We start from the raw sequence: 57165 nt of genomic DNA, 5'->3' as shown, positions 1-57165 counted from the left end.
ACGTGGAATCGGGCCAGTTCCTCAAGGCCGACCCGGGCCTGGCCAAGCTGCTCGGCGTGCTGAGCCTGCAGGCGCTGCCGCGCCGGCTCACGCTCGATTTCCGCGACGTGTTCAGCCAGGGCTTCGCCTTCGACTTCATCCGTGGCGACGCGAAGATCAACAAGGGCATCGCGAGCACCAACAACCTGCAGATGAAGGGCGTCAACGCCGCCGCGCTGATGGACGGCTCGGCCGACATCGTGCGCGAGACACAGAACCTGCGCGTGGTGGTGGTGCCCGAGATCAACGCCGGCACGGCCGCGCTGGTGGCCACCGCCATCAACCCGGCCATCGGCCTGGGCACCTTCCTTGCGCAATGGGTGCTGAGCAAGCCGCTGTCGGCCGCGGCCACGCAGGAGTTTCATGTCGAAGGCACCTGGGCCGATCCCAAGATCGCCAAGGTGCCGCGTACGCTGCAGCTGCTGCCCCAGAGCATCCCGACCCTTCCGGGCCTGCCGGCCTTGCCCGGCCTGCCAGGCTCGTCGACCGCCGACGAAAGCAAGAAAACGGAGACCACCCCATGAGAGTTGCAGCCATCCAGATGGTGTCGGCCATTGCCCGCGAAGCCAACCTCGCACGCGCCCACGACCTGCTCGCGCAGGCCGCCGCGGCCGGTGCCGAACTCGCGGTGCTGCCCGAGTATTTCTGCATGATGGGCGCGCGCGACACCGACAAGCTGGGCCTGCGCGAAACCGCCGGCGCCGGCACGGTGCAGGGCTTCCTGGCCGACTCGGCGCGCGAGTTCGGCCTGTGGATCGTCGGCGGCACATTGCCCATCGAGAGCACCGATGCCGAGCACGTGTTCAACAGCTCGCTTTGCTTCTCGCCCGAAGGCAAGTGCGTGGCGCGCTACGACAAGATCCACCTCTTCTTCTTCGACAACGGCACCGAGCGCTACGACGAGCGCCGCGTGATCGCACCGGGCGCCGAGCCTGTGGTGTTCGACCTGCCCTCGCGCGACGGCCACAGCTGGCGCATCGGCATGAGCGTCTGCTACGACCTGCGCTTTCCCGAGCTGTACCGCGCGCTGGCCAGGCAGGGCGCCGACCTGCTGCTGGTGCCCAGCGCCTTCACCCGCACCACCGGCGCCGCCCACTGGGAAGTGCTGCTGCGCGCCCGCGCCATCGAAAACCTGGCCTGGGTGGTTGCACCCGCGCAAGGCGGCACGCACGAGAACGGCCGCCAGACCTGGGGCCAGTCGCTGGTCGTCGACCCGTGGGGCACGGTGGTGGCGCAGCAGGCCAGCGGTGAAGGCGTGGTGCTGTTCGACATCGACGCCGCACAGGTCGAGCGCTCGCGCACCCAGCTTCCCGTTCTCTCGCACAGCGTGCTCTGACGTGTCGGCCCTGCCGCCCGAAGTCGACCCCGAAGCCCCGCACCGCCGGCAAGCGCCCCTGTCGTTCGCGCGTTTGCGCTCGCTCTGGAAGCGCTGGTTTCTGTGGCTGCTGCTGGCGGTGCTGGTGTCGGCGCTGCTGGTCACCGTGGTGTGGCTCGCGGGGCGGCACGAGGTCGAGCAGGTGCAGGCAGCGCTGGACCGCGATACCGCCGATGCGGTGTCCGACCTGCGCAGCGGCTTCCAGCGCAACGCGCAGAGCCTGCGCGCCACGCAGGCGCCGGGCATGGAGCGTGCGCAATGGGCCGACACCGCCGCCGCCCTGCTGCGCGAGCACCGCGAATGGCTGCGGCTTGAATGGCGCGATGCCGCGCTGCGCCCCGTCGAGGCGGTCAACACGCCCTACCGCATGCGTATCCTCGACGAGGCCAGCCGCGGCCCCGAGCAGTCCGATGTGACGCTGGCCTGCGCGGCCGCCCACAAGCTGGGCGCGCCGGCCTATTCGCCGAGCCACTACGTGCCGATCACCGGCGGTGGCGGCGTCGAGGTGATGGAGCTGTGCGTGCCCATCGATGCCGGCGGCTACCTCGTGGCCAGCTATTCGCTGCGCGACGCGCTGATCGAGCTGGTCGGCCCCACGCTCACGCGCGGCCAGGAAGTGGCCTTCACCGAGGCCGATGGCACGCGGCTGGTGGCGCTGGGCACCTCGCGGCGCACCGGCACGCGCGTGTTCACCTCGCAGCAGCTCATCGACCTGCCCGGCGCCGCGCTGATGCTGCGCGTGGACGGCTGGCGCGCCGCGCCCGACCTGTTTCCGAACATGCTCACGGCACTGGTCACGGCGATCTCGATCGCGCTGGTGTCGGTGCTGGTGCTGCTGGCGCGCGACACGCGCCGCCGGCTGCGCGCCGAACGCGACCTGGCCGATGCGCTGGCCTTTCGCAAGGCGATGGAAGACTCCGTCATCACCGGCCTGCGTGCGCGCGACCTGCAAGGGCGCATCACCTACGTGAACCCGGCCTTCTGCGAGATGGTCGGCTTCAGCCCCGAAGAACTCATGGCCGACAACGGCGACGCGCCCTATTGGCCCACCGAGCTGGCGCACGAATACCAGCAGCGCCAGGCGCGGCGCCTGGCCGGTGGCATGCCGCCGCGCGAGGGCTTCGAGTCGGTCTTCATGCGCAAGGACGGCGCGCGCTTTCCGGTGCTGATCTTCGAGGCGCCGCTCATCAACGCGCACCGCGTGCAGACCGGCTGGATGAGCGCGTTCATCGACGTGAGCGAGCAGCGCCGCATCGAAGAACTCTCACGCGCCAGCCAGGAGCGCCTGCAGGCCAGCGCGCGCCTGGCCACCGTCGGCGAGATGGCCTCGCTGCTGAGCCACGAACTCACGCAGCCGCTGGCCGCCATTGCCAGCTATGCGAGCGGCTCGCTCAACCTGCTCGGGCCGAACGCGACCGGCGACCAGGGCGAAGTGGCGATGGCCGTCAGGCGCATCGCCGAGCAGGCCGACCGCGCCGGGCAGGTGATCCGCAGCGTGCACGACTTCGTGCGCCGGCGCGACCGCACGCGCGAGGCCGTGGCGCCGCAGGCGCTGATCGACGCGGTGCTGCCGCTGGTGCGGCTGCAGGCGCGCAAGCTCGGCGTGATCATCGAAGTGGTGCTCGAAGACCGCCTGCCCGCCGCCATGTGCGACCGCACGCTGGTCGAACAGGTGCTGCTGAACCTGGCGCGCAATGCAATGCAGGCGATGGACAGCCCCGACAACGTCGGCAGCCGGGTGTTGCGGCTGCGCGTGGCGCGCGCCGTGGCGGTGGGTGGCACGGGCCAGGAAGACGGTCGCCGCTGGCTGGAGTTTTCGGTGGCCGACCTGGGCTGCGGCATCAGCGAGGAAGTGGCCGAGCGGCTCTTCACGCCCTTCTTCACCACGCGCGCCGATGGCATGGGACTCGGCTTGAGCCTGTGCCGCACGGTGGTGGAGCAGCATGGCGGCGCGCTCATGTTCGAGCCCAATCGCCCGCGTGGCACCGTCTTCCGGTTTACCCTGCCGGCGGCCGCCTGACTGCGCTTTCAAATTTTTCGTTGGACCTCATGGCATGCAACCGCTGATCGATGGCTTGATTTTTATCGTGGACGACGACGCCAGCGTGCGCGAGGCTTTGGCCTGGCTGCTGCGCTCGCGGCGCCTGGCCTCCGAGCACTTCGGCAGCGCCGAGGTTTTCGAGCAGTTCCTTGACCAAGGCCCGTTGCCCGAGCAGCCGCTGTGCCTGCTGCTCGATGTGCGCATGCCTGGCACCAGCGGGCTGGTGCTGTTCGACCGGCTCGCCGAGCGCGGCTTGCTGGCCGCGATGCCGGTGATCTTCCTGACCGGCCATGCCGATGTGCCGACCGCCGTCGATGCGGTCAAGCGCGGTGCTTTCGATTTTTGCGAGAAGCCGTTTTCAGACAACGCCCTGGTCGACCGCATCGAGCAGGCGCTGGGCGCGTCGCTGCGCGAACTGGAGGCGCAACGCGTGCGCCGCAGCCTGGCCGAGCGCATTGCCGAGCTGACCGACCGCGAGCGCGACGTGATGCGGCTCGTGGTCGAGGGCCTGCCCAACAAGCTGATTGCCGACCAGCTCGCGATCAGCGTGCGCACGGTGGAGGTCCACCGCGCGCGCGTGTTCGAGAAGATGGAAGTGAAGTCGGCCGTCGAATTGGCGAACCGACTTCGGGACCTCTAGAAGGTCAGGCCTTTTCCGCGACGAAGATTTCGACGCGGCGGTTCTGGGCGCGGCCAGCCGCAGTGTTGTTGTCGACCAGCGGTTCACGCGCGCCACGGCCGTCGGTCGTGATGGCGGTGGTCGACACGCCGCGTCCCACCAGGTGGTTGCGCACGCTGTCGGCACGGCTCACCGAGAGGCGTTCGTTGCCTTCGTCGCTGCCGGTGTTGTCGGTGTGGCCGATCACGCGCACGCTGGCGGCGGTGGCGGTCTTCAGGCCTTCGGCGACCTTGTCCAGCACCTGCGCCAGGTTGCGCTTGACGTTGGAGCGGCCCGTGTCGAAGGACAGGTCGTTCGGAATCACCACGTGAAGCTGGTTGTCGGTGGTCTGCTCGATCACCACGCCCGTGCCCTTGGTCGAAGCTTCGAGATCGCTCTTCAGTGCGGCCAGGCGTGCCGTCCAGCTGTTGGCCGGCGGTGCCGGCTGCGCGGCGGCTGTCGTTTCCGCAGGCTTCGTGGCCTGCGAGGCGCAGCCTGCAATGAACATCAACGCGGCGGCCGCCGCACTCGCAACAACAAATCTTCTCATGAGCTTTCCCTCTTCTTGGACCAATGGAATGGCGTTGGGAACCGGCCTTTCAATGCGACCGGTTTCCCCGATGTGACGGATGGACCGGCGGCTCAACCTTGCGGTGCGCGCTCGCCCACGTAGATCTCGACGCGGCGGTTCTGTGCCCGGCCGGCGTCGCTGTTGTTGTCGGCGATCGGCTCGCGCGAACCACGGCCTTCGATGCGGAAGGCGCCGGCATTCACGCCGCGTGCCACCAGGTAATCGCGCGTGCTGGACGCACGGTCGACCGACAGCGGGTTGTTGATGGCATCGGAGCCGGTGCTGTCGGTGTGGCCGATGATGCGCACCTCGGCGTTCGGGTTGTTGCGCAGGCCACTAGCGAACTGGTCGAGCACCGGTGCGAAATTCGACTTGATGTTGGAGCGGCCCACATCGAACGACACGTCGCTCGGAATGGCCAGCTTCAGCTCGTTGTTCGCCGTTTGCGTCACGGCCACGCCCGTGCCCTGGGTGGCGGCTTCCATCTGGCGCTTCTGGTTTTCCATGCGCTGCGACCACAGGTAGCCGCCGAGCGCGCCGGCTGCCGCGCCGACCACCGCGCCCGTGCCGATGGCACCGCGGTTGCCGCCGGTGGCCGAGCCGATGACTGCGCCGCCGAGCGCGCCGATGCCGGCACCGATGCCGGTGTTGCGCTGGGTGTCGGTCATGCCGCCGGCGCAGCCGGACAGGACGATGGCCGTGGCGGCGGTGGCGAGGACAAATTTTTTCATGGCGATACCTTTCTAGGTTGAATCAGGCGGGCCACAGCTTAGCTCCCGGACGTGCCCCGATGGTACGGGTTCATAGCCCTACAGAAAATAAGAAAAGTTTCGCCATCGCGCATGAATGCTGCGATGATTGCTACTAAAGTAATAGCAATAGGGTGCTTTTCCGACACCAGCGTGCGGTGGCGGGCTACACGATCAATTCACGATTTCGGCGGCGGATTCCGATCGGCGGCCTTGGCACTGTCCTCGGCGTCGGCATCGTCGTGCAATTCACCCTTCTTGCGGCCGGAAAACATGGTCCACCAAATGATCAAGATGAACACGAGTCCCGCGGCGAGGGCTTCAAGCAGAATCAAACCCATGAGAAATGGACTCCTGTGGACGGTTGGGCTGGTGATCGTAGCAACGCTGGCCGGCTGTTCCGTCGGCCCGCGCGTGCCTGTGGCGCCAACCCGTCCTTCCGTCATCGCCCCGCCGCGCGACCTCGGCCCGCTGACCGGCTCGCTCGCGCACCCCAAGAGCCGCTGGGTGCCGGTCGGCTGGGCCGAGCTGCCGGGCTTCGACGAGGACCCGCTGCATGAAGCATGGATCGCATTGCTGGCCAACTGCTCGCGCCCCAACGCCGCCTTCGCGCCGCTGTGCCGCGACGTGCGCCAGCTCACCATCGCCACCCCCGAAGAGCAGCGCCAGTGGATGACCGAGCGGCTGCAGCCCTACCGCATCGAGGCGCTGAACGGCCAGACCGAAGGCAAGCTCACCAGCTACTACGAGCCCGTGTACGAGGCCTCGCGCGTGCCCAGCGCCACCTTCAACGTGCCGATCTACCAGGCCCCGGACGGCCTCGTGCCGCGCCGTCCCTGGTACTCGCGCCAGGAAATCGAGACCCTGCCCGAAGCCCAGGCCGCGCTGCGCGGCCGCGAGATTGCCTGGATGGCCGACCCCATCGACGCGCTGATGCTGCACATCCAGGGCTCCGGGCGCCTTCGCATCACCGAGGCCAACGGCTACCAGCACACCGTGCGCGTGGCCTTCTCGGCCACCAACGAGCAGCCCTACCGCAGCGTGCAGCAATGGCTGATGAGCCAGGGCGTGACCAAGGTCGGCAAGTGGCCCGATGACACCAAGACCTGGGCCGCGCAGAACCCGCAGCGCGTGACGCAACTGCTGTGGAGCAACCCGCGCTACGTGTTCTTCCGCGAAGAGACGATGAGCGAGGTCGACGCCGCCTTCGGCCCGCGCGGCGCGCAGGGTGTGCCGCTGACGGCGGGGCGTTCGATCGCGGTCGACCGCGAGAGCATTCCGTACGGCACGCCGGTGTGGCTGGCGTCCAGCGGACCGGCGGCGCAACTGCAGAAACTGGTGGTGGCGCAGGACACGGGCAGCGCCATCCTCGGCGCGGTGCGGGCCGACTACTTTGCCGGCACCGGCCCCGATGCCGGCCGGCTCGCGGCCAGCGTGAACCAGCCGCTGCGGCTGTGGGCGCTGTGGCCGCGGCAACTGCCGGCGCCCTGATCCGCGCGGCGCGCGGGCCGCAAGCACCACCCCACCCCAGCACCGGCCCAGTTGGGCCGCCGGCGTGGCCTCCTGCTCGGGGGCGCAACGAAGCAACACGAAGTGCGCATTCCTTTGAAAAACACAAAAACAACCTGACCAGAACCTGAGCGTTTCACGGATATGTCATGCGAAGTGCCTAACTTCGCGGGTTGATTTCCTTTTCAACCCACGAAAGAAATTGCGCATGACCGCAAACACCCGTACCGACGCTGCCGGGATCGATCTCGACGACGTCGGCACCAATCCCACCTCGAACCCCTCTTTCACCGACCTGATCGCGTCCCGCCTGAGCCGTCGCCATCTGTTCGGCCTTGGCGTCGGCACCGCCGGCACGGCCCTGCTGCAGGCCTGCGGCGGCGGTGGTGGCGCCGGCGCCGGCTTTCCGATCCTGCCGCCCGTGCCAGCGCCTCCGCCGCCCCCGCCGGCCCCCGCGCCTGCTGCGTCGCTCAAGCTCGGCTTCGATGCGGTTGCCAAGAGCCTCGCCGACGTGGTCGCCGTGCCCGCCGGCTACACGGCCAGCGTGCTCTACCGCCTGGGAGACCCGATTGCTTCGGGCGTGCCCGCCTATGTGAACAACGGCACCGACGCTGCCAATACCTTCGACCGCCGCGCTGGCGATCACCACGACGGCATGACCTTCTTCGGCGTGAACGCGTCGGGCAAGTGGGATGCGGCCAACCCCTCCCGCGGCCTGCTCGTGATGAACCACGAAGCCATCACCTCAGTGTTCCTGCACCCCACGGGCCAGACCATCACCGGCAGCGGCGCTGCCGCGGTACGAACGGTTTCCGACGAAGTGCTGCGCGAGTTCTACGTGCATGGCGTGAGCGTGATCGAAGTCAACCGTGCTGGCGTCTCCTGGAGCTACAAGCAGGATTCGAGCTTCAACCGCCGCGTTCACACATTGACCGAGATGAACTTCTCGGGACCGGCCGCCAAGACCGACTATCTGAAGACCAAGTACTCGACCGACGGCAGCAAGACTCGCGGCACGGTCAACAACTGCGCCAACGGCACCACGCCATGGGGCACGTACCTGACCTGCGAAGAAAACTGGGCCGGCTACTTCCGCCGTATCACCGGGACGGACAACGCCAAACGCTCGACGAAGGAACTCGCGTCCTTCGCGCGCTACGGAGTCGCCGGCAACGGCCGCGAACTCTGGGCTACTTTCACGCCGGACACTGCGGACAACCTCTACGGACGCTGGAACACCGAGGTCATCGGTGCCACCGCCACCGACGACTTCCGCAACGGTTCCAACACCTACGGCTGGGTGGTCGAGATCGATCCGTTCACCACCGCCAGCACGCCCAGGAAGCGCACCGCGCTCGGCCGCTTCGGCCATGAAGGCGCCTGCCTCGGACCGGTCGTCGTCGGCAAGCCGCTCGTCTGGTACATGGGCGACGACTCGCAGAACGAGTACCTCTACAAGTTCGTGTCCACCAGGAACTGGGATGCGGCCGACATCGGCGGCGGCATCGCCGCCGGCGACAAGTACATGGACGACGGCAAGCTCTATGTGGCCAAGTTCAAGGCCGACGGCACGGGCGACTGGCTCGAACTCAAGCTCGGCGTCAACGGCATCACCGCGAGCAACCCCGCTTACGCTTTCGCCGATGCGGCCGATGTCTTGGTCAACACGCGTCTCGCTGCCGACGTGGCTGGCGCCACGAAGATGGACCGCCCGGAATGGACGGCCGTCAACCCGAAGAACGGCGAGGTGTACCTCACTCTCACCAACAACTCGGCACGCGCGGTCACCGGCACCGACGCGGCCAACCCGCGTTCGTACAACGATCCGAAGGGTGGCGTCGCGCAAAAGGGCAATCCGAACGGCCACATCATCCGTTTCGCCGATACCGGCGGCGACCCCGCTGCCGTCACCTTCAAGTGGGACGTGTACATGTTCGGCGCGCGCTCGACCGCATCGGCCGACGTGAACCTGTCCGCCCTCGGCGCCGACAACGACTTCTCCAGCCCTGACGGCATGTGGTTCAGCCAGGCCGCGCCCGGCCTGCTGTGGATCGAGACCGACGATGGCAAGTACACCGACGTGACCAACTGCATGCTGCTCGGCGCCCTGCCGGGCAAGGTCGGCGATGGTGCTGCGAAGACCATCACCAACGTCGATGGCGGCACCACCGCCACGCAGGCCACCTTCGTCGGCAAGGCCCCGGGCACCGACGGCCTGCGTCGTTTCCTCGTGGGCCCGGTTGATTGTGAAATCACCGGCATCGCCGAATCTGGCGACGGCCGTGCGCTGTTCGTGAACATCCAGCATCCGGGCGAGAACACGGCCAAGGCCGACATCAATGATCCGGGCAAGTTCCTCAGCCACTGGCCGGACGGCGACAAGACGCGCCCGCGATCGGCAACGGTGGTGATCACGAAGAACGACGGCGGTCTCATCGGTCTCTGAGCATCCCTGGACCCCAGGCCCCTCCGGGGAACACCGTGGAACCGGCTTTGCCGGGCCACCGGTGTTGCCCCCGGCGAGGGGGTTGGCGCAGCGACACGAAGTGCGCGAAGCCTGGGGGAGTACCTATTCTCTTGGCAACGGCAGCGCCGTCTTGTATCTCACCTGCTTCAACGCAAAGCTCGACCGGATCTTCTCGATCCCCGGAATCGGCGTGAGCTGTTCCATGATGAATTTCTCCAGCGCCGCCATGTCGGCCACGGCGACGCGGATCAGGTAGTCGCGGTCGCCCGTCATCAGGTAGCACTCCATCACCTCGTCGTGCTCGGCGATGCGCTGCTCGAAGTCGGCCAGCGAATGCTTGCTCTGCGTCTTCAGGCTGATCGAGATGAACACGTTCAGGCCCAGGCCCAGCGCCTTGGGGCTCGCGAGCGCCACGTAGCGGCCGATCACGCCGTTGGCTTCGAGCGCCTTTACCCGGGCCAGGCACGGCGAGGGCGACAGGTGCACGCGGCGCGCCAGTTCCACGTTCGACAGCGCGCCGTCGCGTTGCAGTTCGTCGAGGATGCGCAGGTCGATGGCGTCGAGTTGCATGAAATGCCGTGCAAGTTGGAAGTGGCGGCATCTTATGCTGCGACGCTGGCATGGAATTGGCTGCGCCGGTAGCTAATTCTTCGCATGCCGGCCTAAAGTGCCGATATGAACGCCCCGATTTCAGCCGACCAGATGCGCGCATTGCTGCTCGACACGCCGCTTTCGCACGACCCCGACCCCGCAGAGACCGCCGAGTGGCGCGACGCCTTCCTGGCGCTGGCGCAAGCGCACGGTCCGCAGCGCGCGCGCCAGATGCTGGTGGAGCTGGCCCGCCTCGCGCGGCAGCAGCGCATCGGCTGGCAACCCGAACTGGCAACGCCGTACGTCAACACCATCGCGGTGGAAGACCAGCCGCCGTTCCCGGGCGACCTCGCGGTCGAAGAGCGGCTGGCCTCGCTGATGCGCTGGAATGCGCTCGCGATGGTGGCCAAGGCCAACCAGGCGTATGGCGAGCTTGGCGGCCACATCGCCAGCTATGCGAGCGCGGCCGATCTGTTCGAGACCGGCTTCAATCATTTCTTCCACGCGCGCAGCGAGGCGCATCGCGGTGACCTCGTGTTCTTCCAGCCGCACAGCGCGCCCGGCGTCTATGCCCGCGCTTTCCTCGAAGGGCGCCTGAGCGAAGAAGACCTGAAGCACTACCGCCAGGAACTGACCGCGCCTGCCTTCACGCAAGGCAGCGGTGCGCGCGGCCTGAGCAGCTACCCGCATCCGTACCTGATGCCGGACTTCTGGCAGTTCCCCACTGGCTCGATGGGCATCGGCCCGATCAGCTCGATCTATCACGCGCGCTTCATGCGCTACCTCACGCACCGCAATTTGCTGAACTGCGAAGGCCGCAAGGTCTGGGGCGTGTTCGGCGACGGCGAGATGGACGAACCCGAATCGATGAGCGCATTGACGCTCGCCGCGCGCGAGAAGCTCGACAACCTCGTGTGGGTGGTCAACTGCAACCTGCAGCGCCTGGACGGCCCGGTGCGCGGCAACGGCCGCATCATCGACGAGCTGGAAAAGCTCTTCGCCGGTGCCGGCTGGAACGTCGTCAAGCTCGTGTGGGGCAGCGACTGGGACGGCCTGTTCGCGCAGGACGTCAGTGGCGCGCTCGCCCGCGTGTTCGCCAACACCGTCGACGGCCAGATGCAGACCTTCGCCGCGAAGGACGGCCGCTTCAACCGCGACAACTTCTTCGGCCAGAACCCCGAGCTCGCGCGCCTTGCCGAAGGCATGACCGACGAGCAGATCGACCGCTTGAAGCGCGGCGGCCACGACCTCGTGAAGATCCATGCCGCATACGCCGCGGCGGCCAAGCACAAGGGCCAGCCCACCGTGATCCTGGCCCACACCAAGAAAGGCTACGGCATGGGCAGCGCGGCCCAGGGCAAGATGACGACGCACTCGCACAAGAAGATGGGTGACGTCGATCTCATCGAATTCCGCGACCGCTTCAACTTGCCGCTGACCGACGCGCAGGCCACCGCGATGGACTTCTTCCGCCCCGCCGAGGACAGCGCCGAGATGCGCTACCTGCGCCAGCACCGCGAAGCGCTCGGCGGCGCCATGCCACGGCGCGAGACCGCCTGCGACGTGGTGCCCAAGCCCGACATCGCCAGCTATGCGCAGTTCGCTACAGCGGCCGCAGGCAAGGAAATGAGCACCACCATGGCCTTCGTGCGCATGCTGGGCAATCTCATGAAAGACAAGGCCCTGGGCCCGCGCATCGTGCCCATCGTGGCCGACGAGGCGCGCACCTTCGGCATGGCCAACCTGTTCAAGCAGGTGGGCATCTATTCGAGCGTGGGCCAGCGCTATGCGCCGGAGGACATCGGTTCGGTGCTGAGCTACCGCGAAGCCACCGACGGCCAGATCCTCGAAGAGGGCATCAGCGAAGCCGGCGCCATCGCCAGCTGGACGGCAGCGGCCACCAGCTACAGCGTGCACGGGCTGGCGATGCTGCCCTTCTACATCTACTACTCGATGTTCGGCTTCCAGCGCGTGGGCGATGCGATCTGGGCCGCCGCCGACCAGCGGGCACGTGGCTTCCTGCTCGGCGCCACGTCGGGCCGCACCACGCTCGGCGGCGAAGGCCTGCAGCACCAGGACGGCAGCAGCCACCTCGTGGCCGCGACCATCCCCAACTGCAAGGCCTACGACCCGGCGTATGCGGGCGAGATGGCGGTGATCGTCGATGCGGGCATCCGCGAAATGATGGTCGAGCAGAAAGACGTTTTCTATTACGTCACGCTCATGAACGAAAACTACGCGCAGCCCGATGTGCCCGAGGGCGCGGAAGGCGACATCCTGCGCGGGTGCTACCGCTTCGGTACGTATTCGCCTGCCAAGGGCAAGGCGAAGCAGAAGGTCACGCTCATGGGCTCGGGCGCGATCCTCACCGAAGTGGTCAAGGCCGCGCAACTGCTGGCCGACGAAGGCATCGAAGCCGAGGTGTTCAGCGTCACGAGCTGGAGCGAGCTGGCGCGCGATGGCCTGGCCTGCGAACAGCGCGCGTTGGCCGGTGAAGAAGCTGGCACCGCGTTCATCGCGCAGCAGCTTGGCAAGGGCAAGGGCCCGATCGTCGCCGCTACCGACTACGTGCGCGCCGTGCCCGAGAGCGTGCGCGCCTTCCTGCCCGAAGGCCGTCGCTACCTCTCGCTCGGCACCGATGGCTTCGGCCGCAGCGACACGCGCGCTGCGCTGCGCCAGTTCTTCGGCGTGGATGCCGCGAGCATCGTGCGCGCCGCGCGTCACGCGTTGAACTGATCCCGCGCGGTGCGAGGGCATGGTGCGAAGGCCTGCGTTAGAGTCGCAGGCCCCACCGCTCCCCGCGTCCATGACCGCACGTTTCCAATCCCTCGCCCCTGCCGTCCGCCTGGCCGACCAGGTGGCCGATGCGTTGGCCGCCGAGGTGCGCAGCGGGCGTCTGTCGGAAGGCGACCGCCTGCCGACCGAGGCCGCACTGGCCGCGCAGTTCGGCGTGAGCCGCACCGTCGTGCGCGAAGCCGTCTCGCGGCTCAAGTCGCTGGAGCTGGTCGATTCGCGACAGGGCAGCGGCGTGTATGTGCGCGCCGCCGGGGTCGAGCCGTTGCGCTTCGAGATGCCGCATGTGGCCTCGCGCGAAGCGGTGATCCAGATGGTCGAGTTGCGCCGCGCGCTCGAAGCCGAGGTGGCCGGGCTGGCAGCCGAGCGGCGCAGCAAGACCGACCTGCGCCGCATCCGCGAGGCCATCAAGGCGTTGCAGGCGGCGGTGAAGGCCGGTGGCAACGGTGCGGACGAAGATGTGCGTTTTCACCGCGCCATCGCCGAGGCCGCGCGCAATCCTTTCCTGATCGGCACGCTGCAGTACCTGCGGCAGTTCCTGCATGGCGCCACGCGCGTCACGCGGGCCAACGAGGCGCGCCGTGCCGACTTTGCAAGCCAGGTGGCGCAGGAGCACGCGTTGATCATCGAGGCCATTGAGGCCGGTGATGCGACGGGCGCGCGCGAAGCGGCCAAGGCGCACATGGACAACGCGATCCGCCGTATCGAGCAGGCCGATCCTGCGTTTTGGCAGCAGGAGGGGGATCAGCTTGCGCGGCCGCTTGTTGAAAAGGGCTGGCCGGAGGGGAAGTGAGTTGTCGGATTTTGCGATTCAGGCGCTGTTTTGTTCGGGGCGCGTGCGAATGACACCGGGCACTCCCCCTCCGCGAATGTCCCCCGCTTCGCTCCTCCTTTATTTCGCTGCGGGGAGCACCCGATGTCATTCGCACTTGGGCACGCTCTGATTGATCCTGCGAGCAACGACTGCTCTGAGCGCTTACGTCGATACGGGGCTCTTTTTCGCGAAATAAAGGAGGAGCGAAGCGGGGGACATTCGCGAAAAAGAGCACCGTGTCGGCGTGAGCGACGCCCTGAACAGCAGCGCCCCACAACACAACGCGACAAATCAAAGAGCAAAGGGCCCATCCCAGGGGTTGATCTGTGCGCCCATATTTGTATGATGACCTGACAAATAAAGACAAACACGGCAACACCGTTTCCCTCTTTCAATCCCTGAAAGCACCTCCCTCATGACCACCCCCCAAACCCCCGTCGTCGGCCTTGTGGGCCTTGGCGCCATGGGCACTGGCATGGCGCAATCGCTGCGCCGCGCGGGCCATGCGCCGCATGTGTTCGACGTGCGCCGTGAAGCCGCCGAAGCCTTTGCCCGCGAAGGTGGCACCGCCTGCGCCACGCTCGAAGCGCTCGGCGCACAGTGCGACATCGTGATCTGCGTCGTCGTCAACGCGCAGCAGACCGACTCCGTGCTGTTCGGCGACGGCACCACGTCCGGCTGCGCCGCATCGATGAAACCCGGCAGCCTGTTCGTGATGTGCTCCACCGTTGACCCGAACTGGTCGGTCGCCCTCGAAGCACGCCTCGCCGCTCAAGGCATCCTGTACCTCGATGCACCCATCTCCGGCGGCGCTGCCAAGGCCGCGAGCGGCCAGATGACGATGATGACCGCCGGCACGCCCGCCGCCTACGCGAAGGCCGGCACCGTGCTCGACGCGATGGCGGCCAAGGTCTACCGCCTGGGCGACTCGGCAGGTGCGGGCAGCAAGGTCAAGGTCATCAACCAGCTGCTGGCCGGCGTGCACATCGCGGCGGCCGCGGAGGCGATGGCGCTGGGCCTGCGCGAAGGCGTGGACCCGGCCGCGCTCTACGAAGTCATCACGCACAGCGCGGGCAACAGCTGGATGTTCGAGAACCGCATGGCCCATGTGCTCGCGGGCGACTACACGCCGCTGTCCGCCGTCGACATCTTCGTGAAGGATTTGGGCCTCGTGCTCGACGTGGCACGGGCCAGCAAGTTTCCGTTGCCGCTGTCGTCCACCGCGCATCAAATGTTCATGCAGGCATCGACCGCCGGCTTTGCGCGCGAGGACGACAGCGCCGTCATCAAGATCTTCCCCGGCATCGAACTGCCCGCCCCGAAAAAAGAAGCCTGAAGAAAAAAGGAAAGAGACAACACCATGAACATCCTCATCACCGGCGGCTGCGGCTTTCTCGGCGCACGGCTCGCACGCACCCTGCTCGCGGGCGGTCCCATCGCGCTGGCACGCGGCGCGGCCAGGGGCATCTCGCGCATCACATTGGCCGACCGCGTGCCGCCGCCCGCCGACCTTGCAGCCGATGCCCGCATCCAGTTCGTGCAAGGCGACCTGTACGAACAGGCAGGCAACAGCGCACTGCCACTGGCCGGCACAGACGTGGTGTTCCATCTCGCGGCGGCCGTCAGCGGCGAGTGCGAGGCCGACTTCGACCTCGGCATGCGCAGCAACCTCGACACCACGCGCGCCCTGCTCGACGCCTGTCGCCGCGCCGGCCATGCGCCAGTGTTCGTGTTCTCCAGCTCGGTCGCGGTGTTCGGCGATTCGCCCGAGCAGCGCCTGCCCGCCGTGATCGAAGACACCACGCTGCCGACGCCGCAGAACAGCTATGGCATCCAGAAATTCATCGGCGAGCAGCTGGTGGCCGACTTCACGCGCAAGGGCTTCGTGCAGGGTCGCAACGTGCGGCTCATGACGGTCTCGGTGCGCCCCGGCCGGCCCAACGGCGCGGCCTCCAGCTTCCTGAGCGGCATGCTGCGCGAGCCGCTGGCCGGCGAACGCGCGCGCTGCCCCGTGTCGCCCGACACGGCGGTCGCGCTGGCTTCGCCCGGCAACACCGTCGCAGGCATCATCCGCGCGGCCACGGCCGGCGCCACCGAGTGGGGCGCTCGCACCGCCATCAACCTGCCCGCGTTGACGACCACCGTGCGTGAGATGGCGCAGGCGCTCGAACGCATCGCGGGCAAGGACGCCACCGGCCTGATCGACTGGGAGCCCGATGCCGCCGTCGCAAAGATCGTCACGAGCTGGCCCAGCCGCATTCACGCGGCGCGTGCAGAAGCGCTGGGCCTGAAGGCCGACGCCAGCTTCGACGCGATCTTGCGCGACTACGTCCGCGAGAACGCGCAGGCGGTGAAGCTGCCCGTCGCGAAGGACTGAGCGATGGCGAAGAAGAAGCTGCTGCTCGGCTGCATCGCCGACGATTTCACCGGCGCCACCGACCTCGCCAACAACCTCGTGCGCGCCGGCATGCGCGTGGTGCAGGCGATTGGCGTGCCGGCCACGCCGCTCGATGCGGACGTCGATGCGGTGGTGGTCGCGCTCAAGTCACGCACCGTTGCACCGACCGAGGCCATCGCGCAATCGCTCGACGCGCTGCGCTGGCTGCAGGCCCAAGGCGCGCAACAGATCTACTTCAAGTACTGCTCCACCTTCGACAGCACGCCGCAGGGCAACATCGGCCCCGTCACCGAGGCGCTGATGGACGCGCTGAACTGCGACTTCACCATCGCCACGCCCGCCTTCCCCGACAACAAGCGCACCGTGTTCAAGGGCTACCTGTTCGCGGGCGATGTGCTACTCAACGAGAGCGGCATGCAGAACCACCCGCTCACGCCGATGACCGACCCGAATCTCGTGCGCGTGCTGCAGGCGCAGTGCACGCGCAAGGTGGGGCTGATCGATCACGCGGTGGTGGCGCGTGGTGCAGCCGCCATCACGGAGCGCATCGAACAACTGAGGGGCGAGGGCGTGTCCATCGCCATCGTCGATGCGGTGTCGAACGACGATCTGCTGCGCATGGGCCCTGCGTTCGCGAAGATGCCGTTGGTCACCGCAGGCTCCGGTGTGGCCATCGGCCTGCCGGCCAATTTCGGCCTCGCGCCTTCGTCGCAGGCCAGCGCGCTGCCCGAGGCCGGAGGCCACAAGGCGGTGGTGTCCGGCAGTTGTTCGCTCGCGACCAACCGCCAGGTGCTCGACTTCATCCAGCGCGGCGGCGCGGCGCTGGCCATCGATCCGCTGCGCATCGCGGCGGGCGTGGACGTCGCCGCCGAAGCGCTGGCATGGGCCGCACCGTTGCTCGACAAAGGCCCGGTGCTTGTCTATTCCACAGCCGAAGCGGGCGCCGTGAAATCGGTGCAGGGCCGCCTCGGCGTGGACGAAGCCGGTGCGATGGTCGAACGCACCATCGCCGCCATCGCGCGCGGCCTGGTTGACCGGGGTGTGCGCCAGCTCGTGGTGGCCGGCGGCGAAACCTCGGGCGCGTGCGTGCAGGCGTTGGGCATCGTGCAGATGCAGATCGGCCCGCAGATCGATCCTGGCGTGCCGTGGTGTCACGCACGCGCCGAAGCTGCGCAGGGCGCGGGCGTGCATATCGCACTCAAGTCCGGCAACTTTGGCAGTGACGATTTTTTCACCAAGGCCTTTACAGTGCTCGGATGACATCTGCAGCCGTTGTGTGTTGGATGCGTGGTGGTTTGGGACGCCGCTATTCAGGGCGTCGCTCACGCCGACACGGTGCTCTTTTTCGCGAATGTCCCCCGCTTCGCTCCTCCTTTATTTCGCGAAAAAGAGCCCCGTATCGACGTGAGCGCTCAGAGCACTTGTTGATCGGCCGAAAACGCAGAGTGTGTCCATGTGCGAATGACACCGGGTGTTCCCCGCAGCGAAATAAAGGAGGAGCGAAGCGGGGGACATTCGCGGAGGGGAGCACCCGGTGTCATTCGCACGCGCCCTGAACTTCAGCGCTCCCGATACAGGAAAACCCAAAACTGACATGAACGAAACCCAAGCCCGAGAAGAAATCTGTCGAACAGGCCGCAGCCTGTTCGAACGCGGCTACGTGCATGCGACCGCAGGCAACATCAGCGTGCGGCTCGACGACGGCTTCCTCATCACGCCCACCGATGCATGCCTCGGTTTCCTCGACCCGGCGCGACTCGCAAGACTCGATGCGCTGGGCCAGCAGACGGGAGGCGACCGCGCCAGCAAGACCATCGCATTGCACACGCGCATCTACGCGGCCGCGCGCAAGTTCGACGCGAACACGGCTTGCGTGATCCACACCCACAGCACACATTGCGTTGCGCTCACGTTGAAGCCACGACAGGCCAACGAACTGCTGCCCGCACTCACGCCTTACTTCGTCATGAAGGTCGGCCACGTGCCGGTCATTCCGTACCACCGGCCCGGCGCGCCCGAGGCGGCCGAACAGGTGGCACAGGCCATCGAACGCCACGGCAACGCCGGCACGCCGATCCGCGCCGTGATGCTCACCCGCCTGGGCCCCAACGTCTGGCACGACTCGCCGACTGCCGCCATGTCGGTGCTCGAAGAACTCGAAGAAACCGCAAAGCTCCAACTGCTCACCGCCACAACGAAGCCCGAGCCACTGGATGCCGCGCAGATCGATGAACTGCGCCGCACCTTCGGCGCGCGCTGGTAGTAAAAACACCCCATGCCCCAATTCGCCGCCAACCTCTCGATGCTCTATCCGGAGCTTGCTTTCCTCGACCGCTTCGATGCCGCCGCGAAAGACGGCTTCCAGGGCGTCGAGTACCTCTTTCCCTATGCGTTCCCGCAGAACGAGATCGTGGCCCGGTTGCAAGCCAACGGCCTGAAGCAGGTGCTGTTCAACGGCCCACCCGGCGACTGGGACGGCGGCGACCGTGGCCTCGCCTGCCTGCCGGGCCGCGACGCCGAGTTTCGCGAAGGCATTGCCAAGGCCATCGACTACGCCGTGGCGCTCGACTGCCCGCGCATCCACGTCATGGCCGGCCTCGTGCCTGAGGGCCTGGAGCGCGAAGCCGTGCAGGCGGTCTATCTCGACAACCTGCGCTGGGCTTCCACCGAAGCAGCGAAGGCCGGGCGCGACGTGCTCATCGAGCCGATCAACACGCGCGACATTCCGCGCTTCTTCCTCAACCGGCAAGACCATGCGCACGAGATCGTCGAAGCGGTCGGTGCGCCCAACCTCAAGGTGCAGATGGACCTGTACCACTGCCAGATCGTCGAAGGCGACGTGGCGATGAAGTTGCGCAAGTACCTGCCGACCGGCCGCGTCGGCCACCTGCAGATCGCGGGCGTGCCCGAGCGCCACGAACCCGACATCGGCGAGCAGAACTATCCCTACCTGTTCGATGTGATCGACGAGGTGTCGGCGCAATGCGGCTGGCAGGGCTGGGTCGGATGCGAGTACCGACCCGCGCGAGGCTCCGAGCCGGGTGGCACCTCGGCCGGCCTCGGCTGGCTGCGCGCGTGGCGGCAGCGCGCATGAAACTCGAAGCGCTGCGCATTCCGGCGCCGCTGCGAGGCTTCGACGCCGGCGACGCGCAGGTGTTCGATGTCACGCTGGCCGGCGACCGCATCGACTCCATCGTGCCGAGCGCCCAACAGAAGCATGCGCGCGGCACCTTGCTGAGCGCACTGGTCGAGGCCCACGCGCACATCGACAAGAACTACACCGTGCAGGACGTGGGCGCGGCGCAGGGCGACCTGTTCACGGCCATCGACCGCATGAACAAGCATCGCGACACTTGGACCGGCGAGTCGCTGCGCCTACGCATGACGCGCGCGCTGCAAGACGCTTGGCAGTCGGGCACGCGCGCACTGCGCACGCACATCGACTGGGTGCAGGCCGAGCCGCCGGCCGCGCTGCCTGTGTTCGAGGCGCTGCGCGAGGAATGGCGCGGCCGTGTCGAACTGCAGTTCGTCTCGCTCACGCCGCTCGACCTGTTCGCCGACCTCGCGGCCGGCGAGCGCATTGCGCGCGAGGTGAAGCGCGCGAGCGGCACGCTCGGCGCCTTCGTCTATCGCAACGACGGCATCGTGCACAAGCTCGGCCGCGTGTTCGACCTGGCGCAGCAGCACGGGCTGGGCCTGGACTTCCATGTCGACGAAGGGCTCGATGTGGAGGCCAGCGGGCTGCGCAGCATCGCGCAACTGGTGCGGGCGCGCGACTTCAAGGGCCACGTGGTTTGCGGCCATGCCTGCTCGCTCGCCATGCACGACGACGCGGTCGCCAATGAAACGCTCGCGCTGTGCGCGGGCGCCGGCCTTCACCTCATCGCGCTGCCAACCACCAATCTCTACCTGCAGGGCGCATGGGACCGCACGCCGGTGGCGCGCGGCATCACGCGCATCCGCGAGGCGGCGGCATGGGGCTTGCGTGCGAGCCTGGCCACCGACAACGTGCAGGACGCCTTCTATCCCTATGGCAGCTACGACCTTCTGGAGACCTTCGGCCTCGGCGTGCAGATGGCGCACCTGGCGCCGGCCACCGACTGGCTCGACACCATCACCGTCAGCCCTGCAAGGGCGCTGGGCCTGGCCTGGGACGGCCGCATCGCGCCGGGTTGCCCGGCCGACCTGGTGCTGCTCGCGGCCACCGACGAACACGAACTCATCGGCCCGCGGGGACGCCAACGCACCGTGATCCGAGCAGGCCGCATCCTCGAACGAACGAATCCGGAGAAAACACAATGAGCATGGGCAAGCCGATGGCCAACTACGCGGCCGCGAAACGCGTGGGCGATTTCGTCTTCATGAGCGGCGTGGTGGCGGTCGACCCGGCCACGCGCCGCGCGGTCGCGGGCTACGACGCGATTCCCGAAGCAGCGCGCACCGCCTTGCAGGGCGTGGGCTACGCCACGGGCCAGATGTCGGTCGATGTGTTCGAAGCGCCCATCGTGGCGCAGAGCTGGTTCGTGCTGGAGCGCATCCGCCAGATCGCGGCCGAGCATGGCGGCACCATGGAAGACGTGGTGAAGCTGGTGCAGTACTTCCGTCACCTGCCGCACTACGCCTTCTACAACCGCGTGCGCGGCCTGTTCTATCCGGGCGAGCCGCCGGTGAGCACGGTGGTGGAGGTGTCGCGCTTCCTGCCGGGCGATGAGGTGCTTGTCGAGGTCGAAGCCACGATGTACCTGCCGCAGCGCGCGGCTACTTGACCCCGGCGCCCTTCAGCAAGAACTCCGTCACCTGCTCGATCAGGTAGCGCCGGTCCTTGTCTTCTCCCTGCTGCGCCACGTCGCGGTAGTACGCGGCCTGCGTGGCGTGGTCGGCATAGAACTGCGTCACGGCCCAGATGTGGAACAGCACGAGCATCGGGTCGGCCTTGTCCATCAGGCCCTGGTTCATCCAGTTCTGGATCACGGCGGCGGCCTGGTCGGTGCGCGCCTTGCTCATGGTCATCATGCTGTTGATGACCGGCGCGCCACGCATCATCTCGGCCGTGAAGATGCGCGAGCGCAGCGGGTGGTCGAACGAGAACACCATCTTGCGATGGATCAGGTCGCCCAGCACCTTGCGCGGGCCGAAGGCCTCGTCGCTGAAGCCGAACACCACGATCCAGTCGGTCAGGATGTCCTGCAGCACTTGCCGGTACAGCGCTTCCTTGCTTTCGATGTAGTAGTGAAGCTGCGCCTTCGACAGGCCGGCCTTGTCGGCGATGGCCTGGGTCGACGCACCGGCCAGCCCTTCGCTGGCGAACACTTCGATGGCCGCCTGGTTGATGAGCCCCAGCACCTGCGTGTACTTGCGCGAACGCCCGCGCGTGGCGGGGGCTTCGCTTTCGGCCTCGCTCTCGTCGGTGCCGATGACGGGCCTTGCGCTCACAGTTGCAACACCAGTTCCTGGCCCTTGGCGCGCGAGCAGCACAGCGCCACGCGGGTCTTGCGCTCGCTGCCGGTGAGGCAGAAGTCGCGGTGTTCCGCGCCCTCGCCCTCGCCTTCGACCACGCAGGTGCCGCACAGGCCCTGCTGGCACGACACGGGGATGTCGATACCGACTTCATGCAGCGCATCGACGGCCGTCTGGTCGGCCGCCACCGGCACCGTGATGCCGCGCCGCGCGAGCTTCAGCGTGAAGGGCAGGCCGGTGGTGGTGTTGGCGTCGGTCGGCGCAGCGAAGTATTCGGTGTGCAGTGCGTCTTCGGGCCAGTGCGCGGCCGCGTCACGCACCGCCTGCATGAAGCCGCCGGGGCCGCACACGTAGAGATGAGCGTTCGGTACACGCTCGGCCAGCAGCGCGCGCAGGTCGATGCGTTGAGAGGCATCGCCCTGGTCGAGATGCAGTCGCAGATGCGGCGCCAGCGCGGGCGCGCGCAGTGCATCGGCAAAGGCCAGGTGCTCCTCGCTGCGCGCGAACACGCACAGCGTGAAGTCCGCGCCGCGCGCCGCGAGCGCCTGCGCCATGGCCAGCAGCGGCGTCATGCCGATGCCGCCCGCCAGCAGCAGGTGGTGCTTCGCTTCTTCACGCAGCGGGAAGGTGTTGCGCGGCGTGCTGATCGGCAGCAGGTCGCCTTCGCGCACGCGCTCGTGCATCGAGGCCGAGCCGCCACGGCTGCCCGCTTCGCGCTTCACGCCGATCACATAGGACGCGTTGCCCGAAGGCGCACGCGCCAGCGAGTACTGGCGCGAAAAGCCGCCGGGCATGTGCACGTCGATGTGTGCGCCGGCCTCGTAGGCCGGCAGCGGCCGGCCCCACGGATGGGCCAGCTCGAAGGCCAGGATTTCCGGCGTCTGCCGCGAGATGCGTTCGACGCGGACAGTGAGCGTGCGCTCGAGACTCATGGTGCGGGCCTTCTCTTCTTTCTGTTTGAAACGGCTCAGATGCTCTGCAGCTTGCGCGACACGCGCGCGATGAAATGGGTGCGGTCGTGCGCGGTGGCGGCATTCATGTCGTGCAGTTGCAGCCACGTCACCTTGCAGCGCCATGCGAACAACGCACGCAGCGCGCGCGTGAACAGCCGCCGGCCCGGGTCGCCGATCGCGAACACGAACCAGCGCGGCGAGCCGCCCGTGGTCACCACCGTCAGTCGTTGGATGTGCCGCATGCCCGACTTCGCGAGCTGCCCCTTGCGCTCGGCCGGCAGGAAGGCCACGCCCGGCAGCCACACCCGCTCCAGCCAGCCCTTGAGCATCGACGGTGGCCCGTGGAACCAGGTCGGGTAGATGAACACCAGGTGCTCGGCCCACAGCAGCGCCTCGACATGCGGTTTCACGCGCTCGCGAATCAGTTCGGGGTTGTCGAGGTAGGCAATGCGCTCCTCGCGGGTCAGCGTGGGATCGAAGCCTTCGGCGTAGAGGTCGATGGCCTTGACGGCATGCCGGGGTTCGAGCGCTTCGAGGGCGGCGCGGTAGAGCGCATGGTTGAAGCTGTCAGGGTTCGGATGGCAATGGACGACGAGCGTTTTCATGGTGGAGGGCCGGTTCGCCTGTTCGGCGAGACGGGGTCAGAGCCCAAGGAACAAAAGGCCGCGCGTGCCTTATGGCAACCCAGGCGCCGGCATCTGACCCCGGCGCAAGCCCCGCGCGACCCACGGGAAAAAACGATGCTTCTCTGGCCGGTTCTTACTTGCCGGTGAGCTTCTTGCGGACGTCGACACCGACGCCCTTGTTCACGAACTGCGTGCTCACGACCTTCGACAGATCGATCTCGCCCGGCTTGTACAGGCCGGCCTTGACCATCTTGTCGTAGAAGTCCTTCACGCGGGCTTCGTCCATGGCGCCGATGCCCTTGGTGAGCGATTCGCCGCTGTCGACGATGCCCATCTTCTTCATCAGGTCGATCGAGCCCTGCAGCGCAACGGCGGTCGAGTCGGGGTTGGTCTTGGTGATGAGCTCGTTGGCGGCCTTGTTGTCGCCGTAGAGGTAGTTGTTCCAGCCGATGATCGAAGCTTCGATGAACTTGCGCACCGTCTCGGGCTTGGTCTTGATCAGGTCGGCGCGCGTCTCGATGGTGGTCGCATAGGTCGAAAAGCCGTGGTCGGCCAACAGGTACACCACCGGGTCGAAGCCGGCCTGTGCCTTGATGGAGAGCGGCTCGGAGATGGCGTAGCCCTGCTGGATCGACTTCTTGTCGGCCAGGAACGGACCGACGTTGAAGGTGTAGGGCTTGAGCTGCGAATCCTTGAAGCCGTGCTCGGACTTCATCCACTGCCAGAAGCTGAACTGGCCGTCCTTGCCGATGAAGGCCACGGGCGCTTTGGTCAGGTCCTTGAAGGTGTCATAGCCCTGGCCGGGGTGGGCGAACATGGCCTGCGGGTCTTTCTGGAAGATGGCCGCCACCACCACGGTGGGTACGCCGTTCTTCACGTTGTCGAAGGACTGCAGCAGGTTGCCGGTCATCAGAAAGTCGACCTTGCCTGCCGGCAGCATCGGCCGGTTGTTGACCATCGGGCCGCCCTGCATGATCTCGACGTCGAGGCCGTACTTCTTGTAGGTGCCGTCCACCAGCGCCTGGTAGAAGCCGCCGTGGCCGGCCTGTGCTTTCCAGTTGGTGGCGAACACCACTTTTTCCTGCGCCTGCACGGCGAAGGCGGCGGCCGCGAGGGCCAGGCCGAAAGCAAGGGGACGAATTGTCAGAGCGGGGACGCGCATGGCAGTGGACTCCTGGGATTGAATGCGACTGGAGGGATTCTCATATCAGCATGTCGAACATGCGATGAATGGGACTGAACGCGGGGCTTGCGTGTTTGGTGCTGCTGTTCGGGGCGGGTGCGAATGACGCCGGGAGCTCCCCTCCGCGAATGTCCCCCGCTTCGCTCCTCCTTTATTTCGCTGCGGGGAGCACCCGGTGTCATTCGCACATGGGCACGCTCTGATTGATCCTGCGATCAACGAGTGCTCTGTCCAACGCTCGCGCCGATACGGGGCTCTTTTTCGCGAAATAAAGGAGGAGCGAAGCGGGGGGCATTCGCGAAAAAGAGCACCGTGTCGGCGTGAGCTACGCCCTGAACAACAGCGCCAAAAACAACGCTCGCCAAACAACCCGCGAAGAACAGAAAGACAAGACGTCATTTCAGCGCTCGACAGCCATGTCCGCATGCCAGCCCCGCGTCTTGCCGGGGTTCATCAACCCCATCGGGTCGCTGCGCTTCTTGAAATCGATCTGCTGCGTGTCGATGGTCTTCATGCCGCCGTCCTCGATGGTCACCACGTGCGGGTTGAAGATCTTGCAGCCGCCTTGCGACTCGATCTCGCGGATCAGCTCGTACTGGTGAGCCTCGCCCTTCCAGCGCACCAGCAGGATGCCGAAGGTGCCGCACTCGCCGCCGGCGCGCGCGAAGTCCTGATGCTGCAACACGTCGTCGCCGAAGATTTGCAGATGGCGCTCGACCACCGACGGGTCGAAGGGCTGGGCGTAAGCCACCTGCAGGTAGGTCCAGCCGCGGTCAGCCTTCAGCGCCTGCAGCGTGGTGTGGTTGAACGCGCATTCGTAGGCGGGCGGCAGGCCGTCGGCGAGCAACTCGGCCTCGGTGCCGGCCACGGAGATGGTGCCACCCTGCGCTTCGGCGAGCGCGCGGAAGTCCGCCATCGAATCGGGCGAGACCATGGTGAACACCGCATGCCGGTTCGGCGGGAAGCGGTCGCGCATGGCCGTGTAGTAGGGCGAGAAGCGTGCTTCCACCGTGGACAGCAGGAAGATGTCGAGCGTCGGCACCTGCGCTGCAATGCCGAAGTCGAGCGCGCCGCGGTAAGTGTCGAACAGCACCGTGCAGTGCACCCATTCGACGGCGGGGCTCAGCGCCACTTCGACGTCGAGGATCACGCCGTTGGTGCCGTAGGCATGGTGCACCTGTTGGATCTCATCGCCCTGCAATTCAATGACGCGCGGCTCGCGTTCCACCGTCATCACGCGCGCGCGCAGCAGGTTGCCGGGGTCGCGCAAGATGCCGTGGCGGAACGAGCCGATGCCGCCGAAGCCGCCCGCGATGAAGCCGCCGATGCTGGCGACATGCCAGGTCGAAGGCCACATGCGCAGTGCCTGTCCGGTCTCGCGCGCGGCAAGGTCGATGTCATGCATGCGCGCACCGGCCTCCACGCGCATGCGGCCTTCGCCGATATCGAGCACGCGGCACATCTGCGTCACGTCGAGCACGATGCCGCCTTCGAGTGGCACGCACTGGCCGTAATTGCCGGTGCCGCCGGCACGCACGGTCAGCGGCAGCTTCCACCTGGCGGCCACGGCTGCGGCCTGGCGCACGTCGTCCTCGGTGCTGACCTTGACGACGAGGTCGGCCACGCAACCCGCGAGCTGGGCGGTGAGGATGGGGCTGTACCAGTAGAAGTCTTTCGACAACTGCTTGCGCTGGTTGGGCGCGGTGATCAGGTTCAGGCCGCGCAGGTCTTTGCGCACGGCGTCCCAGTCGACAGCGTGCGTGGCCGGTTGTTCGGTCATGGTGATGGCGTCCATCGCAACGGGCTCGGTCAGCGCTCGCGGCGCATTTCGCTTTCGTGCCAGTGGCCCAGCACCAGGCGCGACAGCGCAGCGAACACGATGAAGATCACGATGCCGAGCAAGGACACCAGCAGCAGCGCCGCGAACATCATCGGGATCTCGGTGCGGAAGCTCGATTCGAGAATGCGCGAGGCCAAGCCCGTTTCCTTGCCCGCGGTGCCGGCCGTGAATTCGGCCACCACCGCGCCGATCAGGCTCAGGCCGCCCGCGATCTTCAGGCCCGCCATGAAGTACGGCAGCGCGCTGGGTGCAAGCAGGTAGCGGAAGGTCTGCCAGGGTGAGGCCTTGTAGAGCTGGAACAGATCGCGCAGGTTGCTGTCGGCGCTCTTCAATCCGATGACGGTGTTCGACAGGATCGGGAAGAAGGCCACGATCCACGCGCACAGCAGCAGCGCCGCCGTGGTGCTCGACACATAGATCAGGATCAGCGGCGCGATCGCGATGATCGGTGTCACCTGCAGGATCACGGCAATGGGGAACAGCCCGATCTCTACCCACTTGAACAGCGCGAAAGCAATCGCCAGCAGCACGCCGCCGACGATGGCCGCCGTGAGCGCGAGCAGCGTGAGCTTGACGGTGAACCACAGCGCGCTGGACAGCGAATCCCAGTTGTCGAACAGCGTGCGAAGAATGAGCGAGGGCGCGGGCAGGATGTAGTGCGGGATGTTGTTGGCGCGCACCATCCATTCCCAGATCAGCAGCAGCGCGAGGACGATGGCGACCGGCACGGCGATGCGCAGCATCGACTCGCGGCGGCGCAGCCTGTCTTCGTGCGCGCGCAGCATGTCGGCGGACGGGGTGGCTTCCTCGGTCGTGTCCATGGGCATCACGGGTTCAATGGTCGATGTCGAGGCCATGCAGGGCTCCGTGCAGGGATTGCGAGACAGCCGTGCAATGCGCGTTGTAGCGGCTCGACGTGCGGAACTCTTCGCCGCGCGGATAGGGCTCGTCGATGCGGATCTCGTCGATCACGCGGCCCGGGCGCGCCGCCATCACGACGATGCGGTTCGACAGGTACACCGATTCGTACACGCTGTGCGTGACGAACACGATCGAGAAGCGGTGCTCGCGCCAGATCGCCAACAGGTCGTTGTTGAGCTTGATGCGCGTCATCTCGTCGAGCGCGGCGAAGGGCTCGTCCATGAGCAGCAGGCGCGGATGCGTGACGAGTGCGCGCGCAATCGACACACGCATCTTCATGCCGCCCGACAGCTCGCGCGGATAGACGTCGGCAAAGCGCGAGAGGCCGACCAGCTCCAGCACCTGCTGCACCACCGGCGCGGCTTCGTCGCGGCCCATGCCCGCGAGCTTGAGCGGCAGCCAGACGTTGTCGAACACCTTGGTCCAGGGCATGAGCGTGGGCTCCTGGAACACGAAGCCCAGGTCGCGGTCGCTCTGTGTCTTGCCGGTGTTGGCGCCCGACCATTTCATCTCGCCCGAGCTGAGGCGGGTGAGGCCGGCGACCAGCCGCAGCGCGGTGCTCTTGCCGCAGCCCGAGGGGCCGAGGAAGCTGACGAAGTCGTGCTCGCCGATGTCGAGCGTCATGCCTTGCAGGGCGAGCGTGCCGTTGGCAAAGCGCTTGCTGACGTTGCGCAGGCTGACCAGGGGTGGGGTCTGGGTGCTGTCCATGGCGTGCGAGCCTAGCGCCACGCGGGTACGTTGGCGAGGCGTTCGAGCGGGAAGCGGTCGACCTCGTGCAGCAGCTCGACGAAGCGGCGGCCCACATGGTCGAGCACTGCGGCGCCCTTCTCGGCCGTGGCGCGCGTGGCATCGCCGGCCGCGCCCAAGGGGTTGATGTCGTGCATCTGCCAGCCGAGCTTGCCGCTGGGGGTGATAGAGAGGAACTTGTTCTCGGCAGCCAGTTGCTCCGTCATGGAGCTGAAGTTCTGGAACTGATCCTTGCGCACGTAGTCGGGCGTCAGGTGCAGCATGACCGAGCTTTCGAGGTCGCCGGCGTGGATGCCGTGCTTGCCTTCGTGCGCGGTGAACAGGCCTTCGGGCAGGCCCAGCGTGTACCAGTTGGCGGCCACGACCATCATGTCGTGCTCTTCGCGCAGGTCGCGTGCCACGATGTCCATGACGCCCATCTGCCCGCCGTGGCTGTTGTAGAGCACCAGCTTGCGCACGCCGGCCTTGGCGACGCAGGCACCGATGTCTTTCCAGAGCGAGATCAGCGTGTTCGCCGACACGGTGAGCGTGCCGGGGTAGCGCGAATGCTCGTTGCTCTTGCCGTAAGGCACGGTGGGCAAAAAGAGCACCGGCAGGTCGTCGGGCAGGTAGGGGAGCGTGGCGCGCACCATGCCGTCGATGGTGGCGGTGTCGGTCGACATCGGCAGATGGGGACCGTGCTGCTCGGTGGCGCCCACCGGCAACACGGCGATGAGCCGTTCGCGGTCGAGACGGGAAAACTCTTCGCTGGTCAGGTCAGACCAGAAACGGCTGCGCAGGGGGACCGGATTCATCGTGGCAAACCTCTTGACGGCGGGTTGGATAGTCTAAATTATCCATGTGGTCAAAAAAGATTGCCTAGCAATTACCCGGGTTGCCTCGTAAAGATGCGGAAGCAGCCCTTCAAATCAGATCGACCGGTTCAATGGCGGCGGCAGCGCGCTACCAGCGCACCCGCATGCCCAACTGCCCTTGCACACCGGTCTGCTGGGTGCGGCCGATGGCACTGGTATAGGCCAGGCCGCCATACACCGCCAGCGTCTTGTTCACCTGCCCGACCACGCCGGCGCCGATTTCGAGCGCGCTGGCGCCGCGACCATTGGCGACCTGGTCGGTGGGCCCGAAGAGGATCACGTTGTTGCCGCTGAAGGTGTGCCAGAGGTTGGCCTTGAGGTAGGGCTTCCAGGTGCCGCCACCGGCGCTGAAGCTGCCTTCCAGCCGCGCGCCCACGCGGCCGGTCACGGCGTTGTCGCGCTGGAAGCGCACGGCGGAGATGCCGTCGTCGAAGCCGTCGATCGAGCTGCGCTGCCAGATCAGTTGCACCTGCGGCTGCAGCGTGACGCTGTCGCTCAGGGCCAGCGGATAGCCCGCTTCGAGCGAGGCCGTGACCGACGTGCCGTGCGGATTGCCGCCGCGCCCGAGCGTGGAGAGTGCGTCGGCCCTGAAGCGGGTGGCCATGAGCACGGCGTCGCTGTACCAGCCGTTGCTGGCCACGCGGGTCCAGTACGCGCCCAGGCTGTAGCCCTCGACGTTCAGGTGGCCGGTGGCGTTGTTGGTGCCGCCGCTGGCCACGCCGCTGGTGTCGCCGCTGGCGCGGGTGTAGCCGCCGAGCACGCCGACGCGGTTGCGCCCGCCCGAGCCATCGGTGGCCATCAGGAAGTCGTGCCCGAGTTGCAGGCCGGAGATGCGGCCATCGAACTGCGGGTCGGCGTCGCCGCGCAGGCGCTGCCGTGTGCTTTCGCCGAACACGCGGCCCCAGGAGGCCTGCGAGCCTTCGTCGCCGGCGAGCAGTTGCTGGTCACCCTGCCGGTCATGAAAGCTGCCGAGCTGCGCGAGCCCGAGGCGGCGCACCACCAGCGGAATGCTGCTGTAGAGCGCCACTTCGGGCCGGTACAGCTTGACGGGCTCGATGGCCGGTGACGGCGAGCCGGGTGTCGGTGGGTGGGTCTCGAGGAACTCGATGGCCTCGGTCACCGAGCCCACCACGGTGCCGCCGACCACGTAGCCGTTGTTGCGCAAGTACCAGTTGTCCGGGTTGTTGCCGGTGGCCCCGCCACGGAACAGGCGGTAGTTGTAGGCGCCGGCTTCGACCGCCTGGGTCAGCGAGAAGGCATTGGCAGCGGTGGTGCCGCCGTTGAGCGTCTGCACCACCAAGATGCCGTCGGCCAGCGTGGGCGCGCCCAGTCCGCCGCGATTGACCACGCGCAGGCCGGTGCCGCCCGAGGCCGCGCCGCCGTCGATCACCAGCTTGTCCGACGGCGCGTTGTCGCCGGCGACCACGGTGTTGACCTGCACCAGCGCACCGCTGCCGCCGAAGTAGTTGCCGCGCACCGTGAAGGCGCCGAAGTTGACGCCGTCGTTGGGGCCGGGCAGCAAGGTGCCCTGGTTCGTCACGTTGCCCGCGAAGGTACCGGTGCCGGCGACCGTGGCACCGGGGAGCACGGTGATGTTGGGGCTGGTCAGCGTCGCGGGGAGGTTGAAACGGCCGGACTCGATGCGGATCGAGTTCGAGAAACTCGCGTCGGTCTGCCACGCCCACTGGGTGCCGCGCATCGTGAGGTTCTGGAAATTGCGGAAGGCGTTGTCGACGGTGCCGTTGCCTTCGAGAAAGGTGTCGCTGCTCGCATTGCCGCCGTCGGCCGCCCCCTTGATGACCGAGCCGGTCTGCAGGATCAACGTGCCGGTGCCGCCCCCGCCCATGAGGATCGCGCCGTCGTTGCCGGTGCCGCCATTCCCTTCGATGGAGCCGGCATTGATCAGCGTGTCGTTGCCGTTCTGCCCGCGGTAGCCGTAGTCGTTGGCGCTGGAGAGTACGCCGCCGGCCCGGTTCTCGACCTGCGAGAAAAAGCTCGCGCTGAGCGTGTTCACATGCACCGCGCTCGCGAAGCCCGTCGTGGCCGAGGTGTTGGCGCCCGTCGCGCGGATGGTGCCGGTGTTGACCAGCAGGTTGGCGACGAGGTTGCCGCCTTGCAGGTAGACGCCCTTGCTCGCTCTGCCGCTGACGTCGATGGTGCCGCTGTTGATGACGGTGTTGCCTGGACCCAGCGTGGAGATGCCGTGCGAGCTGCCGCCCGTGGTGGTGATGCTCCCGTTGTTCGTGATGACGATCCGGGTGCTGCTGCTCGACGTCACCAGGATGCCCACTGCGCCTGGGCCTGTGCTTGCGGTGCGGATGGTGCCGTTGTTGGTCAGCGCGTTGTCGCTGCCGACGGCGATCATCGCGCCGCGCCCACCGCCCCCTGTCCCAGGGCCCGTGACCGCGATCGTCCCGTTGTTGGTGATGCTGCTGCCGTCTTGCACGAGCAAAGCCTGGTTGGCAGTGGTGCTCAGCGTGGCGCCGTTGTTCACCGTGATGCTGACGCCGGTGCTCCCCGGCACGGCGATCACGTTGGTCGAGCCGGTGGTGGTGGCGTCGCAGACCACGGTGTCGCCGGTGCCGGGCGTGAGGGTGGGACCGCAGGCCGCGTGCGCGCCGCCCCCGGCCAGTGCGGCAAGCACGGCCGCGAGGGATGAAACTAGGGGAATCGGGATGTGGCGCGGAAATCGATGCGGTCGCTCGATGTGCATGCGTGCTCCTCGTTGTCTCTTGTAGTGGCCCTGGGGCTGGAGATGCCCGGCCATTTGGCACGATTCACCATCAAGAAACAATTCAGGCGGCCGCCACTGTTGCGGCCGCGAGACGCCGCAGGTATCAGCGCCGCACCACGTAGCGCGTCACCACCGGCGGCGACTCGCCCAGGTGGAACGCCAGCCGCCGCTCGCGCAGCGCCATGTCGGTGGCGGTGGCGCGGTTGAAGCGGCGCAGGTGGTCGGTCCACGAGTCGTCGACGATCTGTTCCACGTAGCGCTCCGGCTGCGCGATGTCATGCAGAAGTTCCCAGCCGATGGCGCCCTGGCTCAGGCGCGCACGGCGCGTCTGCTGCATCACGAGGTGGAAGGCGGCGGCACGGGCAGGCTCGATCAGGTACTCGACAGTGATCACCACGCGGCCTTCTTCCTGCGGCGCCTCGGCCGGTGGGCCGGTGGCCCAGCCGGCTTCGGCGGGGCTGGTGTCGTCCTCGCCGCTCACGTCGGTCACCCAGCGCAGGGCCACCAGCATCAGCAAGGTGCCGCTGATGGCACCGATGACCAGGCTCAACTGCAGCGACGTGACCGTGGCCACCTGCCCCCAGAGCGCCGCGCCGATCGCGCTCGCGCCCATGATGGCCATCTGGTACATCGACATGCCGCGCGCACGCACCCAGTCGGGCAGCGCGAGCTGGGCCGACACCGAGAGCGAATTGGCCACCGTGATCCACGCCATGCCGCCGAAGAACATCGCCGGCACCGCCACCCATGCGTTGGGCGCGAAGGCCATGACGGCGGTGGCGCCCGATTGCAGCAGTGCCCCGCGCAGCACCAGCTGGTCGCGCCCCATCGCCTGGCGCAGCCGGGGCAGGAACAGCACCGCGATGATCGCGCCCGAACCCATGGCCGCCAGCAGCAGCGTGAAGGTGCCGGCACCGCCTCCCTGCAGGTCACGCGCCAGCAGCGGCAGCAGCGCCAGCAGGGCGGTGGAATGGAAGAAGAAGATCGACACGCGCACCAGCACCGCGCGCATGCGCTGCGACTGCCGCACGAACTGCACGCCCACGCGCATCGCGCCGATGAGCTTTTCGCGGCCCAGCGGATTCGGCGTGTGCGCGCGACGCCAGCGCAGCACCACGAAGCCCGAGGCCACCGACAGCACCGCGTTGAGCGCGAACACCCACACCGTGCCGGCACTGGCGATCAGCACGCCGGCCGTGAGCGGGCCGACGATGCGCGAGGCATTCATCGCGATGCCGTTCAGGCCCAGCGCGGCCGGCAGTTGCGGCCGGGGCACCAGCTCGGGCACGATGGCCGCGAACACCGGCCAGCGCAGCGCCAGCCCGATGCCGTTGGCGAAGGTGAGCGCCAGCAGCAGCGGCGCGGTCATGAGGTCGAGCATCAAAGCCGCGCACAGCACGATGGCCGTGCCGGCCAGCCAGAACTGCGTGGCCACCAGCCAGCGCCGCCGGTCGAGGATGTCGGCCAGCGCGCCGCTGGGCAGGCCGAGAAGAAACACCGGCAGCGTGGACGCCGACTGCACCAGCGCCACCCAGATCGGCGAGGTGGTGAGCGAGGTCATCATCCACGCCGCCGCCACATCGTTCATCCACATGCAGATGTTGGCGATGAGCCAGGTGCTCCACAGCATGCGGAACACGGGGAGCTTCAGGGGCTCGAGGGCGGCGAACTTCGAGGGTTGCGGCCGCGCGGGCGGGATCGGTGTCTCTTCGGGGGATATGGGCGGCATGTGGCGCTATTGTGGCGCGGCCCTTTTTTCTTTCAGCCCCGGTCGCTGCGTGCGAGGTGGATTTCGAGGCGGCGCAGCATCGTCGTGAGCACCAGCGTCATGACCCAGTAGATGAGCGAGATCGCCAGGTACGGCTCCCAGTAGCGCGCATAGGCGCCGGCCACCGTGCGCGCCGCATAGGCCAGCTCGGCCAGGCCGATGGCGGAAACCAGCGAGGTGTCTTTCAGCAGCGCGATCGCGTTGTTGCCCAGCGGCGGCAGCATGCGTCGGAAGGCCTGCGGCAGCACCACGTAGCGCATGACCTGCGCGGGCGAAAAACCGATCGAACGGCCCGCATCGAACTGCCCGCGCGAGATCGACTGGATGCCGGCGCGGAACACCTCCGAGATGTAGGCCGCCGAGTTGAGCGTGAGCGCCACCACGCCCGAGATGAGCGCGCCGTGCTCCTGCTTGAGCGTGCGCGCGAGTTCGCCGTCGATCAGCAGGCCCGAGGTCGGGTGGATGAACACCGGCATCACCGCGAAGTGGATCAACAGGATCTGCACGAACAGCGGCGTGCCGCGAAAGAAGCTCACGTACACCGTGGCCGGCCAGCGCAGGAAGAAGCGCGCGATCCAGGTCCAGGGCGCATGGCGCGGTTGCGCCAGCCGCGCGAGCGCCAGGCACAGGCCCCAGCTCGAGCCCAGCAGTACGCACACCACCGTCATGCGCAGCGTCATCCACGCGCCTTGCCAGAACAGGTCCTTGTATTCGACCAGGATGTCCCATCGGAACCATCCAAAGAGCAGGATCGGTTGTTCCATATTCATCGCCTTCGCGTCATCACTCTGAAAAAACAAACGGCCGCTTCGTGGGCGGCCGTGATCGGGTCACAGGTGCCGTGCGGCTCAGCGCACGTTCGGGTCCTTGTTGAACCACTTCTTGTAGATCGTCACGTAGCTGCCGTCGGCGCGAATGGCGGCCAGGCCGGCCGTGAGCTTGTCGAGCAGGGCCTTGTCGCCCTTCTTCACGACGATGCCGAAGCCTTCCTCGGGGAAAGACTTGTCGTCGATGGTCTTCAGCTCGGGGTTCTGCGCCACGCGGTAGGCGATCACGCCGTTGTCGCCCATGGCCGCATCGACGCCGCCGCCGGCCAGCTCGGAAATGATGAGCGGCGTGCTCTCGAAGCGGCGGATGTCGGGGCTGGTCTTGCCGAACTCGCGCGAGGCGATGTCGTCGGCGGTGGAGGCGCTCACCACGGCGATCTTCTTGCCGGCCAGGTCCTTCAGCGACGCGACCTTGCTGTTCTTCGGCAGCGCGATCAGCTGGCGGGCCGCGAAGTAGGGCGGCGTGAAGTCGTAGCTTTGCTTGCGCTTGTCGTTGATGGTCACGCCCGAGATCACGAGGTCGACGTCGCCGTTGTTCAGTGCGCCGAAGATGCCGGTGAAGGGCGTGTTCACGACCTTGATCTTCAGGCCCTGCTGCTTGGCAATGGCGTTGATGATGTCGATGTCGAAGCCGACGATCTGCTTGTCCTTGTTCTCGAAGGCGAAGGGCGCATAGGTGGCGCTGGAGGCCACGGTGAGTTCGCGGTTCTGGGCCTGGGCACCGAAGGCGAGCGTGGCGGCAGCAAGGCCGAGGGCCAGGGCGCGGCGGATGGGGTTCATTCGAGGTCCTCTTTGTCCGCGGTGGCGGGATGTGGTGGGCGGGGATTTTAGGCTTGCGCCTTGGCGCCTCCCGCACGGAGCGTGCCAGGGCGCGCGAGCTTGCTAAAGTTCTCCGGGAGCGCGCGAGGGCATAGCGCGGTGACCGTGGCTTGCTGACTAGCATCCGGGGCATCCCCATTCAGGAGCCTCGCATGACCCAGCGGCTTGTCCTTCCTTCGTTTCTTTTCGGCATCGGCCTCGCATGGAGCGCCACGGCCGCGCTGGCCGCCGATCCGGCGCCGCGCTTCGATCCGCAGCGCCTGTCGCAGATCGTGAAGACCGTTTCGGGCGACGACTTCGAAGGTCGCGCGCCGGCCACGCCGGCCGAGGGCAAGACGGTCGACTACCTCGTGGCGCAGTTCAAGGCCGCGGGCCTCGTGCCCGGTGGCGATCTCGAAGGCGGCAAGCGCGGCTGGACGCAGTCGGTGCCGCTGGTGAAGACCGAGTTTCGCGGCACGCCGCAGATCACGCTCCAGGTGGGCTCGCAGCGCGATGCGCTGGTGCAGGGCGAGCAGATCGCGGTGCGCGCCGCGCTCGACGGCTCGACCTCGGTTGCGATCCAGCAGGCACCGCTGGTCTTCGTGGGCTACGGCGTCAGTGCGCCCGAGCGGCGCTGGGACGACTACAAGGGCGTCGACCTGAAGGGCAAGATTGCCGTCGTGCTGGTCAACGACCCCGATTTCGAAACCGGCAGCGGCGACTTCGGCGGCAAGGCCATGACCTACTACGGCCGCTGGACCTACAAGTTCGAGGAGGCCGCGCGCCGCGGTGCGCTGGGCGTGCTGATCGTGCACGAGACCGCGCCGGCCGCCTATGGCTGGGCCACGGTGAAGAACTCCAACACCGCGACCATGTTCGACATCGAGCGCGACCAGCCGGCGGCGGTGCATCCGAAGCTGGAGGCCTGGATCCAGCGCGACGTGGCGGTCGATCTGCTGCGCCGCGCGGGCCTGGATTTCGAGGCGCAGAAGAAGCTCGCGCAGACGCGCGAGTTCCAGCCCCAGGTGCTCAAGGACGCGAGCCTGTCGGCCGAGTACGCGATCGACCGGCAGGTGATCGTCTCGAAGAACGTGGTGGGCCGCGTCGAGGGCCGCAAGCACCCCGGCGAGACGGTGATCTACAGCGCCCACTGGGACCACCTGGGCGTGGGCGCGCCCGACGCCAAGGGCGACAGGATCTACAACGGCGCCGTCGACAACGGCACCGGCCTGGCCGCGCTGATCGAGATGGGCCGCGCCTTTGCCAATGCACCGAAGAAGCCCGAGCGCTCCGTCGTCTTCCTGGCCGTGACGGCCGAGGAGCGCGGCCTGCTGGGCTCCGAGTACTACGGCGCCAAGCCGCTGTACCCGCTGGCGAAGACCGTGGCCGTGATCAACATGGACGCGCTGAGCCCGGAAGGCCCGGCGCGCAATTTCAGCACCTCGGGCAGCGCAGCTTCGCAGTTGCAGGACCTGCTGGTCGCACAGGCCAAGGGCTTCGACCTGGCCTACGCGACGGACCCGCACCCCGAGGCCGGCCATTTCTTCCGCTCCGACCATTTCTCGTTCGCCAAGCGCGGCGTGCCGGCGCTGTCGTTCGCCTCGGGCAACGACTGGGTGGCGGGCGGCCTCGCGGCTGGCGAAGCGGCCAGCAAGGCCTACACCGCCGACCGCTACCACCAGCCGGCCGACGAATGGCAGGCCGACTGGTCCTTCACCGGCATGGCGCACGACCTGCCGCTGCTCTACCGTGTGGGCGAGACGCTGGCCAACAGCAAACGCTGGCCGGAGTGGGGCGCGGCGTCGGAGTTCGGCGCCGTTCGCGAGGCGAGCCGCAGCGAGCGGCGGTGAGCGAAGGCGTGTGCCTTCAGCGGCCGAAGAGCAGGTAGAGCGCGATCAGCGCGACCACGGCAAAGCCGATCAGCTTCCAGCGGTTTGGAACGAGGCCCGGCGTTGGCGTTGGTGTCGACGTGCGCGTCGATGTCCATGCTTGCGTCCGTGTCTGTGAGGACGACACGGGCGACAACGGCGACGCGGACGACGACGAAGTCGTGGTGAACGAGAGCGTGCTGGTGGAGAAAGACGTCGATTTCGATGTCGTGCGCGTCACCGTCGGCGCGCCGGCGATACGTGCGATGGCATCCGCGACGAGGTCGGCGTGCTGCGCGCGGCCGGCCAGCGCCTTCAGGTTGTCCTCGCTCAGCGCGCCCGAGCCCAGCACGGTCCAGGCCAGCGTGGCGGGCAGCGAATCGGGCGCAGCCCAGGCTTCCTGGTGCGTGGGCAGCATCGACAGGCTGTGCGCATGCTGTGCCGCATCGATCAGTTGCATTGCCAGCAACTGGTCGAGCGCCTCGGCGCTCACGCCGTCCTGCAGGCGGCGCTCCAGCAGGCTCATGTGGAGCAGCGCCCAGGCCGGCAAAGGAAAGTCGCCGCTGATCAGGCCGGTGGCTTCCGAGACGATGGCCTGCGCTTCGTTTTCCCGGCCGGCGGCCGCGCGGGCCGGCAGCCCGGCAAGCTGCTGCTGCGACACGATCTCGCGGGCCACGACCCAGGCCAGGGCTTCGGCCGGCGTGCGCAGCGGGGCGTTGACCCGTTCCGGATCGTCCGCGGCTGCGGCGTGTTCCGCGTCGGTCAGCAGGTGGATTTGCTGCAAATAGGACAGTGCCCGGCTGCTTGCTTCGAAATTCATGGCGTTCCCTGTTTTCTACTTTGCCAGATGCCCCAGCGGCAATGCGCTGCTCGCCTTCACCTCGCCCAGCGAGAAGCTGGTGTGCAGGTCTTTCACGTTCGGCAGGTTCATCAGGTGCTGGCGCGCGAAGGCCGAAAAGCCGTTCAGGTCTTGCGCCACCACCTGCAGCTCGAAGGTGCCGGTGCCGCTGATGTAGTGGCAGGCCACCACCTCGGGCATCTTGCGGATCGCGTCTTCCAGCTTGCGCGTGGCCTCGTTGGTGACGCGCTCGGTGTCGACGCGCACGAAAGCGAGCACGCCCAGCCCTATTTTGTGGCGGTCGATCTCGGCGTGATAGCCCTTGATGAAGCCCGCTTCCTCCAGCGCGCGCACCCGGCGCCAGCAGGGCGCGGCCGAGAGGCCCACGCGCTGCGCAAGCTCCGCGTTGGTGAGGCGGCCGTCGGCCTGCAGTTCTTGCAGGATTGCGAGGTCGAACTTGTCAATGCTTTCCATGGATGCTGATATTAAGCAAGATTCTTTCTGGAACCTGCTTTTTCGGGGCAAAGAACGCAAACACCTGTCGCGGACCCCGGCATACACTTTGCGTGATCATGGGCTCGCGCCCTACCGGGCACAGACCCACAGTCAATCAGCCAGGCTCAAAAGGCCCTGCCATACGGAGACAGACAACATGAACGCCCCGCTGCCCGAGCACATCCGCCGCGCGCTAGAGACCGTCACGCTCGACGATAAATATTCTCTCGACTACGGCCGCGCCTTCATGAGCGGCGTGCAGGCCCTCGTGAAGCTGCCGATGCTGCAGCAACTGCGCGACAAGCAGGCCGGCAAGAACACCGCCGGCTTCATCAGCGGCTACCGCGGCTCCCCGCTCGGCGGCTACGACCAGGCGCTGTGGAAGGCCAGCAAGTTCCTCAAGGAACAGAACATCGTCTTCCAGCCGGGCGTGAACGAAGAGCTTGCAGCGACCGCGCTGTGGGGCACCCAGCAACTGGGCTTCTCGCCGCAGGGCACCAACAAGTTCGACGGCGTCTTCGGCATCTGGTACGGCAAGGGCCCGGGCGTGGACCGCTGTTCCGACGTCTTCAAGCACGCCAACATGGCGGGCACCACCGAATTCGGCGGCGTGATCGCGGTGGCCGGCGACGACCACATCTCCAAGAGCAGCACGGCCGCCCATCAGAGCGACCACATCTTCAAGGCCTGCGGCACGCCGGTGTTCTTTCCGACCAGCGTGCAAGAAATTTTGGACCTGGGCATCCACGCCTTCGCACTGAGCCGCTTCTCGGGCGTGTGGTCGGGCATGAAGACGATCCAGGAGATCGTCGAGTCGAGCGCCACGGCCATGATCGACCCCGAGCGCGTCGAGATCGTCATTCCCACCGATTTCGAAATGCCGCCCGGCGGCCTGCACATCCGCTGGCCCGACCATGCGCTGGAGCAGGAAGCCCGGCTCATGCACTACAAGTGGTACGCCGCGCTGGCCTACATTCGCGCCAACCGCCTGAACCACAACGTGATTCAAGGCCCGAACGACCGCTTCGGCATCATGGCCAGCGGCAAGGCCTTCAACGACACGCGCCAGGCACTGCTCGACCTGGGCCTGGACGACGCGGCCTGCCGCCAGCTGGGCATTCGCCTGCACAAGGTGGGCGTGGTGTGGCCGCTGGAAGCGCAGCTCACGCGCGAGTTCGCCACCGGCCTGCAAGAGATCCTGGTGGTCGAGGAAAAGCGCCAGGTCATCGAATACCAGCTCAAGGAAGAGCTCTACAACTGGCGCTCCGACGTGCGGCCCAACGTGGTCGGCAAGTTCGACGAAGGCCAGGGCGCGAGCGACGACGGCTACTCCGGCGGTGAATGGTCGATGCCCAACCCGACCGCCCACACGCTGCTGCGCGCCAACGCCGACCTGAACCCGGCGCTGATCGCCAAGGCCATCGCCGCGCGCCTGAAGAAGACCGGCCTGCTGGCCGCTGCTGGCGCCGACATGGCCGCCCGCATCGACGCCCAGCTCGCCATCCTCGAAGCCAAGGAGCGTTCGATGGTGGTGCAGCAGGCCTCTACCAGCGTGGCCGACGCCACGCGCCAGCCGTGGTTCTGCTCGGGCTGCCCGCACAACACCAGCACCGTGGTGCCCGAAGGCTCGCGCGCCATGGGCGGCATCGGCTGCCACTTCATGGCGACCTGGATGGACCGCTCCACCATCGGCTTCACGCAGATGGGCGGCGAGGGCGTGCCATGGGTGGGCCAGCAGCCCTTCACGACCGACCAGCACATCTTCGCGAACCTGGGCGACGGCACGTATTTCCACAGCGGCCTGCTCGCGATCCGCCAGAGCATCGCGGCCGGCGTGAACATCACCTACAAGATCCTCTACAACGACGCGGTTGCCATGACCGGCGGCCAGCAGGTCGGCGAGCGGCCCGAAGGCCACTCGGTGCTGCAGATTGCCGAGAGCCTGCATGCGGAAGGCACGAAGAAGGTCGTGATCGTGACGGACGAGCCCGAGAAGTACGAGGGCGTTTCGATTCCGGGCGACCACGTGCAGGTCAAGCACCGCGACCTGCTCGACGAGATCCAGCGCGAGTTCCGCAAGATGCCAGGCACCACGGCCATCATCTACGACCAGACCTGCGCGACTGAAAAGCGCCGCCGCCGCAAGCGGGGCACGGCCGTCGATCCGGCCAAGCGCGTGGTCATCAACGAGCTGGTCTGCGAAGGCTGTGGCGACTGCAGCGTGCAGAGCAACTGCCTGAGCGTGGAGCCGCTGGAAACCGAATTCGGCCGCAAGCGCACCATCAACCAGAGCAGTTGCAACAAGGACATGAGCTGCCTGAAGGGCTTCTGCCCGAGCTTCGTGTCGGTCGAAGGCGGCCAGCTCAAGAAGAAGAGCAAGAACAAGGCGGCCACGCCGGCCGAGTTCGGCCTGCTGCCCGAGCCCGCGATTCCGTCGCTGGGCGGCGGCAAGGTCTGGGGCGTGGTGGTGGCGGGCGTCGGTGGCACCGGCGTCATCACCATCGGCCAGTTGCTCGGCATGGCCGCGCACATCGAGGCCAAGGGCATCGTCACGCAGGATGCGGCGGGCCTGGCGCAAAAGGGCGGCGCCACCTGGAGCCACGTGCTCATCGGCGACACGCAGGACGACATCCGCACCACGCGCGTCGGCACCGCGGCGGCCGACCTGATCCTGGCCTGCGATCCGCTGGTCGCGATCAACGGCGAAACCATGGCGCGCATGCGCGAAGGGCGCACGCACGTGGCGCTCAACACCCACAGCTCGCCCACCGCCGCCTTCGTGCGCAACGCCAACTGGCAGAACCCCGAAGACGCCTGTGCCGCCGAGATCGCGCGCGCCGTGGGCATCGACGGCATGGGCACCTTCGACGCCGATGCCGCCGCGACCACGCTGATGGGCGACAGCATCTACGTCAACCCGATGATCCTGGGCTACGCCTGGCAGAAGGGCTGGGTCCCGCTGGCGCACGAGTCGCTGATGCGCGCCATCGAGCTGAATGCCGTGGCCGTCGAGAACAACAAGACGGCCTTCGAGTGGGGCCGCCAGGCCGCTGTGCGCCCTGAGGAGCTGCAAAAGCGCGTGCGCCCGGGCCAGGTCATCGAGTTCAAGAAGCGCGAGACGGTCGAGGCCCTCGTGGCGCGCCGCGCCGAGTTCCTGACCGGCTACCAGAACGCCGCGTATGCCGAGCAATACAAGCAGTTCGTCGGCAAGGTGCAAAAGGCCGAATCGGCCCTGGGCAAGACCGGCCTGAGCGAAACGGTGGCCCGCTACCTGTTCAAGCTGATGGCCTACAAGGACGAGTACGAAGTCGCCCGCCTGCACACCGACCGGACCTTCCTCGACCGCGTCGAAGGCATGTTCGAGGGCGACTACAAGCTCAACTACCACCTGGCGCCGCCGCTCATGGCCAAGAAGAACGCCAAGGGCCAGCTGCAAAAGCAGAAGTTCGGCCCGTGGATGCTGACCGGCTTCAAGTTCCTCGCGAAGCTCAAGGGCGTGCGCGGCACGGCACTCGACATCTTCGGCCGCACCGAGGAGCGCAAGACCGAGCGCGCGCTGATCGGCGAGTACCGCGCCAGCATCGAGGAAGTGATCGGCGCCTTGCGTGCCGACAACCACGCGCTGGCGTTGGAAATCGCGGGTCTGCCCGAGCAGATTCGTGGCTATGGCCACGTCAAGGAACGCAACCTCGCGGCGGCACGTACCCGCTGGAACGAGCTGCTGGGCAAGTGGCGCAATCCGCAGGCGCAGCGCGCGGCGGCCTGATCCAGGATTGCTGGAGGTCGGCTCAGTCGGCCTTGTCCGCGAGCCGGCCATCCAGCCGCGCGCGTGCAGCCATCAGGGCGCCGTGGATCTTCTGCTCGAACACTTCGCGGGGCGGCAGGACGGTGAGGTATTCCGCCACGTGGATGCCTGACTTGTTCAGCTCCAACAGTTCGATCTGCTCCTGCTTCTTGCCGGTGCAGAGAATGATGCCGAGCGGGGGCGCGTCGCCGGGTTCCTGATCGTGGCGGGCCAGCCAGCGCAGGTACAGCTCCATCTGGCCCTTGTACTCGGCGCGGAATTCGCCCAGCTTCAGCTCGATCGCCACCAGGCGGCGCAGCTTGCGGTTGTAGAAGAGCAGGTCGATGTAGAAGTCATCGTTGTCGAGCTGGATGCGCCGTTGCCGAGCCACAAAGCTGAAGCCCGCCCCGAGTTCGAGCAGAAAACTCTCCAGTTCGCGCAGGATGGCGTCTTCGAGGTCCTTCTCCAGATGGCGGTCCTGCAAGCCCAGGAAGTCGAGCACATAAGGGTCTTTCAGCAGGAACGCTGGTTCGGTCGGGTTCTGGCGTTGCAGTTCGTCGAGTTCCCGGCGGATCAACACATCGGGCTGGCGCGAGACCGCGGTGCGCTCGTAGAGCAGCGAGCCGATGCGCTCGCGCAGTGTGCGAACGCTCCAGCCTTCCAGTTGGCACATCTGTGCATAGAAGTCGCGGGCGAGCGAGTCCTTGACCGGCAGCAACACGAGAAAATGCGTCCAGCTCAAATGTCGCATCAGCGGTACGACAATTTGCTCGGACGGGAACACTTCGGCGAACTGCATCATGCGCCGGAGGTTCTTCTCCTCGAAGCCGCGACCGTAGTCATTCGCCAATTGTCGCGACAGCGTTGCGACAATTTCTTCCCCGTAGCCGGCACGTTGGCCCCCCAGCACTTCGGTGCGGATGCGCAGGCCGATGCGCCAGTACATGAGCGTCAGCCCCGCGTTCACGGCGGCGGCCGCCGTTTGCCGGGCTTGCTCGATCAGTTGCCGCAGGTCCAACAGCAGGGGATCCAGTCCCGCTTGAAGCGCCGGCGTGGCGTTGGCTGTCGTCAAGCGATTGCGCTTGCTCATGGAGACTCCTTGCTTTGCCCGTCATGCGGGTGGAATTGTCCGGTGGCTGTGGCCCCGGCTTTCGCGTGCAATACGCTGCCGTCCATAAAAGAGTTGAAAGCCGGCGATATTTACGGGAGTCGCTATCAAAAATGTAGCCAATGCGGGGCCTGGAAGCTTCCTGAAAGCCCCGCGCGCCGCGCCGGGATAGCGCACTAAGGGGCGCCGCGCCCCGAATACAATGCCCGGTGCTGTGCGCGGCCAAGCCCCGCCAAGCTTTGATTTGCGGCCCGTTTTCCTTGTGGCCGCGAAGCGGTGGAATGACGGACCCCGGTCCGCGCTCCTCTCGTTTTCTCTTCCCTCTGTTGGAGACTCTCTTGTTCATTTCCTCTGCTTTCGCCCAGACCGCGCCCGCAGCCGCCGGCGGCGGTGACATGTTGTCCTCGCTCGGCAGCATGCTGCCCCTGGTGCTGATGTTCGTGGTGCTGTATTTCGTCATGATCCGCCCGCAAATGAAGCGCCAGAAAGAAGCGCGCGCCATGATCGAAGCGCTGGCCAAGGGCGACGAAGTCGCCACCTCCGGCGGCGTGCTCGGCAAGATCACCTCGATCGGCGATCAATACATCGGCCTCGAAATCGCCAATGGCATCGAAATCAAGGTGCAGCGCAGCGCTGTGGTCCAGGTTCTGCCCAAGGGCGCCGTCAAGCAATAAAAGCGTGAGCTGAGCCTTGCGCTTTGCGGCGCCAGGCTCCAAGTCACGCCGTGTTCCATTTCTGAAGTTTGTGAAAAGCGCCCGCTCATGAACCGTTACCCGGTCTGGAAGTACACGATCATCGTGATCGTGTTGCTCGTGGGGCTCATCTATGCCCTGCCCAATTTCTTCGGCGAGTCGCCTGCAGTGCAGGTGTCGGCGGCCAAGTCCGTCGTCAAGATCGACGCGTCGACACAGGCCCGGGTGGAGGAAGTGCTCAAGACGGCCGGCCTGACGCCCGACCTGCTGACGCTCGAGCCGACCGCGGTGCGCGTGCGTTTCGCCACCACCGACGACCAGATCAAGGCACGCGACGCGCTGCAGCAGGCCCTGGTGCCGAATGCGGACGAGGCGTCCTATGTGGTGGCGCTGAACCTGGTGTCGCGCTCTCCTGCGTGGTTGACCGCGCTGCATGCCTACCCGATGTACCTGGGGCTGGACCTGCGTGGCGGGGTTGACTTCCTGCTGCAGGTCGACATGCGCGGCGTGCTCGACAAGAAGGCCGAGTCCTTCGCCGGCGACATCCGCACCGCCCTTCGCGACAAGAAAGTGCGCGGCAGTGCGGTGAACCGCAATGGCCAGACCGTGGAGGTCACGCTGCGCGATGAAGCCGGGCTGGAAACCACCCGACGCCTGATCCAGGACCAGATGCCCGACCTCAGCACGGTCGAGAGCCAGCAGGGCGCTGAATGGCGCATCGTGGCCAGCATCAAGCCTGAAGCTGCGCGCCGCTTCCAGGACGCGGCACTCAAGCAGAACGTCACCACGCTGCACAACCGGATCAACGAACTCGGCGTGGCCGAGCCGGTGATCCAGCAGCAGGGCATCGACCGCATCGTCGTCCAACTGCCCGGCATGCAGGACCCGGCCCAGGCCAAGACCATCATCGGCCGCACCGCCACGCTCGAAATGCGGCTGGTGGACGAAAGCGCTGAAGGCCGTTCGGCCGAGCTGAGCGGCGGACCGGTGCCTTTCGGCTCCGAGAAATTCCTCGACCGCTCGGGCCGCCCGGTGATCGTGAAGAAGCAGGTGCTCGTCACCGGCGAAAACCTCACTGACGCGCAGCCCGGTTTCGACCAGCAGAGCAACCAGCCCAAGGTCGACCTGACCATGGACTCGAAGGGCGGCAACATCATGCGTGATGTGAGCCGCGAGAACTACAAGAAGCGCATGGCCATGCTGATCTTCGAGAAGGGCAAGGGCGAAGTGCTCACGGCCCCGTCGATCAATGGCGAACTCGGCAACCGCTTCCAGGTCTCGGGCTCGATGACCGTGGGCGAAGCCAGCGAACTTGCGCTGCTGCTGCGCGCCGGCTCGTTGGCCGCGCCCATGGAGATCATCCAGGAACGCACGATCGGCCCGACGCAGGGCGCCGAAAACATCAAGAAGGGCTTCGACAGCGTGATGTACGGCTTTGCCGCGATCATGGTGTTCATGTGCTTCTACTACGCGCTGTTCGGCGCGTTCTCGTCGATCGCGCTGGCGGTCAACCTGATGCTGCTGGTGGCCATCCTCTCGATGCTGCAGGCCACGCTCACACTGCCCGGCATCGCGGCCATGGCACTTGCCATCGGCGTGGCCATCGACTCCAACGTGCTGATCAACGAGCGCGTGCGCGAAGAATTGCGAAATGGGGCGTCGCCGCAGGCTGCAATCCATGCGGGCTACGAGCGCGCATGGGGCACCATCCTGGACTCCAACGTGACCACCCTGATCGCGGGCATTGCGCTGCTGGCCTTCGGCTCGGGCCCGGTGCGCGGCTTCGCGGTGGTGCACTGCATCGGCATCGTCACCTCGATGTTCTCGGCGGTGTTCTTCTCGCGTGGTCTCGTGAACTTCTGGTATGGCCAGAAGAAGAAGCTCAAGACCGTGTCGATCGGCACGGTCTGGCGTCCGAGTACCGACGGCACGGCTGTGGCCGAAACCAAGTAAAGGCCAAGGACAAGCGCCATGGAATTCTTCCGGATCCACAAGACCATTCCGTTCATGCGCCACGCGGTGGTGCTGAACATCGTTTCCGTCGTCACCTTCGCGTTGGCCGTGTTCTTCCTGTTCCACCGCGGGCTGCACCTGTCGGTGGAGTTCACCGGCGGCACGGTGATGGAAGTGGCCTACAAGCAATCGGCCGATGTCGGCAAGGTGCGCGAGGTTGTTGCCAAGCTGGGCTACCAGGAGGTGCAGGTCCAGAGTTTCGGCACTTCGGTGCAGATTCGCCTGCCAGTGCAAAAGGGCATGAATTCGACCCAGCAGAGCGCCCAGGTGATGGACGCGCTGAAGGCGATCGAGCCGACAGTGGAACTGCGCAGCAACGAATTCGTCGGCCCGCAGGTGGGCGACGAGCTGACCACCAACGGCCTCAAGGCGCTGGGCATGGTGGTGGTCGGCATCATGATCTACCTGGCGTTTCGCTTCGAGTGGAAGTTTGCGCTGGCTACCGTTCTGGCCAACCTGCATGACGTGGTGATCATCCTGGGCTTCTTCGCCTTCTTCCAGTGGGAGTTCTCGCTGGCGGTGCTGGCGGCGGTGCTCGCGGTGCTGGGGTATTCGGTGAACGAGTCGGTCGTGATCTTCGACCGCGTTCGCGAGAACTTCCGCCGTTACCGGAAGCTGTCGACCAGCGAGGTCATCGACAACGCGATCACCTCGACCATCAGCCGCACGATCATCACCCACGGCTCCACGCAGCTCGTGGTGCTGTCGATGTTCTTCTTCGGCGGCCCAACGCTGCATTACTTCGCCCTGGCGCTGACCATCGGCATCTGCTTCGGCATCTACTCGTCGTGCTTCGTGGCCGCTGCCATCGCGATGTGGCTGGGTGTGAAGCGCGAAGACCTGATCAAGGGCGGCCCGACCAAGCGTGACGGCGAGTCCGAAGACGACCCGAACGCCGGCGCCGTGGTCTGACGGATACTTCAGGTTCAAACAAAGCGGTGGCGGCAGGGCCGCACCGCGGTTCGCATGCAACGCCGGGCGTTGTCGCCACTTGTGCGCTTGCGTATCCCGATGCAAGCTCGCGGGTGTTGCCCACGAATCGTTTACCTTGGTTTTCCCGATCCTTCAATGAGCATTGCGCGGTCCGCTTCTTCCCTGCAGCTCGCACGCGAGACGCGTGAGCGTTTCGTATCGGCCACGGAAGGCGTGATCGTGCCGCTGGCCCGCGCGATCCGCGACCGGCTGACATCGATGTCCTCGGAGGCCGGCAACGCCCGCGCCATGCAGGAACACCGCGACGATTTCGTGGCGTTCCAGGGGCAGGGCTCTCAATGGATTTCGCTGGCCCAGACCGGCTGGCGCAAGGCGCTGATCACATCGACCGGCAGCGCGCCGTCGACCACGTCCTCGGCGCTGCGGCTGGAGCTGATCGGCGACGAGGTGGTTGAAAGCAACATCCTCTCGTCGCGCCTGGCGCAAGTGATTCACGACAAGGCCAGCTTCGAGCTGAGCGATTTGCGTCTGCGCATCCAGCATCTCGAAGGCACGAGCGAGCTCGATGCCAAGGACGTGCTCAAGCCCGAGACGCTCGCCAAGCTGCTGGTGGAGCAATGGCTGGCGGCCGGCCTGAGCCGGGGGCTCTGGAACCGGGTGCAGGACGCGGTGCAGCTGGCGCTGATCGATGGGATCGTCAAGGCCTACGAGAACGCCAACGCCTTCCTGATCGCCAATGGCGTGATGCCGGAGATCGACCTCAAGAGCTTTGTCCGACGCACGGGCAATGCGGGCGGTGGCAGCGGCGGCTCTTCCGCGGCGGGCTCCGCGACTTCGTCGAACGCGCCGATGGACCACGGCAGCGTGTCTGGCGGGCACCACCACAGCGCGCAGCGGCCGGGCGCCGGTTTCGACGGGCACCACCAGGCCCAGGCCTCGGTGCCATCGACCGTGGCGCCCTCGTCGACCACCGGCGGCTCGCCGCTGATGATCGCGCGGCAGCGCGCGCAGACCGCGCTGCTGAGCCTCAAGCGCTTCGTGACTGCACGCATCGGCGGTGACCCGGGTTCCGCCGGGCCGTATTCCGTTCCGGGCGCGGAGGGGCGAGTGACGGGTGGCAGTGCGGGCGGCGGTGGCCATGCCGGTCACAGCGGCACCGGTGCATCTCCCCGTGCTTTCTCGCGCACTTTCGCCGGCGCCATCGCCGATGCGGAAGTCGCTTACCGGATGGCGGCCACGCAATTCATGGATGGCTCGGGCGAACAGGCCACGCTGCTGCAGCAGACGGCAGTCGATCTGCGCCGGCGCAGCGCCGAGTTGAAGAAGCGCGCACCCACCACGGCCGACAAGGCCACGGTCGAGATCGTGGCGCTGATGTTCCAGGCCATCCTTGCGGAAGAACGCATTCCGTTTTCGGCGCGTGTGTGGTTCGCGCGGCTGCAGATGCCAGTGTTGCGCGTGGCCATTGCCGAGCCCGAGTTCTTCGGCACGCTGCAGCATCCCGCGCGCATGCTGATCGACCGCATGGGTTCCTGCGTGATGGGCTTCGACGCCGCCGCCATCACGGGCAGCGCGCTCGAAAACGAGATCCGCCGCGTGGTGCAGGTGATTGAGCAATACCCCGAGACCGGCCAGCGCGTGTTCAAGCTGGTGTTCGACGAGTTCGTCGCCTTCCTCAGCCGCTACCTCACGCAGAGCGACAGCACGCAGCGCGTGATGAGCGTCGCGCAGCAGGTCGAGCAGAAGGAGACGATGGCGATCCAGTACACCATCGAGTTGCGCAAGATGCTCAACGACATGCCGGTGCGCGACGAGATCCGCGAGTTCCTGTTCAAGGTCTGGGCCGAGGTGCTGGCCATCGCCGCGCTGCGCTATGGCGCGCAGGGCGAGCAGACGGTCATGCTCAAGCGCGTGGCCTCCGAGCTGGTCTGGGCCGCGAGCGCCAAGCCCAACCGCACCGACCGCGCGCGCGTCATTCAAGACCTGCCGCAACTGCTGCAGCGCCTGCGCCAGGGCATGGCCCTGCTGGGCATCGTCGACGAGCCGCAGGAAGCGCACATCAAGATCATCGGTGCCACGCTGTCCGATGCCTTCCTGTCGAAGACCGAAGCCATTCCGCAGGCCAAGATCGAAGCCATGGCCGAGCGGCTCGCGCACCTGGAAGATTTCGTCAGCGACGACGGTGGTGCCTCCGACTTGCCGCTCGATGCCCACAGCATCGAGATGCTGCTCGGTGTGGATGCGGCGTCGATCGAGGTCATTCCCGATGCTGCTGGCACCAAGGTGGGAGAAGACATGCTCGCCTGGGCCCATGAATTGCAGGTGGGCAACTGGTTCATGCTCGACCACAACGACCGCGTGAATCAGGTGCAGTTCGTCTGGCGCAGCGACCGCAAGCGCCTGCACCTGTTCGCATCGGCCGATGGGCGCAGCTTCCTGATCCAGGTGGGGCGATTGGCGACGTATCTGCAGGCGGGCCTGCTGGTGCCGGCCGAGGAAGAGACGCTCACGGTGCGTGCCACGCGCGAGGCGCTGGCCAAGCTGGACGCCAACCCCGAGCGACTGCTGAATTAGCAGCCAGGCCTTGGGCGGGGAGCGCCTAGTGCGCCGTGCGGCCTTCGCGGCTTTCGCAGAGCTCGTCGAGCACCAAGGCATCGGGCTCGATGCCGGTGCTCCAGTGCACCATCAGCACGATGATCTTCAACTCGTCGAGTGCGACCGGATCGCCTGGCGCCGCCATCGCGCGCTCGACGACGATCTCGCGCAGGCCGCAGGGCAGCACGTTCGCCGATTCGAGAAAACGGATGAAGCCCAGGCACTCCGCACCAAGGTGCTCTTGCTCGGCCTGGGAATAGACGCGCATCGCATCGGCCGACTGGGGTAGCGCTGCTTCGGGGGCGCCACGCAGCGTGACTGTGGCGGCGGCCTTGTCATCGGCATGGTGTTCGAGCTGCATGCCCTGCGTTGCGAGGCTCAGGCCGTCGAGCCAGTGCAGGGCATCGCGGATCTCTTCTGCCTCGAAGCCGTGCGCGCTGAGCTTGCGGCCCAGTTGCTCGGGTTCAGGACAAGCATCGCCGCGCCAATAGTTTTCGTAGACAAAAACGAGCACTTCGAACATGAGCCCAATATAGCCGACGTTCGTGCAAGGCGGGCTAAGTGGAAGCCATTCGTTGAAAGAGCCCGCCGGGCAGGCGCGAGACGTGGCCGTCCAGCTCCAGTTCGAGCATCTTCGCCTGCAGCGCGGCCGCGCTCCAGCCGGTGCGCGCGCTCAGGGCGTCGAGGCTCACAGGGTCGAAACCGAGGGCGTCCAGCAGCGGGTCTTCGCAGGCGGCGCCGTTGGTGGCACTTTCGTCTGGGATCGCGGATGCGAACGAGCCGTTGGTGCGAAGTGGTGGCAGCTCTTCGAGGATGTCGTTCACCGACTCCACGAGCTTGGCGCCCTGGCGGATCAGCGCATGGCAGCCGCGCGATTGCGGCGAGTGGATCGAGCCCGGAATGGCGAACACTTCCTTGCCCTGTTCCGAGGTGAGCCGCGCGGTGATCAGCGAACCCGACTGCAGGGCCGCCTCGACCACCAGCGTGCCGCGCGCCAGTCCGGCGATGAGCCGGTTGCGCTTCGGAAAATTCTGCGTCAGCGGTGGCGTGCCGAGCGGCAGCTCGCTCACGATCAACCCTTGCAAGGTGATGCGGTGCGCCAGGTCGCGGTGCCGCGCGGGGTAGACGCGGTCCAGGCCGGTGCCCACCACGGCCACCGTGGCAAGCCGCGGCATATTGCCGGCTGCTTCGAGTGCGCCCTGGTGCGCTGCGCCATCGACGCCCAGCGCCAGCCCCGACACCACGGGCAGGCCCGCGTCGCCCAGCGCCCGCGCAAAGCTGCGTGCGTTGGTGGCGCCTTGCGGCGTCGGATTGCGGCTGCCCACCACGGCGATGCTGTGGTCGAGCTGCGTCAGGTCGAAGTCGGCGGCACCGAGCACATAGAGCATCGGCGGCGGGTCGGTCATTTCGAGCAGCGCGGTCGGGTAACTGGCATCGCCGAGCGTCACGATGCGGCGCGCGATGCCGTTGTCGGTGGCGTGCAGCCATTGCCAGGTCTGGTCGATCTGCGTCTGCAGGCCGGTGGGCGCCTGCCGCAGGGCTTCGGCCTGGGCGACGGTGACGACCTCACGCAGTGCGGCTTCCGGCTGCGCGAAGACATCTTCGGGCAGGCCGAAAGCCGCAAGCAGGCGGCGTGCGGTGGCATCGCCGATGCCCGGCGTCAGGGAGAGTCGCAGCCAGCCTGCGAGTTCTGCGCGTTCCAAACGATTGCGAAAGAAGAGAGAGCCGGGGCCGCAGGTCAGGGGTTGACGAGGAAGTCGCCGGCGCGCGGAGTGTCGTTGATTTCGAGCACCAGCGCGTAGGAAACTTTCTCGAAGGTGCGGAACACCATCAGTAGGCCGATGCGTTCATTCGGCAGCTTGATGGTTTCCTTGCGGTCGCCGGTGCGGTCGAGGATGGTCTCGCCGTTCTTCAGGATAGCCAGCACATGGCCGCTGTCGATGCCATCACGCGTGCCCTTGTTGATGGCCACCACCTGGTTCTGGGCCGCGAACTGTACCGCGTTGCCGTAGACCGAGATGATCCGGCCGTCGACCTGCGTGGAGGGCGCGCGCGGTGCATAGCTCAGCAATTGGCGCGGCGGCTCGGGCAGCAGGCGGTCGCCGGCGCGGATTTCCTCGCGCGACGCGATGATGTCGAGACTCGCGGGCACCACGGTGATGAGGTCCTTGTCTTCCACCGTCTCGATGGTGGTCGACTCGCCGCGTTGCAGCTGGGCCTTGCCCAGGTACTGCGCCTCGTAGCCGAGGATCTCGCCCGTGCCGGGGTCTTTCAGCGGCGTGGCGTTGCGAAAGACGCGGAAGTGCTGGACCGGACCCGGAGCCTCGACCAGCGGCGAGCCGGCGTTGCCGCGGGCATAGGCACGGTCGCCGCGCGACAGCAGCACGCGGCTGTCGTTGCCGGCCACGATGCGCGGTGCGGCGTCGAGCGTGTTGACGTCCACCACGATCGGTTCGCTGAGGAAAGGCTCGATCAGGCTCGGGTTGAGCGTGGGCAATGCCATGCCGGACAGCGAGTCGAAGCGCGTGCGCGGCGACAGCTTGATGGTGCCGCCATCGCCGCCGAAGCCGCCGCGGCGGGTGGTCAGGCGCGCGCGGCCGCCGCTCTTGTCCAGGTACAGCACCTGGCCGGGGTAGATGCGGTGCGGATTCGCGATCTCGCTGATGTTCATGCCCCACAGTTCCGGCCAGCGCCAGGGGTGCAGCAGGTACAGGCGCGAAACGGCCCAGAGCGTGTCCCCGGGCTTGATCGTGTACTCGTCCGGCGCCCTGGGCGCAAGCTCGCTCAGCGGAACGCCGGCCTGGGCGGTCTGCTGGGCGGTGGCGCGTTGCTGGGGCGTGACGGGGTAGTTTTGGGCCCAGGCCGTCGTGGCGCCGCAACTGCCAATGACCGCGAGGGCTGTCAACGTTGCAAGGAAAGAAGGGCGCTGGCGTTCAGTGGATCTGAGCTTGTTCATGTCTGGATGGGTGAGCGGGCGACGTATCGCCGCGCATACGAATCTCACAATTTGCTACGAATTCTGCGCTGAAGCCCCTGGGAGGGCAACGTTTTCGGGCCCGCGCGGCCCGTCACGTCGCGGAATTGGCGAAAATAGCCACAACTTCCCCCCGATTTCATGGCTAAACGAATCATTCTGAGTTACCCGGACAAGCGCCTGCACACGGTGGCCAAACCGGTGCAAGGCGTCGACGCGCGCATCAAGGCCCTCGTGGCAGACATGCTGGAAACCATGTACGACGCCGAAGGCATCGGTCTGGCCGCGACCCAGGTCGACGTGCACGAGCGGCTCGTGGTCATCGATGTTTCCGAGGAGCGCAAGCATCCGATCGTGCTCATCAACCCCGAGATCACCTGGGCCAGCGACGAGAAGGTGCTGAACGAAGAAGGCTGCCTGTCGGTGCCCGGCATCTACGACGGCGTGATGCGCTCGACCTCGGTCAAGGTGCGGGCGCTCGATGCCGAAGGCGAATTGCGCACCATCGAGGCCGACGGCCTGCTCGCCGTGTGCATCCAGCACGAACTCGATCACCTGCTCGGCAAGGTGTTCGTCGAATACCTCTCGCCCCTCAAGCGCAACCGCATCAAGAGCAAGCTTTTGAAGCTGCAGCGCGAAGAGATGCGCGAAGGCCGGCCCTGAACATGAAGCGCAGCCTCGGCACCCTGGCGGCCCTCGGGTTTCTCGCCGCAGCCAGCCTGGGGCTCGCCGGCTGCGCCAACGATCCCACGCGCATCCAGCCGGGCACCACGGCCGCCGAAACCCTGCAGCGCCTGGGCACGCCCACGGGCCGCTATCCGCTCAACGGCGGCGGCGAGCGGCTGCAGTATTCGCGCATGCCGGCCGGCTTCGAGGTCACCGACATCGACGTGGACGCGGCAGGCAAGGTCGTCTCTGCCACGCAGGTGCTGAGCGAAGCGCGCTTCGGCCAGGACATCAAGGTCAACGAGTGGCGCCAGAACGACGTGATGGCCTTCTATGGCCGGCCGTATGAAATCTCCCGCGTCAGCTCCTTCGACGGTGCCGTCTGGACCTGGCGCTACAAGGCCGTGAACGAACGCCGCATGCTCTATATCTACATCGACCCGACCGGCGTGGTCCGCCGCTATCACACGGGGGACGATCTCGAATTCGATCGGCTGCGGGATTGAGCCGGCTCAAGGTCGTTTTTGCGGGCACGCCCGAGTTCGCGCGCGTCGCGCTGGAAGCCATCGCGGCGGCCGGCCATGACATCACCCTGGTGATGAGCCAGCCCGACCGGCCTGCCGGTCGTGGCATGAAGCTGCAGGCTTCCCCCGTCAAGCAGTGCGCCGTTGCCAACAATTGGCCCGTGGCTCAGCCGCGCAGCCTGCGGCTCGACGGCAAGTACCCGGAAGAAGCCGCGGCTGGGCGCGACGCCCTGCTGAAAGCGCAGCCCGACGTGATGGTGGTCGCCGCCTATGGGCTGATCCTGCCGCAGTGGGTGCTCGACCTGCCGAAGCACGGTTGCCTGAACATCCACGCCAGCCTGCTGCCGCGCTGGCGCGGCGCCGCGCCCATCCACCGTGCCATCGAGGCCGGCGATGCGCAGACCGGCATCACCATCATGCAGATGGATGCAGGCCTGGACACCGGCGACATGCTGCTGCGCGAAGCCGTCGAGATCGGCAGCGACAACACCGCCCGCCTGCACGACCGGCTGGCCGAGCTGGGCGGCCGCATGATCGTCGAAGCATTGGCGAACATCGGTGCCCTCAGCCGCACGCCGCAGCCGGCCGAAGGCGTCACCTACGCCAGCAAGGTCGAGAAGCACGAGGCGCTGATCGACTGGGCCCAGCCCGCCGACGCCATCGTGCGGCGCGTGCGGGCCTTCGATCCCTTTCCGGGCGCCAACAGCCCGCTCGACGGCGAGACCATCAAGCTCTGGACCGCCCACGCGGTGGCGGCCGCCGATGCATCGGCCGCGCCGGGCACGATCCTGGCCGTGGCCGACACCGGTGTCGCCGTGGCGGCTGTCGATTCGACCGTCATGCTCACCGAGCTGCAGCGTCCCGGTGGCAAGCGCCTGGCCGTGGCCGATTTCCTGCGCGGCTTCGATCTGAAGCCCGGGCAGGTGTTCGGCTGATGTTTCTTTCCGCAGACATCCGCCGCCGCCCCGAATTCCGCGTGGGCGTGCGCGACATGTCCTCCGTGGCCATGGGCATCGGCGCCTGGGGCCTGATGACCGGCGTGGCCATGGTCAAGTCGGACATGAGCGTGATCGAGGCCATCGCGATGACGCTGCTGGTCTACGCGGGCAGTTCGCAGCTCGCGGCCATTCCGCTGCTGTTCGCGGGCGCGCCGGCCTGGGTGATCCTGGCGACGGGCTTTTGCGTCAACCTGCGCTTCGTGGTGTTCAGCCTGCACCTGCGGCCCTACCTCATGCACATGCCGCGCTGGCGCCGCATGGTGCACGGCTACCTCACGGCGGACATGAGCTATGCGCTGTTCACCCGGCAGTACCCGAAGCCGCCGCTGACCATCACCGAACGGGAATCGCAAGAGGCCTACCTCACCGGCAACTACTTCGTGACCTGGAGCGCCTGGATGGGCATGAGCCTGCTGGGCATCGCGCTGGCCAACTTCATTCCGCAGACCTGGGGCCTGGGCTTTGCGGGCGTGCTGAGCCTGGTGGCCATCGTCTGCTCGATGGCGACCACGCGGCTGCGCGTGCTGGCCGGGCTGATCGCCGGCGCCACGGCCGTCGCGGCCTATTCGCTGCCGCTCAAGCTCAACATCGTCGTTGCCATCGGCGTGGCGGTGCTGCTGTGCTTCTGGCTCGAAAAGCAGTTCGGGCTCGACCCCACGGCGGAGGACGACAAGTGAGCGGCACCACCGATCTGTGGACGATGGGCGTGATCGTCGGGCTGGCGCTCGTCACCGTGCTCACGCGCTGCTTCTTCTTCATTCTCGACCGGCCCTGGGGCCTGCCCGACTGGGCGCACCGTGCACTGCACTACGCGCCGGCCGCAGCGCTCGCCGGCGTGATCGCGCCCGAGATCGTGATGACGCAGGGCCACCTCATCACCACGCTGCACGACGCCCGCCTCTATGCGGCGGTGGTCGGCGCGGCGTACTTCTACTGGCGGCGCGGCGTGCTCGGCACGATGCTGGCAGGCATGGCGGTCTATCTGCCGCTGCACCTAGGGCTGGGCTGGTAGTCGGTCATTCGAGCTTCACGCCGGCCGCCTGAATGATCTTGCCCCAGCGATCGCTCTCGGCCCGCGAGAGTTTGTAGAAATCCTGCGGCGTACCCGGCAGCGCCTCAAAGCCGAAGTCCGCGAACAGCTTCATCACCTTCGGTGCCTTCATGGCCTTGTGCAGCTCGGTGTTCAGCCGCGCCACCGCTTCAGGCGGCATGCCGGCCGGCCCGATCAGGCCGTGGAAGGCATAGGCGTTGACGTCGGGAAAGCCGGCCTCGACGAAGGTCGGTACATCGGGCAATGCGCTCGCGCGCTGCGGCAGCGCGATGGCCAGCACCCGCACCTTGCCCGACCTGATGATCGGCAGGCCCGAGGCCAGGTCGAGCATCATCACCGGCACCTGGCCGCCCATCACGTCGGACATGGCAGGCGCGGCGCCCTTGTATGGCACGTGCACGATGCTCAGGCCGGCCTTCTGCTTGAACAGCTCCATCGCCATGTGGTGTGGCGAGCCGTTGCCCGGCGAGGCATAGCTGACCTTCTCGGGGTTGGCCTTCACATAGCGCACGAACTCCGCCACGGTCTTCGCGGGAAAGTCGGGGTGCACCACCAGCGCCACCGGAAAGCGGCCGATGGTGCCGATGTAGGTGAAGTCGGTCGCTGGCTTGTAGGGCAGCCTGGTGAACATGTGCTCGTTGAAGAGCAGTGCCGCGTTCTCGGCCTGCATGATCGTGTAGCCATCGGGCTTGGCCTGCATCATCACGGACACGCCGATGTTGGTCGACGCGCCGGGGCGGTTGTCGATGATCAGCGGCTGCCCCAGCGAAGGCTGCATGGCCTCGGCCAGCGAGCGCGCGAGGTTGTCGGTGCCGCCGCCGGCCGAGTACGGAACGATCCACTTGACCGGCTGGCTCGGGTAGGCCGCCGGTTGCGCGGATGCGAAGGGGCTGGTGGCGAGCGCGAGGGCCGCGGCCAGCAGGGGAAGGAATCGTTTCATCATCGTCTTTTGTCTCCGTTGCTTTTTTGAAATCGGTTCAGCTCATTCGCCGCGCAGCGTCTGCCACAGCTCGCGATCGCGCTCCGCCGTCCAGATGACGGGGTGCTCGATGCCGCGCAGCTCGTCATAGGCGCGCGACACGTCGAAGGGCAGCACGTGCTGGAACACGGGCCAGTTGCCGAAGCGTGGCGTCATCGCCGCTTCGGCGCGCGCAAAGCAGCCGCGCAGCGTTTCGCCTGCGGCGATGCCCGCGCGCACGCTGTCGAGCAGCGTCGAGAGAAAGGCCTTGGTGAGGCCGATGGCCTCGGCACAGGCGGCCTCGTCCTGCAGCACCGCGCCGCGTCCGGGCACCAGCACGCGCGGCTTCAGCGCATGCACCGCGTCGAGCGTGCCGGCCCAGTCGCCGATGTAGGCGTCGCCCGCGTACACGCCGCAGTGGTTCTCGACCACGTCGCCCGAGAACAGCACGCCGCAGTCGGGCAGCCACGCCACGGTGTCGCCGCTCGAATGGCCCCGGCCCAGCGCCATGAGGCGCAACTCGCGGCCCGTGCCGGGGCGCGGCCCGAGCCACAGGCTCATCTGGCGATCGAAGCTCATCGTTGGGAAGGTCAGGCCCGGGATCTCTTCCACGCCCGCGAACAGGCGCGGGAAGCGGCCGACCTCCGAATCGAAATCGGCCTGCCCGCGCGTGCGGATCCAGTCGAGCGTGCCGTTGCTCGCGATGATCTGTTCCACCTCGTCGAAGGCGCTCGCGCCCATCACCCGCACCGCGTGGTAGTGGGTGAGCACGATGGTCTTGATCGGTTTGTCCGTCACCGTGCGGATGGCCGCGAGAAAGTCGCGTGCCATGCGCGGCGTGGGGCGTGTGTCGATCAGCACCACGTGCTCGTCGCCGACGACGAAGCCGCAGTTGGGGTCGAAGTCGCTGATGTAGCCGTAGGCACCGGGCGCGAGTTCGCGCAATTGGGGCTTC

The 57165-nt window shown here is 66.9% G+C and carries 50 protein-coding genes (2 of these 50 cut by a window edge); 26 read left to right on the top strand and 24 right to left on the bottom strand.

The genetic code is table 11. The annotated features are described in order from the left end of the window. The 4 genes in view from H7F35_RS10820 to H7F35_RS10805 are tightly spaced (at most 34 nt apart) and all read left to right on the top strand, a layout consistent with a single transcriptional unit that may run on beyond the window. A protein-coding gene (locus tag H7F35_RS10820) for a YhdP family protein (protein ID WP_187112865.1) crosses the window boundary here: on the top strand, positions 1-563 show its 3' portion. It extends 3655 nt beyond the left edge of the window; 563 of the gene's 4218 nt are visible here — the last part of the coding sequence; its start codon lies beyond the left edge, outside the window; its stop codon occupies positions 561-563. Next, positions 560-1375, top strand: a complete 816-nt coding sequence (locus H7F35_RS10815; protein ID WP_187112864.1) for a carbon-nitrogen hydrolase family protein — start codon at positions 560-562, stop codon at positions 1373-1375. The genes H7F35_RS10820 and H7F35_RS10815 overlap by 4 nt, the downstream gene beginning before the upstream one ends. A 10-nt stretch (positions 1376-1385) precedes the next feature. Beyond that, a complete protein-coding gene (locus H7F35_RS10810) occupies positions 1386-3434 on the top strand; it encodes a two-component system sensor histidine kinase NtrB (RefSeq protein ID WP_410010787.1) in 2049 nt (682 codons plus the stop codon). 34 nt (positions 3435-3468) lie between these two features. After that, complete coding sequence (locus tag H7F35_RS10805) at positions 3469-4095, top strand: response regulator transcription factor (protein WP_093242653.1); 627 nt, start codon at positions 3469-3471, stop codon at positions 4093-4095. Between the two features lie 4 nt (positions 4096-4099). Here H7F35_RS10805 and H7F35_RS10800 read toward each other — a convergent pair whose 3' ends face one another. From H7F35_RS10800 to H7F35_RS10790, 3 genes are all read right to left on the bottom strand, one after another. Next, the gene (locus H7F35_RS10800; protein WP_187112863.1) at positions 4100-4663 is read right to left on the bottom strand and encodes an OmpA family protein; all 564 of its coding nucleotides are present in this window, start codon (positions 4661-4663) and stop codon (positions 4100-4102) included. 92 nt (positions 4664-4755) lie between these two features. Then, positions 4756-5415 carry an OmpA family protein gene (locus H7F35_RS10795; RefSeq protein ID WP_187112862.1) on the bottom strand — a complete coding sequence of 220 codons (660 nt, stop codon included), beginning with the start codon at positions 5413-5415 and terminating at the stop codon, positions 4756-4758. A 197-nt stretch (positions 5416-5612) separates the two neighbouring features. Continuing rightward, positions 5613-5774, bottom strand: a complete 162-nt coding sequence (locus H7F35_RS10790) for a hypothetical protein (RefSeq protein ID WP_187112861.1) — start codon at positions 5772-5774, stop codon at positions 5613-5615. Here H7F35_RS10790 and H7F35_RS10785 point away from each other — a divergent pair. Beyond that, a complete protein-coding gene (locus H7F35_RS10785) occupies positions 5773-6924 on the top strand; it encodes a murein transglycosylase A (protein WP_187112860.1) in 1152 nt (383 codons plus the stop codon). The two genes, H7F35_RS10790 and H7F35_RS10785, sit on opposite strands and share 2 nt — an antisense overlap. A gap of 226 nt (positions 6925-7150) precedes the next feature. After that, a complete protein-coding gene (locus H7F35_RS10780; protein ID WP_187112859.1) occupies positions 7151-9388 on the top strand; it encodes a PhoX family protein in 2238 nt (745 codons plus the stop codon). Between the two features lie 123 nt (positions 9389-9511). Here the strand turns inward: H7F35_RS10780 and H7F35_RS10775 are convergent, their stop codons facing one another. Continuing rightward, positions 9512-9979, bottom strand: a complete 468-nt coding sequence (locus tag H7F35_RS10775) for an Lrp/AsnC family transcriptional regulator (RefSeq protein ID WP_187112858.1) — start codon at positions 9977-9979, stop codon at positions 9512-9514. Positions 9980-10084: 105 nt separating this feature from the next. On the opposite strand from H7F35_RS10775, the gene mdeB reads away from it, so the two are divergent. The 9 genes from mdeB (at position 10085) to H7F35_RS10730 (ending at position 20771) form a co-directional block, all read left to right on the top strand. Next, positions 10085-12736: an alpha-ketoglutarate dehydrogenase gene (gene mdeB, locus H7F35_RS10770; protein WP_187112857.1), complete on the top strand. Its 2652-nt coding sequence runs from the start codon at positions 10085-10087 to the stop codon at positions 12734-12736. Positions 12737-12806: 70 nt separating this feature from the next. Beyond that, positions 12807-13586 (top strand): FadR/GntR family transcriptional regulator, encoded by a 780-nt coding sequence (locus tag H7F35_RS10765; protein ID WP_187112856.1) that lies wholly within the window; start codon positions 12807-12809, stop codon positions 13584-13586. Positions 13587-14022: 436 nt separating this feature from the next. After that, the gene (gene ltnD, locus H7F35_RS10760; protein ID WP_187112855.1) at positions 14023-14943 is read left to right on the top strand and encodes an L-threonate dehydrogenase; all 921 of its coding nucleotides are present in this window, start codon (positions 14023-14025) and stop codon (positions 14941-14943) included. Positions 14944-14967: 24 nt separating this feature from the next. Continuing rightward, on the top strand, positions 14968-15984 hold the full coding sequence (gene denD, locus H7F35_RS10755) for a D-erythronate dehydrogenase (protein ID WP_187112854.1): 1017 nt from the start codon (positions 14968-14970) through the stop codon (positions 15982-15984). A 3-nt stretch (positions 15985-15987) separates the two neighbouring features. After that, positions 15988-17265, top strand: a complete 1278-nt coding sequence (gene otnK / locus H7F35_RS10750; RefSeq protein ID WP_187112853.1) for a 3-oxo-tetronate kinase — start codon at positions 15988-15990, stop codon at positions 17263-17265. A gap of 334 nt (positions 17266-17599) precedes the next feature. Beyond that, a complete protein-coding gene (locus H7F35_RS10745; RefSeq protein ID WP_187112852.1) occupies positions 17600-18268 on the top strand; it encodes an aldolase in 669 nt (222 codons plus the stop codon). Between the two features lie 12 nt (positions 18269-18280). After that, positions 18281-19099 (top strand): 2-oxo-tetronate isomerase, encoded by an 819-nt coding sequence (otnI, locus tag H7F35_RS10740; RefSeq protein ID WP_187112851.1) that lies wholly within the window; start codon positions 18281-18283, stop codon positions 19097-19099. Continuing rightward, on the top strand, positions 19096-20307 hold the full coding sequence (locus tag H7F35_RS10735; protein ID WP_187112850.1) for an amidohydrolase family protein: 1212 nt from the start codon (positions 19096-19098) through the stop codon (positions 20305-20307). The genes otnI and H7F35_RS10735 overlap by 4 nt, the downstream gene beginning before the upstream one ends. After that, positions 20304-20771 (top strand): RidA family protein, encoded by a 468-nt coding sequence (locus tag H7F35_RS10730; RefSeq protein ID WP_093242688.1) that lies wholly within the window; start codon positions 20304-20306, stop codon positions 20769-20771. Before H7F35_RS10735 ends, H7F35_RS10730 begins: the two co-directional genes overlap by 4 nt. Here H7F35_RS10730 and H7F35_RS10725 read toward each other — a convergent pair. The 12 genes from H7F35_RS10725 to H7F35_RS10670 form a co-directional block, all read right to left on the bottom strand. Then, a complete protein-coding gene (locus H7F35_RS10725; RefSeq protein ID WP_261803595.1) occupies positions 20764-21438 on the bottom strand; it encodes a TetR family transcriptional regulator C-terminal domain-containing protein in 675 nt (224 codons plus the stop codon). The genes H7F35_RS10730 and H7F35_RS10725 overlap by 8 nt on opposite strands. Next, positions 21435-22394 (bottom strand): PDR/VanB family oxidoreductase, encoded by a 960-nt coding sequence (locus tag H7F35_RS10720; RefSeq protein ID WP_187112849.1) that lies wholly within the window; start codon positions 22392-22394, stop codon positions 21435-21437. Before H7F35_RS10720 ends, H7F35_RS10725 begins: the two co-directional genes overlap by 4 nt. Before the next feature lie 35 nt (positions 22395-22429). Continuing rightward, positions 22430-23020, bottom strand: a complete 591-nt coding sequence (locus tag H7F35_RS10715) for an NAD(P)H-dependent oxidoreductase (RefSeq protein ID WP_187112848.1) — start codon at positions 23018-23020, stop codon at positions 22430-22432. Positions 23021-23174: 154 nt separating this feature from the next. Continuing rightward, positions 23175-24203 (bottom strand): ABC transporter substrate-binding protein, encoded by a 1029-nt coding sequence (locus tag H7F35_RS10710; protein ID WP_187112847.1) that lies wholly within the window; start codon positions 24201-24203, stop codon positions 23175-23177. A gap of 421 nt (positions 24204-24624) precedes the next feature. Then, on the bottom strand, positions 24625-26019 hold the full coding sequence (locus tag H7F35_RS10705; RefSeq protein ID WP_261803594.1) for an FAD-binding oxidoreductase: 1395 nt from the start codon (positions 26017-26019) through the stop codon (positions 24625-24627). A gap of 14 nt (positions 26020-26033) precedes the next feature. Next, positions 26034-26921, bottom strand: coding sequence for an ABC transporter permease (locus H7F35_RS10700; protein ID WP_222622016.1), 888 nt, complete (start codon positions 26919-26921; stop codon positions 26034-26036). Then, positions 26899-27693, bottom strand: a complete 795-nt coding sequence (locus H7F35_RS10695) for an ABC transporter ATP-binding protein (RefSeq protein WP_187112846.1) — start codon at positions 27691-27693, stop codon at positions 26899-26901. The genes H7F35_RS10700 and H7F35_RS10695 overlap by 23 nt, the downstream gene beginning before the upstream one ends. Before the next feature lie 11 nt (positions 27694-27704). Then, positions 27705-28526, bottom strand: a complete 822-nt coding sequence (locus H7F35_RS10690) for a creatininase family protein (protein ID WP_187112845.1) — start codon at positions 28524-28526, stop codon at positions 27705-27707. Positions 28527-28674: 148 nt separating this feature from the next. Next, positions 28675-31299, bottom strand: a complete 2625-nt coding sequence (locus H7F35_RS10685) for an autotransporter outer membrane beta-barrel domain-containing protein (protein ID WP_187112844.1) — start codon at positions 31297-31299, stop codon at positions 28675-28677. 124 nt (positions 31300-31423) lie between these two features. Continuing rightward, positions 31424-33049, bottom strand: a complete 1626-nt coding sequence (locus H7F35_RS10680; RefSeq protein ID WP_187112843.1) for an MFS transporter — start codon at positions 33047-33049, stop codon at positions 31424-31426. A 32-nt stretch (positions 33050-33081) separates the two neighbouring features. Further along, positions 33082-33852 (bottom strand): amino acid ABC transporter permease, encoded by a 771-nt coding sequence (locus H7F35_RS10675; protein WP_187112842.1) that lies wholly within the window; start codon positions 33850-33852, stop codon positions 33082-33084. Positions 33853-33936: 84 nt separating this feature from the next. Next, a complete protein-coding gene (locus tag H7F35_RS10670) occupies positions 33937-34695 on the bottom strand; it encodes a basic amino acid ABC transporter substrate-binding protein (RefSeq protein ID WP_187112841.1) in 759 nt (252 codons plus the stop codon). Between the two features lie 191 nt (positions 34696-34886). Between H7F35_RS10670 and H7F35_RS10665 the strand changes: the two genes are divergently transcribed. Beyond that, the gene (locus H7F35_RS10665) at positions 34887-36563 is read left to right on the top strand and encodes a M28 family metallopeptidase (RefSeq protein ID WP_187112840.1); all 1677 of its coding nucleotides are present in this window, start codon (positions 34887-34889) and stop codon (positions 36561-36563) included. Positions 36564-36579: 16 nt separating this feature from the next. On the opposite strand, the gene H7F35_RS10660 is transcribed toward H7F35_RS10665, so the two are convergent. Both H7F35_RS10660 and H7F35_RS10655 read right to left on the bottom strand, forming a co-directional pair. Then, on the bottom strand, positions 36580-37401 hold the full coding sequence (locus tag H7F35_RS10660; protein WP_187112839.1) for a hypothetical protein: 822 nt from the start codon (positions 37399-37401) through the stop codon (positions 36580-36582). Positions 37402-37416: 15 nt separating this feature from the next. Further along, positions 37417-37893 carry an Lrp/AsnC family transcriptional regulator gene (locus H7F35_RS10655; protein WP_187112838.1) on the bottom strand — a complete coding sequence of 159 codons (477 nt, stop codon included), beginning with the start codon at positions 37891-37893 and terminating at the stop codon, positions 37417-37419. Between the two features lie 178 nt (positions 37894-38071). Between H7F35_RS10655 and H7F35_RS10650 the strand changes: the two genes are divergently transcribed. Beyond that, positions 38072-41680: an indolepyruvate ferredoxin oxidoreductase family protein gene (locus H7F35_RS10650; RefSeq protein ID WP_187112837.1), complete on the top strand. Its 3609-nt coding sequence runs from the start codon at positions 38072-38074 to the stop codon at positions 41678-41680. 22 nt (positions 41681-41702) lie between these two features. Here H7F35_RS10650 and H7F35_RS10645 read toward each other — a convergent pair whose 3' ends face one another. Beyond that, positions 41703-42788, bottom strand: a complete 1086-nt coding sequence (locus H7F35_RS10645; RefSeq protein ID WP_187112836.1) for a YhcG family protein — start codon at positions 42786-42788, stop codon at positions 41703-41705. Between the two features lie 356 nt (positions 42789-43144). Here H7F35_RS10645 and yajC point away from each other — a divergent pair, with 356 nt between their 5' ends. From yajC to H7F35_RS10625, 4 genes are all read left to right on the top strand, one after another. Then, positions 43145-43480 (top strand): preprotein translocase subunit YajC, encoded by a 336-nt coding sequence (gene yajC / locus H7F35_RS10640; RefSeq protein WP_187112835.1) that lies wholly within the window; start codon positions 43145-43147, stop codon positions 43478-43480. Between the two features lie 87 nt (positions 43481-43567). Then, positions 43568-45451, top strand: a complete 1884-nt coding sequence (secD, locus tag H7F35_RS10635) for a protein translocase subunit SecD (RefSeq protein ID WP_187112834.1) — start codon at positions 43568-43570, stop codon at positions 45449-45451. An 18-nt stretch (positions 45452-45469) separates the two neighbouring features. Beyond that, a complete protein-coding gene (secF, locus tag H7F35_RS10630) occupies positions 45470-46423 on the top strand; it encodes a protein translocase subunit SecF (protein ID WP_187112833.1) in 954 nt (317 codons plus the stop codon). A gap of 156 nt (positions 46424-46579) precedes the next feature. Then, a complete protein-coding gene (locus tag H7F35_RS10625; protein ID WP_187112832.1) occupies positions 46580-49018 on the top strand; it encodes a DUF1631 family protein in 2439 nt (812 codons plus the stop codon). 25 nt (positions 49019-49043) lie between these two features. Here the strand turns inward: H7F35_RS10625 and H7F35_RS10620 are convergent, their stop codons facing one another. The 3 genes from H7F35_RS10620 to H7F35_RS10610 are packed head-to-tail and all read right to left on the bottom strand — an operon-like array spanning position 49044 to position 51995. Next, positions 49044-49562, bottom strand: coding sequence for a DUF494 family protein (locus H7F35_RS10620; RefSeq protein ID WP_187112831.1), 519 nt, complete (start codon positions 49560-49562; stop codon positions 49044-49046). Between the two features lie 34 nt (positions 49563-49596). Continuing rightward, a complete protein-coding gene (gene dprA / locus H7F35_RS10615) occupies positions 49597-50742 on the bottom strand; it encodes a DNA-processing protein DprA (protein ID WP_187112830.1) in 1146 nt (381 codons plus the stop codon). A gap of 35 nt (positions 50743-50777) precedes the next feature. Then, complete coding sequence (locus H7F35_RS10610) at positions 50778-51995, bottom strand: LysM peptidoglycan-binding domain-containing protein (RefSeq protein ID WP_187112829.1); 1218 nt, start codon at positions 51993-51995, stop codon at positions 50778-50780. A gap of 159 nt (positions 51996-52154) precedes the next feature. Between H7F35_RS10610 and def the strand changes: the two genes are divergently transcribed. From def to H7F35_RS10585, 5 genes are read left to right on the top strand one after another with little or no spacing between them, the layout of a single operon-like run. Next, positions 52155-52676 (top strand): peptide deformylase, encoded by a 522-nt coding sequence (gene def / locus H7F35_RS10605; RefSeq protein WP_187112828.1) that lies wholly within the window; start codon positions 52155-52157, stop codon positions 52674-52676. 2 nt (positions 52677-52678) lie between these two features. Further along, entirely contained in the window at positions 52679-53185 is a 507-nt protein-coding gene (locus H7F35_RS10600; protein WP_187112827.1) for a hypothetical protein, read from the top strand. After that, a complete protein-coding gene (gene fmt, locus H7F35_RS10595; protein WP_187112826.1) occupies positions 53182-54138 on the top strand; it encodes a methionyl-tRNA formyltransferase in 957 nt (318 codons plus the stop codon). The genes H7F35_RS10600 and fmt overlap by 4 nt, the downstream gene beginning before the upstream one ends. Then, positions 54138-54878 carry an AzlC family ABC transporter permease gene (locus H7F35_RS10590; protein WP_187112825.1) on the top strand — a complete coding sequence of 247 codons (741 nt, stop codon included), beginning with the start codon at positions 54138-54140 and terminating at the stop codon, positions 54876-54878. Before fmt ends, H7F35_RS10590 begins: the two co-directional genes overlap by 1 nt. A gap of 23 nt (positions 54879-54901) precedes the next feature. After that, positions 54902-55213, top strand: a complete 312-nt coding sequence (locus tag H7F35_RS10585) for an AzlD domain-containing protein (protein WP_187114229.1) — start codon at positions 54902-54904, stop codon at positions 55211-55213. A gap of 4 nt (positions 55214-55217) precedes the next feature. On the opposite strand, the gene H7F35_RS10580 is transcribed toward H7F35_RS10585, so the two are convergent. Further along, complete coding sequence (locus H7F35_RS10580) at positions 55218-56192, bottom strand: Bug family tripartite tricarboxylate transporter substrate binding protein (protein WP_187114228.1); 975 nt, start codon at positions 56190-56192, stop codon at positions 55218-55220. Positions 56193-56234: 42 nt separating this feature from the next. Then, on the bottom strand, positions 56235-57165 hold the 3' portion of the coding sequence (locus tag H7F35_RS10575; RefSeq protein WP_187112824.1) for an MBL fold metallo-hydrolase. The gene runs 47 nt beyond the window's last position; only the last 931 of its 978 coding nucleotides appear in the window; its start codon lies beyond the right edge, outside the window; its stop codon occupies positions 56235-56237.

The organism is Variovorax sp. PAMC26660, from assembly GCF_014302995.1.
In the GTDB taxonomy this organism is placed as follows: domain Bacteria; phylum Pseudomonadota; class Gammaproteobacteria; order Burkholderiales; family Burkholderiaceae_C; genus Variovorax.
This window is presented reverse-complemented; position numbering and strand designations above follow the sequence as displayed.

Coding starts and splice junctions, on each gene's coding strand:
- H7F35_RS10815 (WP_187112864.1), top strand. CDS start 560: ATGAGAGTTGCAGCCATCCAGATGGTGTCGGCCATTGCCCGCGAAGCC.
- H7F35_RS10805 (WP_093242653.1), top strand. CDS start 3,469: ATGCAACCGCTGATCGATGGCTTGATTTTTATCGTGGACGACGACGCC.
- H7F35_RS10800 (WP_187112863.1), bottom strand. CDS start 4,663: ATGAGAAGATTTGTTGTTGCGAGTGCGGCGGCCGCCGCGTTGATGTTC.
- H7F35_RS10795 (WP_187112862.1), bottom strand. CDS start 5,415: ATGAAAAAATTTGTCCTCGCCACCGCCGCCACGGCCATCGTCCTGTCC.
- H7F35_RS10785 (WP_187112860.1), top strand. CDS start 5,773: ATGAGAAATGGACTCCTGTGGACGGTTGGGCTGGTGATCGTAGCAACG.
- H7F35_RS10790 (WP_187112861.1), bottom strand. CDS start 5,774: ATGGGTTTGATTCTGCTTGAAGCCCTCGCCGCGGGACTCGTGTTCATC.
- H7F35_RS10780 (WP_187112859.1), top strand. CDS start 7,151: ATGACCGCAAACACCCGTACCGACGCTGCCGGGATCGATCTCGACGAC.
- H7F35_RS10775 (WP_187112858.1), bottom strand. CDS start 9,979: ATGCAACTCGACGCCATCGACCTGCGCATCCTCGACGAACTGCAACGC.
- mdeB (WP_187112857.1), top strand. CDS start 10,085: ATGAACGCCCCGATTTCAGCCGACCAGATGCGCGCATTGCTGCTCGAC.
- H7F35_RS10765 (WP_187112856.1), top strand. CDS start 12,807: ATGACCGCACGTTTCCAATCCCTCGCCCCTGCCGTCCGCCTGGCCGAC.
- ltnD (WP_187112855.1), top strand. CDS start 14,023: ATGACCACCCCCCAAACCCCCGTCGTCGGCCTTGTGGGCCTTGGCGCC.
- denD (WP_187112854.1), top strand. CDS start 14,968: ATGAACATCCTCATCACCGGCGGCTGCGGCTTTCTCGGCGCACGGCTC.
- otnK (WP_187112853.1), top strand. CDS start 15,988: ATGGCGAAGAAGAAGCTGCTGCTCGGCTGCATCGCCGACGATTTCACC.
- H7F35_RS10745 (WP_187112852.1), top strand. CDS start 17,600: ATGAACGAAACCCAAGCCCGAGAAGAAATCTGTCGAACAGGCCGCAGC.
- otnI (WP_187112851.1), top strand. CDS start 18,281: ATGCCCCAATTCGCCGCCAACCTCTCGATGCTCTATCCGGAGCTTGCT.
- H7F35_RS10735 (WP_187112850.1), top strand. CDS start 19,096: ATGAAACTCGAAGCGCTGCGCATTCCGGCGCCGCTGCGAGGCTTCGAC.
- H7F35_RS10730 (WP_093242688.1), top strand. CDS start 20,304: ATGAGCATGGGCAAGCCGATGGCCAACTACGCGGCCGCGAAACGCGTG.
- H7F35_RS10720 (WP_187112849.1), bottom strand. CDS start 22,394: ATGAGTCTCGAGCGCACGCTCACTGTCCGCGTCGAACGCATCTCGCGG.
- H7F35_RS10715 (WP_187112848.1), bottom strand. CDS start 23,020: ATGAAAACGCTCGTCGTCCATTGCCATCCGAACCCTGACAGCTTCAAC.
- H7F35_RS10710 (WP_187112847.1), bottom strand. CDS start 24,203: ATGCGCGTCCCCGCTCTGACAATTCGTCCCCTTGCTTTCGGCCTGGCC.
- H7F35_RS10705 (WP_261803594.1), bottom strand. CDS start 26,019: ATGGACGCCATCACCATGACCGAACAACCGGCCACGCACGCTGTCGAC.
- H7F35_RS10700 (WP_222622016.1), bottom strand. CDS start 26,921: ATGGCCTCGACATCGACCATTGAACCCGTGATGCCCATGGACACGACC.
- H7F35_RS10695 (WP_187112846.1), bottom strand. CDS start 27,693: ATGGACAGCACCCAGACCCCACCCCTGGTCAGCCTGCGCAACGTCAGC.
- H7F35_RS10690 (WP_187112845.1), bottom strand. CDS start 28,526: ATGAATCCGGTCCCCCTGCGCAGCCGTTTCTGGTCTGACCTGACCAGC.
- H7F35_RS10685 (WP_187112844.1), bottom strand. CDS start 31,299: ATGCACATCGAGCGACCGCATCGATTTCCGCGCCACATCCCGATTCCC.
- H7F35_RS10680 (WP_187112843.1), bottom strand. CDS start 33,049: ATGCCGCCCATATCCCCCGAAGAGACACCGATCCCGCCCGCGCGGCCG.
- H7F35_RS10675 (WP_187112842.1), bottom strand. CDS start 33,852: ATGGAACAACCGATCCTGCTCTTTGGATGGTTCCGATGGGACATCCTG.
- H7F35_RS10670 (WP_187112841.1), bottom strand. CDS start 34,695: ATGAACCCCATCCGCCGCGCCCTGGCCCTCGGCCTTGCTGCCGCCACG.
- H7F35_RS10665 (WP_187112840.1), top strand. CDS start 34,887: ATGACCCAGCGGCTTGTCCTTCCTTCGTTTCTTTTCGGCATCGGCCTC.
- H7F35_RS10660 (WP_187112839.1), bottom strand. CDS start 37,401: ATGAATTTCGAAGCAAGCAGCCGGGCACTGTCCTATTTGCAGCAAATC.
- H7F35_RS10655 (WP_187112838.1), bottom strand. CDS start 37,893: ATGGAAAGCATTGACAAGTTCGACCTCGCAATCCTGCAAGAACTGCAG.
- H7F35_RS10650 (WP_187112837.1), top strand. CDS start 38,072: ATGAACGCCCCGCTGCCCGAGCACATCCGCCGCGCGCTAGAGACCGTC.
- H7F35_RS10645 (WP_187112836.1), bottom strand. CDS start 42,788: ATGAGCAAGCGCAATCGCTTGACGACAGCCAACGCCACGCCGGCGCTT.
- secD (WP_187112834.1), top strand. CDS start 43,568: ATGAACCGTTACCCGGTCTGGAAGTACACGATCATCGTGATCGTGTTG.
- secF (WP_187112833.1), top strand. CDS start 45,470: ATGGAATTCTTCCGGATCCACAAGACCATTCCGTTCATGCGCCACGCG.
- H7F35_RS10625 (WP_187112832.1), top strand. CDS start 46,580: ATGAGCATTGCGCGGTCCGCTTCTTCCCTGCAGCTCGCACGCGAGACG.
- H7F35_RS10620 (WP_187112831.1), bottom strand. CDS start 49,562: ATGTTCGAAGTGCTCGTTTTTGTCTACGAAAACTATTGGCGCGGCGAT.
- H7F35_RS10610 (WP_187112829.1), bottom strand. CDS start 51,995: ATGAACAAGCTCAGATCCACTGAACGCCAGCGCCCTTCTTTCCTTGCA.
- def (WP_187112828.1), top strand. CDS start 52,155: ATGGCTAAACGAATCATTCTGAGTTACCCGGACAAGCGCCTGCACACG.
- H7F35_RS10600 (WP_187112827.1), top strand. CDS start 52,679: ATGAAGCGCAGCCTCGGCACCCTGGCGGCCCTCGGGTTTCTCGCCGCA.
- H7F35_RS10590 (WP_187112825.1), top strand. CDS start 54,138: ATGTTTCTTTCCGCAGACATCCGCCGCCGCCCCGAATTCCGCGTGGGC.
- H7F35_RS10585 (WP_187114229.1), top strand. CDS start 54,902: ATGGGCGTGATCGTCGGGCTGGCGCTCGTCACCGTGCTCACGCGCTGC.
- H7F35_RS10580 (WP_187114228.1), bottom strand. CDS start 56,192: ATGAAACGATTCCTTCCCCTGCTGGCCGCGGCCCTCGCGCTCGCCACC.